General features: G+C 67.0%; 47 protein-coding genes (2 of these 47 only partly in view). 30 read left to right on the top strand and 17 right to left on the bottom strand.

The annotated features are described in order from the left end of the window. Positions 1–430, bottom strand: partial view of an extracellular solute-binding protein gene (locus tag IEX43_RS14900; protein ID WP_188731182.1) — the 5' end (the start) only. The gene continues 1,268 nt to the left of window position 1, outside the view; the window shows 430 of its 1,698 coding nt (coding positions 1–430); it begins with the start codon at positions 428–430; the stop codon falls past the left edge of the window. Positions 431–624: 194 nt separating this feature from the next. Here IEX43_RS14900 and IEX43_RS14895 point away from each other — a divergent pair, with 194 nt between their 5' ends. After that, positions 625–3,534, top strand: coding sequence for a glycoside hydrolase family 3 C-terminal domain-containing protein (locus tag IEX43_RS14895; RefSeq protein WP_229666479.1), 2,910 nt, complete (start codon positions 625–627; stop codon positions 3,532–3,534). Positions 3,535–3,554: 20 nt separating this feature from the next. Here the strand turns inward: IEX43_RS14895 and IEX43_RS14890 are convergent, their stop codons facing one another. Further along, positions 3,555–4,409, bottom strand: a complete 855-nt coding sequence (locus IEX43_RS14890; protein WP_188812163.1) for a DMP19 family protein — start codon at positions 4,407–4,409, stop codon at positions 3,555–3,557. Positions 4,410–4,511: 102 nt separating this feature from the next. After that, the gene (locus IEX43_RS14885) at positions 4,512–5,627 is read right to left on the bottom strand and encodes a LacI family DNA-binding transcriptional regulator (protein WP_188812161.1); all 1,116 of its coding nucleotides are present in this window, start codon (positions 5,625–5,627) and stop codon (positions 4,512–4,514) included. A gap of 185 nt (positions 5,628–5,812) precedes the next feature. On the opposite strand from IEX43_RS14885, the gene IEX43_RS14880 reads away from it, so the two are divergent. The 8 genes from IEX43_RS14880 to IEX43_RS14845 all read left to right on the top strand — a co-directional run bounded on the left by IEX43_RS14880 (position 5,813) and on the right by IEX43_RS14845 (position 16,104). Further along, positions 5,813–6,679, top strand: a complete 867-nt coding sequence (locus IEX43_RS14880) for an ABC transporter substrate-binding protein (protein ID WP_188812192.1) — start codon at positions 5,813–5,815, stop codon at positions 6,677–6,679. A gap of 87 nt (positions 6,680–6,766) precedes the next feature. Next, the gene (locus IEX43_RS14875) at positions 6,767–7,555 is read left to right on the top strand and encodes an amino acid ABC transporter permease (RefSeq protein ID WP_066279665.1); all 789 of its coding nucleotides are present in this window, start codon (positions 6,767–6,769) and stop codon (positions 7,553–7,555) included. Beyond that, complete coding sequence (locus tag IEX43_RS14870; RefSeq protein WP_229666478.1) at positions 7,552–8,325, top strand: amino acid ABC transporter ATP-binding protein; 774 nt, start codon at positions 7,552–7,554, stop codon at positions 8,323–8,325. Before IEX43_RS14875 ends, IEX43_RS14870 begins: the two co-directional genes overlap by 4 nt. Next, on the top strand, positions 8,325–9,368 hold the full coding sequence (locus tag IEX43_RS14865; protein ID WP_188812159.1) for a Gfo/Idh/MocA family protein: 1,044 nt from the start codon (positions 8,325–8,327) through the stop codon (positions 9,366–9,368). Before IEX43_RS14870 ends, IEX43_RS14865 begins: the two co-directional genes overlap by 1 nt. Positions 9,369–9,429: 61 nt before the next feature. Next, on the top strand, positions 9,430–10,611 hold the full coding sequence (locus IEX43_RS14860) for an NAD(P)/FAD-dependent oxidoreductase (RefSeq protein ID WP_188812157.1): 1,182 nt from the start codon (positions 9,430–9,432) through the stop codon (positions 10,609–10,611). 212 nt (positions 10,612–10,823) lie between these two features. Next, a complete protein-coding gene (locus IEX43_RS14855) occupies positions 10,824–14,309 on the top strand; it encodes a DEAD/DEAH box helicase (protein ID WP_188812155.1) in 3,486 nt (1,161 codons plus the stop codon). 103 nt (positions 14,310–14,412) lie between these two features. Beyond that, the gene (locus IEX43_RS14850) at positions 14,413–15,087 is read left to right on the top strand and encodes a hypothetical protein (protein ID WP_188812153.1); all 675 of its coding nucleotides are present in this window, start codon (positions 14,413–14,415) and stop codon (positions 15,085–15,087) included. A 36-nt stretch (positions 15,088–15,123) separates the two neighbouring features. Then, complete coding sequence (locus tag IEX43_RS14845) at positions 15,124–16,104, top strand: glycoside hydrolase family protein (RefSeq protein WP_188812151.1); 981 nt, start codon at positions 15,124–15,126, stop codon at positions 16,102–16,104. Between the two features lie 142 nt (positions 16,105–16,246). Here the strand turns inward: IEX43_RS14845 and IEX43_RS14840 are convergent, their stop codons facing one another. The 8 genes from IEX43_RS14840 to glnT all read right to left on the bottom strand — a co-directional run bounded on the left by IEX43_RS14840 (position 16,247) and on the right by glnT (position 25,477). Next, complete coding sequence (locus IEX43_RS14840) at positions 16,247–17,536, bottom strand: ammonium transporter (RefSeq protein ID WP_188812149.1); 1,290 nt, start codon at positions 17,534–17,536, stop codon at positions 16,247–16,249. A 259-nt stretch (positions 17,537–17,795) separates the two neighbouring features. Beyond that, positions 17,796–18,419, bottom strand: coding sequence for a helix-turn-helix domain-containing protein (locus IEX43_RS14835; RefSeq protein ID WP_188812148.1), 624 nt, complete (start codon positions 18,417–18,419; stop codon positions 17,796–17,798). 49 nt (positions 18,420–18,468) lie between these two features. Then, positions 18,469–19,719: an allantoate amidohydrolase gene (locus IEX43_RS14830; protein ID WP_229666484.1), complete on the bottom strand. Its 1,251-nt coding sequence runs from the start codon at positions 19,717–19,719 to the stop codon at positions 18,469–18,471. Positions 19,720–19,778: 59 nt separating this feature from the next. Then, positions 19,779–20,996 carry an FAD-dependent oxidoreductase gene (locus IEX43_RS14825; RefSeq protein WP_188812146.1) on the bottom strand — a complete coding sequence of 406 codons (1,218 nt, stop codon included), beginning with the start codon at positions 20,994–20,996 and terminating at the stop codon, positions 19,779–19,781. Then, on the bottom strand, positions 20,996–22,354 hold the full coding sequence (locus tag IEX43_RS14820) for an FMN-binding glutamate synthase family protein (protein WP_188812145.1): 1,359 nt from the start codon (positions 22,352–22,354) through the stop codon (positions 20,996–20,998). The genes IEX43_RS14825 and IEX43_RS14820 overlap by 1 nt, the downstream gene beginning before the upstream one ends. A 9-nt stretch (positions 22,355–22,363) precedes the next feature. Then, a complete protein-coding gene (locus IEX43_RS14815) occupies positions 22,364–23,101 on the bottom strand; it encodes a GltB/FmdC/FwdC-like GXGXG domain-containing protein (protein ID WP_188812144.1) in 738 nt (245 codons plus the stop codon). Next, a complete protein-coding gene (locus IEX43_RS14810; RefSeq protein ID WP_188812143.1) occupies positions 23,089–24,009 on the bottom strand; it encodes a class II glutamine amidotransferase domain-containing protein in 921 nt (306 codons plus the stop codon). Before IEX43_RS14810 ends, IEX43_RS14815 begins: the two co-directional genes overlap by 13 nt. Before the next feature lie 52 nt (positions 24,010–24,061). Then, the gene (gene glnT / locus IEX43_RS14805) at positions 24,062–25,477 is read right to left on the bottom strand and encodes a type III glutamate--ammonia ligase (protein WP_229666477.1); all 1,416 of its coding nucleotides are present in this window, start codon (positions 25,475–25,477) and stop codon (positions 24,062–24,064) included. A 332-nt stretch (positions 25,478–25,809) separates the two neighbouring features. Here glnT and IEX43_RS14800 point away from each other — a divergent pair, with 332 nt between their 5' ends. From IEX43_RS14800 to IEX43_RS14790, 3 genes are all read left to right on the top strand, one after another. Next, positions 25,810–26,808 carry a LacI family DNA-binding transcriptional regulator gene (locus tag IEX43_RS14800; protein WP_188812142.1) on the top strand — a complete coding sequence of 333 codons (999 nt, stop codon included), beginning with the start codon at positions 25,810–25,812 and terminating at the stop codon, positions 26,806–26,808. Between the two features lie 140 nt (positions 26,809–26,948). Then, the gene (locus IEX43_RS14795; RefSeq protein ID WP_377102611.1) at positions 26,949–28,100 is read left to right on the top strand and encodes a Gfo/Idh/MocA family protein; all 1,152 of its coding nucleotides are present in this window, start codon (positions 26,949–26,951) and stop codon (positions 28,098–28,100) included. Then, complete coding sequence (locus tag IEX43_RS14790) at positions 28,100–28,849, top strand: ThuA domain-containing protein (protein ID WP_188812140.1); 750 nt, start codon at positions 28,100–28,102, stop codon at positions 28,847–28,849. Before IEX43_RS14795 ends, IEX43_RS14790 begins: the two co-directional genes overlap by 1 nt. Before the next feature lie 45 nt (positions 28,850–28,894). Here IEX43_RS14790 and IEX43_RS14785 read toward each other — a convergent pair whose 3' ends face one another. The 4 genes from IEX43_RS14785 to IEX43_RS14770 are packed head-to-tail and all read right to left on the bottom strand — an operon-like array spanning position 28,895 to position 34,752. After that, positions 28,895–30,811 (bottom strand): DUF2264 domain-containing protein, encoded by a 1,917-nt coding sequence (locus IEX43_RS14785; RefSeq protein ID WP_188812138.1) that lies wholly within the window; start codon positions 30,809–30,811, stop codon positions 28,895–28,897. A 49-nt stretch (positions 30,812–30,860) separates the two neighbouring features. Next, positions 30,861–31,598 carry a ThuA domain-containing protein gene (locus IEX43_RS14780; RefSeq protein WP_188812136.1) on the bottom strand — a complete coding sequence of 246 codons (738 nt, stop codon included), beginning with the start codon at positions 31,596–31,598 and terminating at the stop codon, positions 30,861–30,863. Further along, a complete protein-coding gene (locus IEX43_RS14775; protein ID WP_188812134.1) occupies positions 31,595–32,746 on the bottom strand; it encodes a LacI family DNA-binding transcriptional regulator in 1,152 nt (383 codons plus the stop codon). The genes IEX43_RS14780 and IEX43_RS14775 overlap by 4 nt, the downstream gene beginning before the upstream one ends. Continuing rightward, positions 32,743–34,752, bottom strand: coding sequence for a heparinase II/III domain-containing protein (locus IEX43_RS14770; RefSeq protein WP_188812132.1), 2,010 nt, complete (start codon positions 34,750–34,752; stop codon positions 32,743–32,745). The genes IEX43_RS14775 and IEX43_RS14770 overlap by 4 nt, the downstream gene beginning before the upstream one ends. 157 nt (positions 34,753–34,909) lie before the next feature. On the opposite strand from IEX43_RS14770, the gene IEX43_RS14765 reads away from it, so the two are divergent. The 6 genes from IEX43_RS14765 to IEX43_RS14740 all read left to right on the top strand — a co-directional run bounded on the left by IEX43_RS14765 (position 34,910) and on the right by IEX43_RS14740 (position 41,640). Next, positions 34,910–35,932, top strand: a complete 1,023-nt coding sequence (locus IEX43_RS14765) for a hydroxyacid dehydrogenase (protein ID WP_188812130.1) — start codon at positions 34,910–34,912, stop codon at positions 35,930–35,932. 80 nt (positions 35,933–36,012) lie between these two features. Further along, on the top strand, positions 36,013–37,293 hold the full coding sequence (locus IEX43_RS14760; RefSeq protein ID WP_188812128.1) for an ABC transporter substrate-binding protein: 1,281 nt from the start codon (positions 36,013–36,015) through the stop codon (positions 37,291–37,293). Positions 37,294–37,302: 9 nt separating this feature from the next. Beyond that, complete coding sequence (locus IEX43_RS14755) at positions 37,303–38,238, top strand: carbohydrate ABC transporter permease (RefSeq protein ID WP_188812126.1); 936 nt, start codon at positions 37,303–37,305, stop codon at positions 38,236–38,238. Continuing rightward, a complete protein-coding gene (locus IEX43_RS14750; RefSeq protein WP_188812124.1) occupies positions 38,238–39,167 on the top strand; it encodes a carbohydrate ABC transporter permease in 930 nt (309 codons plus the stop codon). Before IEX43_RS14755 ends, IEX43_RS14750 begins: the two co-directional genes overlap by 1 nt. Then, positions 39,164–39,886, top strand: coding sequence for a hypothetical protein (locus tag IEX43_RS14745; protein ID WP_188812122.1), 723 nt, complete (start codon positions 39,164–39,166; stop codon positions 39,884–39,886). The genes IEX43_RS14750 and IEX43_RS14745 overlap by 4 nt, the downstream gene beginning before the upstream one ends. Positions 39,887–39,951: 65 nt before the next feature. Next, positions 39,952–41,640, top strand: a complete 1,689-nt coding sequence (locus tag IEX43_RS14740; protein WP_188812120.1) for an alkaline phosphatase D family protein — start codon at positions 39,952–39,954, stop codon at positions 41,638–41,640. On the opposite strand, the gene gdhA is transcribed toward IEX43_RS14740, so the two are convergent. Beyond that, positions 41,637–42,974, bottom strand: coding sequence for an NADP-specific glutamate dehydrogenase (gene gdhA, locus IEX43_RS14735; protein ID WP_188812118.1), 1,338 nt, complete (start codon positions 42,972–42,974; stop codon positions 41,637–41,639). The two genes, IEX43_RS14740 and gdhA, sit on opposite strands and share 4 nt — an antisense overlap. A gap of 205 nt (positions 42,975–43,179) precedes the next feature. Here gdhA and IEX43_RS14730 point away from each other — a divergent pair, with 205 nt between their 5' ends. The 3 genes from IEX43_RS14730 (at position 43,180) to IEX43_RS14720 (ending at position 46,775) form a co-directional block, all read left to right on the top strand. After that, positions 43,180–43,827: an AmiS/UreI family transporter gene (locus IEX43_RS14730; RefSeq protein ID WP_188812116.1), complete on the top strand. Its 648-nt coding sequence runs from the start codon at positions 43,180–43,182 to the stop codon at positions 43,825–43,827. 69 nt (positions 43,828–43,896) lie between these two features. Further along, positions 43,897–45,807, top strand: coding sequence for an alpha-amylase family glycosyl hydrolase (locus IEX43_RS14725; RefSeq protein ID WP_188812114.1), 1,911 nt, complete (start codon positions 43,897–43,899; stop codon positions 45,805–45,807). Positions 45,808–45,917: 110 nt separating this feature from the next. Next, on the top strand, positions 45,918–46,775 hold the full coding sequence (locus IEX43_RS14720) for a prephenate dehydratase (RefSeq protein WP_188812112.1): 858 nt from the start codon (positions 45,918–45,920) through the stop codon (positions 46,773–46,775). Here IEX43_RS14720 and IEX43_RS14715 read toward each other — a convergent pair. Beyond that, positions 46,757–48,664, bottom strand: coding sequence for an FAD-binding monooxygenase (locus IEX43_RS14715; protein WP_188812110.1), 1,908 nt, complete (start codon positions 48,662–48,664; stop codon positions 46,757–46,759). The two genes, IEX43_RS14720 and IEX43_RS14715, sit on opposite strands and share 19 nt — an antisense overlap. 220 nt (positions 48,665–48,884) lie before the next feature. On the opposite strand from IEX43_RS14715, the gene IEX43_RS14710 reads away from it, so the two are divergent. The 9 genes from IEX43_RS14710 to IEX43_RS14670 form a co-directional block, all read left to right on the top strand. Next, entirely contained in the window at positions 48,885–50,372 is a 1,488-nt protein-coding gene (locus IEX43_RS14710) for a fumarylacetoacetate hydrolase family protein (protein ID WP_188812108.1), read from the top strand. Beyond that, positions 50,365–51,045: a GntR family transcriptional regulator gene (locus IEX43_RS14705; protein ID WP_188812106.1), complete on the top strand. Its 681-nt coding sequence runs from the start codon at positions 50,365–50,367 to the stop codon at positions 51,043–51,045. Before IEX43_RS14710 ends, IEX43_RS14705 begins: the two co-directional genes overlap by 8 nt. Positions 51,046–51,067: 22 nt before the next feature. Further along, a complete protein-coding gene (gene hpaE / locus IEX43_RS14700; protein ID WP_188812104.1) occupies positions 51,068–52,582 on the top strand; it encodes a 5-carboxymethyl-2-hydroxymuconate semialdehyde dehydrogenase in 1,515 nt (504 codons plus the stop codon). A gap of 35 nt (positions 52,583–52,617) precedes the next feature. Next, positions 52,618–53,703 (top strand): 3,4-dihydroxyphenylacetate 2,3-dioxygenase, encoded by a 1,086-nt coding sequence (gene hpaD, locus IEX43_RS14695; RefSeq protein ID WP_188812102.1) that lies wholly within the window; start codon positions 52,618–52,620, stop codon positions 53,701–53,703. Positions 53,704–53,705: 2 nt separating this feature from the next. Next, on the top strand, positions 53,706–54,491 hold the full coding sequence (gene hpaH, locus IEX43_RS14690) for a 2-oxo-hept-4-ene-1,7-dioate hydratase (RefSeq protein WP_188812100.1): 786 nt from the start codon (positions 53,706–53,708) through the stop codon (positions 54,489–54,491). Beyond that, a complete protein-coding gene (locus tag IEX43_RS14685; RefSeq protein ID WP_188812099.1) occupies positions 54,476–55,300 on the top strand; it encodes an HpcH/HpaI aldolase family protein in 825 nt (274 codons plus the stop codon). Before hpaH ends, IEX43_RS14685 begins: the two co-directional genes overlap by 16 nt. Before the next feature lie 78 nt (positions 55,301–55,378). Then, the gene (locus tag IEX43_RS14680) at positions 55,379–56,431 is read left to right on the top strand and encodes a D-2-hydroxyacid dehydrogenase (RefSeq protein ID WP_188812097.1); all 1,053 of its coding nucleotides are present in this window, start codon (positions 55,379–55,381) and stop codon (positions 56,429–56,431) included. A gap of 26 nt (positions 56,432–56,457) precedes the next feature. Continuing rightward, positions 56,458–57,195 (top strand): fumarylacetoacetate hydrolase family protein, encoded by a 738-nt coding sequence (locus IEX43_RS14675; RefSeq protein WP_188812095.1) that lies wholly within the window; start codon positions 56,458–56,460, stop codon positions 57,193–57,195. Positions 57,196–57,311: 116 nt separating this feature from the next. Continuing rightward, a protein-coding gene (locus IEX43_RS14670) for an IclR family transcriptional regulator (RefSeq protein ID WP_066279747.1) crosses the window boundary here: on the top strand, positions 57,312–57,671 show its beginning. It continues 441 nt past the right edge of the window; 360 of the gene's 801 nt are visible here — the first part of the coding sequence; the start codon lies at positions 57,312–57,314; its stop codon lies off the right edge, out of view.

Below are 57,671 nucleotides of genomic sequence, written 5' to 3'. Positions count from 1 at the left end.
CGTTGACCGCCTTGTAGTAGCTGTTTTCCGGCAGCGCAGGCGGGACGGCCCACCAGGCGGGCGTCATGGCCGTGTAGGTTCCGCCGCTTCCGGGAGGCGTGGGCACGGACTTGACCAGGGACGAGGGGATGCTGGTGAAGCCCGGCGTGGAGCCGTTCACGGAGGGGATGTCCGGTGTGACCAGTTCGAGGGGCTTGTAGGCGGGCACCAGCTTGGCCACCGTTTCGGCCAGGCTTCCGGAAGTGGCTGCCTGCGGCGCGGCGCCTCCCGAGCAGGCCGTCAGCGCTGCAGGGGCTGCCGCCAGGAACACCGCACCGCTGAGGATGCCGAGGAAGGAACGGCGGTTGACGCCGCCGGAGGCCTCGTTGAGCAGGCGGCTGGCGGATTTATGGGGGCGTCCCCTTGACGGGTCTACCTGGGAACCGAGCATGACAGCACTCCTTTGTGTGTGAGCCAATGAGGAAGATTCAATGATTCATCGAACCGATTCGACTTGGATCAGGGTATGACACCAGCACTGGATCCGGCAAGGGCAAAATGTGTTGCGCCTCACAAGCGGGAGTGCAACACTGGGTGTCGCCAGAATTTGTATAAGCGATTCGATAACCCGCTGATTGGACTGCCGTGCGTCTAGAACCCGCCATCCTTCCCTCCCCTGCCGCTGACGCCGGGACTGGACACGCTGCAGATCTGGCCCACCAGATCCTCCGCACACTGTCCCTTGAGCAGAAGGTGGCCATGCTGCACCAGCACGCCCCGGCTGTTCCGGAGCTGGGGCTGGCGCCTTTCCACACGGGCGCGGAGGCCGCGCACGGTGTTGCCTGGCTCGGACCGGCCACCGTCTTTCCGCAGCCCGTGGGCATGGCCGCCACCTGGGATGTCGGCCTGATCGAACGGCTCGGCGAGGCCACGGGCCTTGAGCTCCGCGGGAAGAAGGCGGAGGATCCGTCCGTGGGCCTGAACGCCTGGGCGCCGGTGGTGAACCCGCTCCGGCACCCCTTGTGGGGGCGCAACGAGGAAGGCTTCTCCGAGGACCCGCACCTCACCGCGCAGCTGGCCGGCGCCTACTGCCGCGGCCTCAAGGGCAGGGACCCGCGCACCTGGCTGACCGTCCCCACCCTCAAGCACTTCCTCGGCTACAACAACGAGCTGGACAGGAACGTCACCTCCAGCACCCTCAGCCCCCGCGTCCTGCACGAATACGAACTTCCGGCGTACCGCTCCCCCATCGAGGACGGGGCGGCGGGGGCGGTGATGCTGTCCTACAACCTGGTGAACGGCCGGCCCGCCCACGTCTCCGACCTGGTGCAGTCCGAGCTGCGGCAGTGGCGCAACGGGGAGTCGGTCACCATTGTGACGGACGCCGGCGCGCCAGGTTCCCTCTTCCGGGCGGAGAAGTATTTCGACGACGGCCCGGCAGCCTACGCGGCCGCCCTCCACGCCGGGGTGGACAGCTTTACGGACGACGGCGACAACCCGGCGCCGTCCATCGCCTACGTCAATGAGGCGCTTGAGAAGGGCCTCATCAGCGAGGCCGACATTGACCGGGCGGTGCTGCGGCTCCTCACGCTCCGTGCCAGGACCGGCGAGTTCACGCCGGAAAACGATCCCTATGCCACGATCGGGACGGACGCCATCGGCGCGGCCGCCCACGTCCGGCTGGCACGGGAAGCAGCCGCAAAGTCCGTGGTGGTGCTGCGCAACGATCCCGGGACCGGGGACGCCTCCGACGCCGGCACCGGCCTGCTCCCGCTGGGCAGCGACCCCGGAACCATCGCCGTCATCGGGACGCTGGGGTCACGGGTGCTGAGCGACTGGTACAGCGGAACCCTGCAGGACGAGGTCAGCATCGCCGACGGAATCACCCGCCGCTACGGCGGAAGTACCGGAGCCGGCGTCGTTGCCGAGGAAGGTGCCGACGTCGTGGCCCTGCGGAGCGTCCGGACCGGCGGGTACCTGGGCGGGGACGGCACTGCCGTCCTGACCGCATGGGCCGCTGCTCCCGGCGAAGCGGAGCGGTTTATCGTCAAAGACTGGGGCAAGGGAGAGCTGACCCTCCAGTCGCAACTGACCGGGAAGTTCGTGACGGACACGGGGGACGGGTACCTGCGCGCCACGGCTGACCGTGTGGGCGGCTGGGTGGTGCAGGAGACGTTCCGGTTGGACCGTGCCACGGACGGCACTGCCGCGCTGCAGCATGTGGGGACCGGGAAATGGCTTCGCGTTGAAGCGGGCACGGCGAGCGCTGCCCTTGTTCCCGGCGCCGGCACGGCCGACCGCTTTGTGCTCCGTACGCTCAAGTCCGGCCACGAGGCTGCCCGGCAGGCCGCGTCCACTGCCCGCACCGCCGTCGTGGTGGTGGGAAACGACCCGCACCTCGGAGGCCGGGAGACGCTGGACCGCACCACCCTGGACCTCCCGCTGGCAGACCAGGAACTGGTCCGCGTGGTGCGTGAGGCCAACCCGCGCACTGTGTTGGTAATTGCGTCCTCCTACCCTTATGCCCTCGGCGCGCTCGCCGATACGCCGGCCATCGTCTGGACGTCCCACGGCGGGCAGGAGCTGGGCAACGGTGTGGCGGATATCCTGAGCGGTGACACGGAGCCGTCCGGGCGGCTGCCGCAGACCTGGTTCCGCCGGGACGGGGACCTTGCGGACATCCTGGACTACGACATCATCACCTCCCGCTCCACCTACCTGTACAGCCGCGCGGAACCCTTGTTCGCACTGGGGCACGGCCTGACGTACGGCGAGGTGCACTACGAATCCGTGGCCCTGCGCGAACTGCCGGGCGAAGGCCCCCAGGGCGCGGACCAGGCAGAACTGGCGGTGGAGCTGCGCAACACGGGTGCGCGCCCGGCGTCGGAACTGGTGCAGGTGTATGCGTCCGCTCCGGACCACCGCTTCGAGTTCCCCCGCCGCCTGTTGGTGGGCCACCAGCGGGTGGAGGTTCCGGCGGGAGGCGCGGCCACGGCAAGGATCCGGGTTCCGCTGCACAGGCTGGCAACCTACAGCGTGGTGGAAGAACGGATGCTGGTGGAGCCGGGAACGTATCAGTTCCTGGTGGGCGCATCCGCGGAGGATCTTCCGCTGGCGGTGCCGCTCACCGTATCTGGCAAAGCCGGTCCTGGGCGCCGCTCCGGGCGGTGGTTCCGGGCAGCGAACTTCGACTCCTGCCACAATCTGGCCCTGGTGCCCGAAACACCCCTGGCCGGCACGGCGATAGCCCCGGCGGACACTACCCGGCCCGGCTGGGCGCTCTACCGCGGCTGGGAGCCGGCCCCTGCCGACGGCAACCAGGTGCTGCTTGATGTAGTTTCCAGCGAACCTGCAGGCCCTGCCGGCCTGGTGCGCATCCAGATACCCGGACCAGCCGACACCTGGAACACCGTGGGGAGCGCCAGGGTTGCCCCGGGCTGCAGCGGAGAACTGCGAATACAGCTTCGTTCCGGCACAGCATTCCGCGAGGGCAGCGGCGCCTTCCGACTGGTGCTGGAAGGCGCCGCTACGGTGAGCCGGATGCAGCTGACGTAGCCCAGGCCGGGTCGGCCGTCCTAGGCGCCGGCCATCTCCACGTCTGCTTCTTCGAACTCCACGGCTGCCACGATTTCCTGTGTTTCGGGGTTGATCATGAAGGCCTCGTCCTCCTCCTCGACCATCAGGAACCCGCCTTGGTCGGTTGAGAAGTGCCAGGCCAGGGCACGTTCGCCGTTGTGGACGTAGTTGGGGTCGCCCATGGTGATTTTGAGGAGTTCATGCCCGGCAATGCTGCAGAGTTCGCGGATGATGATTTCGAAGTCGGGCGCATCCTCAAGGGCCTCGGCGTCCGCCTGTGCCTGGCGCTCCGGCAGATCGGGAATCATTGACGCAAGCCGCTCGATGTACGCGCCGACCTCTTCGTCGTCCAGCACCAGCAGCTCCGCCTGGCTGCGGAGCCAGGCGGCGTTGAGTGCCGTAATGTTCTCCCGTTCCAGCAGCTCCTCGAACTCGCCGTCGAGCTCCTCCATCCGGAGGACGCCGTCGGGAACTTCCTCGGAGTCCTCATCCAGGCCGCCGTCCAGGTAGCGCTCCTCGTCCTCCTCGGACAGATCATCAAATGCCTCCACTGCCCGGTTGAACAGGTCAAGATGGGCAGGGGCGCCCATGCCCGCCATGCCTTCCCGGACCAGGGTGTCCGTTTCGGAGCGGTCGACGGCGGTGAAGACGTACTGCGCGAAGCCGCCCTCCAGTGCCTGGGCGAGATAGAAATCCACGTAGTAGCTGCGGACGGCGACAGGCGACATCTCTTCGGTCCGCAGCAGGGCGCCGTGCATGGCATCCACGATGCCGACGTTGGCCTCCACCACGTCCTCGTCAGTCGAATCGATGCTGCTGCTGGTCAGGACGACGGGCTGCTGGCTGGTGATCATGGCAATCCTCACGGCTGTTGACGGGTGGTTCTCGGAACGTTTTTCACGCTACGCGGACCGGGCATGCTCGCCGTTGAGGGGGAAATGAACGTCCGGCGAAGTTTACGTCGCCGGCAGGTTTTCCTTCCGCCGGCCGTGGTGGCTGCCCTTGCCGCCGGACGGCCCGCCCACCGAGCCGCGCTTGACGAGGGTCGCGGCGAATTCGGGTTTGGCCGTCGGCGCCTTCCTGCCCTGGATCTGCCGGATGAGGGCCTCGGCGGCGGCGACGCCCATCTCGTAGACAGGCTGGGCGATCACCGTCAACGGCGGCCTGGTGAGGCGGGTCCAGGCGAAATCGTCGTACATGAGGAACGAGACATCATCCGGGATAGCGAGGCCGAGGTCCTGGATGGCTTCCACAACACTGAGTCCGATCAGGCCGTCCGAGGCGATGATGGCCGTTGCAGGGTCCGGCTGCTGCAGCAGTTCACGGGTGATCTTCTTGATGGTTTCCGGTCCGTCGGCGTTGAAGCGCACCAGATCGTCGGGTTCCTTGAGGCCCGCTTCCCGGAACGCCCGCATGATTCCGTCCCGCCGGTCCGAGATCTGGGAAGAGCCCAGGGACAGGCCCGTGGCGTAGGAGTCATCCGTTCGAAGCGTGGAGATGAAGGCGATCCGGCTGTGCCCGGCCTCAATCAAATAGCGGGTTGATTCATGGGAAATGCCTTCCATGTCCACGGCCACCGTGTCCACGTCCAGCCCTTTGGCCGTGCGGTCCAGCAGGACCAGTGGCCTTCCGGAATGGTGGACGTCCTGCAGGTGCCGGGTCTCAACGGAGGAAGCGGGGGCGACGATCAGGCCGTCTACCCGCTTGTCCAGCAGCACCCTGACGGCGTCCACTTCCGCCGCCCAGTCTTCATCCGTATTGACCAGGATGACGTTGAAGCCGCTCTTTTTGGCGGTGTCCGTGATTCCCCGGGTGGCCAGCCCGAAATGCGGGTTTTCGATATCGCCCAACACCACGCCGATGGTGTTTGATTTTCCCGTGTTCATGCTGCGGGCAAGCTCGTTGGGCCGATAGTTCAACTCTTCCGCGGCAGCCAGCACCCGCTCCCGCACGTCCTCGCTCACCGCCCCGTAGTTGCCCAGGGCGCGGGCGGCCTGGGCCTTGGACACCTGCGCGGTTTTGGCGACGTCGGCAACAGTGACGTCGCGTCGCCGTGAAGCATCAGTACTCATGTCGGCCTTTCGTAATGGACCCTTGACGCCCTTAGTGGCGTCGATTACATTTCTATCCATCGATGTGAGTCCGGTCTCAATCGTAGGCATTGAGACCGGACTCAGCAATGGTTTCCGGTAAACCCGCCACGGCGGATCTTGATCCTCCATCTCCCCGCTTCCTCACGATTGGAAAACTAGCTGTGATTACTCGAACCACTGTGCGCCCCGCGGCGCTCATTGCCGCGGCTGTTGCCGCGGTCCTGGCACTCTCCGGCTGCGGCGGCTCCTCTTCAGCCTCATCCTCGCCGGCCGAAAACCCCTACGGCCTGATTGAGCCCGGATCCATCCGCGTAGCGAGCCTGGGCGATTCGAAGCCCTACACCTTCACCGACGCCCAGGGTAAGTTCACCGGCTTCGACGTGGAGCTCTTCACGGATGTTGCCGCCCGCGCCGGTGTAGACAATGTGGTCTTCACCGGGCAGGATTTCTCGGGCCTGCTGGCCGCCGTCGCCAACGGCCAGTTCGATGCCGGCGTGGCCGCCATCGGCATCACGGACAAGCGCAAGGAAACGGTGGACTTCTCTGACGGCTACCTGGCCGGATACCTGACGGTCATCACCACCAAGTCCTCCGGCATCAACAACGCCGACGGACTTTCCGGCAAACGCCTTGGCGTGGTGCAGGGAACGCTGCAGGAAGCCTATGCAGTGAAGAATTTCACCTCGGCCGGCCTGGTGCGGTTCCCGGACAACAACACGGCAATCTCCGCCGTCAACAGCGGTTCAGTGGATGCACATTTCCTGGACTACGAAGCTGCGAAGTCCTACCAGGAACAGTTCGGACTGGTCAGCGCCGCGGACATCCCGTCCTTCGACGCGCCGGCCGGGTTCGCCGTCGCCAAAGGCAAGACCGCCCTCAAGGAAGCCCTGAACAAGGGCCTGGCCGAGGCCATGGAGGACGGTACCTGGAAGAAGCTCTACGAGAAGTGGTTCCCGGGTTCCCCGATGCCCGAGCAGTACCTCCCGAAGGCAGAACAGACCGCAACCCCGGCCCCGACAGCAAGCAAGTAGACCACGGGTATGCCCGGGCGGGCCGAACGTTTCCACACCAAGGCCCGCCCGGCTGCCACCGGCACAACTAACACCTGAGAGCATTCAATGGACTGGCTCAACACCATCATCCGCACCTTCTTCGACTTCGGCGCCATGGCCGAAGTCCTGCCCCAGCTACTGGCGGTAGGCCTCCTCAACACCCTCATCATCTCCGTCGCCGCCACCGTCATTGGCGTGGTCCTGGGCATGGTGGTGGCCGTCATGGGCATCTCACCGTCCAGGTGGCTGCGCATTCCGGCCCGCATCTACACGGACCTCTTCCGCGGCCTGCCGGCCATCCTGACCATCCTCCTGATCGGCCAGGGCTTTGCCCGGCTCAGCCAGTCGATCTTTGGCCCCTCGCCGTACCCCCTGGGCATCATCGCCCTCAGCCTGATTGCCAGCGCCTACATTGGCGAAATCTTCCGTGCCGGCATCCAGAGCGTGGACAAGGGCCAGGGCGAGGCATGCCGCGCCCTGGGGATGAGCTACGGCAAATCCATGGCACTGGTGGTCATCCCCCAGGGCATCCGCCGCGTACTGCCGGCGCTGGTAAACCAGTTCATCGCCATCGTCAAGGACTCCTCGCTGGTCTACTTCCTGGGGCTGCTGGTCAGCGAACGCGAACTCTTCCGAGTGGGCCAGGACGCCGCGGTACTCTCCGGGAACCTCTCCCCGTTGGTGATGGCGGGCGTCTTCTACCTCATCATCACCGTGCCGCTCACCCACCTGGTCAACTACTTCGACAGCCGCTTCCGGGCAGGAAAGCGCCGCCCCTCGGCCCCCACCAGCGGCCTCAACGAAGTCAAGGAACTCGACGCGGCCTCGCCGCTCACTACCGGGAGCAACACATGATCACCACCACCAGCGCCAACCCCACCGCTGACATCGACACCTTCCACGGCTCCAGCCTGGAGCTGAAGAACCTGACCATGGCCTACGGGGACATCGAGGTCCTCCGCAACGTCAGCCTTTCCGTGGCACCCGGCACCACCACCTGCATTATCGGCCCGTCCGGGTCCGGCAAGTCCACCCTCCTCCGGGGCGTCAACAGGCTGCATGAACCCAAAAGCGGAGACGTTGTCCTCGCCGGGGACAGTGCACTGAAGGTCAACCCGGACATCCTGCGCAGCCGGATCGGGATGGTGTTCCAGCACTTCAACCTCTTCCCGGACCACACCGCCCTGGAAAACGTGGCCCTCGCACTCTGGAGCGTCAAGAAGATGTCCAAGGCGGAGGCAAGGGAACGCGCACGGCGCCGATTGGCCGAAGTGGGACTCGCCGAACGCGCCGACCACCGCCCGCGGGACCTTTCGGGCGGCCAGCAGCAGCGCGTCGCCATTGCCCGTGCCCTCGCCATGGAACCGGAAGTGATGCTCTTCGACGAGGCCACCAGCGCCCTGGACCCCGAGCTCGTCAAAGGAGTCCTGACCCTCATGGCCTCGCTCGCCAAACGGGGAATGACCATGGTGGTGGTGACGCATGAGATGGGCTTCGCCCGGAAGGTTGCCGACCAGGTGGTCTTCATGGATGAAGGCGAAGTGGTGGAATCGGGCACGCCCGCGGAGATCTTCGACAACCCGCGCAGCGAACGCCTCCAGCGTTTCCTCTCCGAGGTCCTCTGATGGGCTCCGCAGGACAGGGACCTATCCGTACCGCCGTCGTCGGCTTTGGCATCTCGGGACGGGTCTTCCATGCAACCCTTATTGAGGCAGACCCGTCCTTTTCGCTCGATGTTATTGTCACCGCGGACCCGGATCGCGCCGCCGCAGCGGCCGCCCGCTACCCGAAGGCGCGCATCGTGCCCACGGCGGAGGCCATGTTCGCGCTGGCGGCAGACCTGGACCTGGTGGTCTTAGGAACCCCTCCGGCCACGCATTTTGGGATGGCTTCGACGGCGATCGCCCACAAGCTGCATGTGGTGGTGGACAAGCCGTTCGTCACCACCTCGGCCCATGGGGAGGAACTCATGGCCCAGGCGGCCGAGGCCGGCGTGCAGCTGACGGTTTTCCAGAACCGCCGCTGGGACGCTGATTTCCTCACTCTCAGGAAGCTCCTGGATGCAGGCGCGCTGGGCGAGGTCCGGACCTTCGAATCCCGCTTCGAGTGGTGGCGCCCCGAAGGCTTCGGAAACTGGCGCGACTCCGCCACCACAGCCGAAGGCGGCGGGATCCTCCACGACCTTGGCGCCCACCTCATTGACCAGGCGGTCCAGCTGTTCGGACCCGTGGCGCACAGCTACGGCGAAACAGCACACCGGGGACTGGCCCCGGATGCGGCCGACACGGAAGCCTTCGTGTCCCTGCTGCACGATTCGGGGGTGCGCTCCCGACTGTGGATGAATGGTGCCGCCGCAGTGCCCGGGCCCCGGTTCCACGTCCTGGGCTCCCATGCCGGCTACACAAAGTGGGGACTGGACGGCCAGGAGCCCGCGCTCGACGCCGGCCTGCCGCCGTCGGACCCGGCATACGGCGTTGAGTCCCAGGAGTCTTGGGGGCTCCTGGGAGTCGACGGCGCAACGGGCGCCGTTCCCGCCGAGCGGGGCGCGTATCCCCAGTTCTACCGGCTCCTCGCCGGCGCCGTCCTGCACGGCGGACCGGTCCCTGTTGACCCGGCAGACGCCGTCGACGTCCTGAAAGTTATTGAAGAAGTCCATGCCCTCGCCTGACGCACCGCGCCTCGGCACATCTTCACACCACCAATCTTCCACACCAGGAAAGCGAGCCACCATGTCCTCCACGAGCCCCGCCAGGAAAGTCGCCGTCATCGGCGGCGGAATCCTGGGCGTTTCCGCCGCCGTCCATCTGGCAAAGGGAGGCGCCCAGGTAACACTTGCCACGTCCGGCCCGTTGGCGAGCGGAGCCTCCGGCCGCTCGATCGCATGGCTCAACTCCTCCGGCGCCCGCTCCGCCGAGTACCACTACCTGCGGATGCTCGCCATCGACCGCTACCGCACCTGGAGCGCGCACCACCCTGATAGCCGCGACTATCTGAGGTTCGATGGTGCGCTGAAATGGGCCGGCCCGGACGAAACCTTCCGCGACACCTTCGCCTTCGAGCGGTCGGGCGGATACCACTCCGTCTGGGTGGACAGCAGGGACGTGGCCCGGATCGCCCCGGACGTGGACGCCGCTGCGGTGGCCGACGAGGGTGCCATCTATAACCCTGGTGAGGGCTGGGTCAACATGCCCGACTTCATAACGGCATTGGCTTCCGAGGCGGCGGAGAACGGGGCGGTGATCATCGAGAACGCCGGGGATGTCCGGGTGGATGTGCGGGACGGCGCCGCGGCCGGCGTCATCCTCGGCGACGGGACGCGGCTGGAAGCCGACCAGGTGGTGCTGGCAACCGGCGGTGAGGTCCCGGCCCAGCTCGCAGCCCTTGGTGTAACGGTTCCAGATGCCACGCCGGCCGCCTTCGTGGTGTTCACCGAACCGCTCGACACGAGAGTGCAGACCGTGCTGAACACCCCGCGCGTCGCCGTGCGGCCCATGCCTGACGGCAGGCTGGTACTTGATGCGGACTGGGCAGAGCAGTCTGTGATCATCGAAGATGACGGATCCTTCACGGTTCCCGAGGAGTCCGTCCAGGGCCTGCTTGAGGAGGCCTCGAAGGTACTCGCAGGGAATCCCCGGCTGACCGCCCAGCGGGTGGCTGCAGGCCTGAAACCCATTCCCGGCGACGGTGAACCGGTGGTGGGCCCGGTGCCTTCGATACCGGGCCTGCACACGGTTTTCACCCACTCGGGCGCGACGCTGGGGCTGATCCTCGGTGAGCTCCTCGCGGAGGAAATCCTGACCGGAACCCCCTCTCCCGTGCTCGCCGCCTTCCGGCTTGACCGGTTCGATGCCGGCGCCCCCGCCCGCGAGGCCGTAGGGACGGGTGCCTGGGCGCCAGTGCACCAGAGCTAACAGTCCGGGAGGTGGTGCGGGCCGGAGCCCCACCCCCTCCCGGGCCGGCAGCGGCATCCCGGCTGCCGCTGCATCCCTGGTTGTCCGTCTGATCCCACCCTGCCGCCCTCAAAGAGCCGGCGGCGCCCTTCGCCCCGCCGGCGAACTAAGATGGATCAGATGACCAACCACCGGCCCGGCCCCGCCGTGGCCTGCTGAAAGTAGCGCGCACCATGCCATCCCAACCGGACGAGAGTGCGGCACTGGCAATACAGACTCCCGCCATCAACGACCGCTCCCTGGCGGCCGGGCTGGCGTATGCCATGGGAAGCCGCGTCTCAGGCATCTCGTTCGACGCCGCCACCGGGCTCATGCTGGGCAAGGTCCGCGGCGGCGCGGACCTGCCCTACTCCACCACCGCCAAGCTGGTCCGCAAGGGCGGCGGATGGAGCTGCACCGTGGGCGTGTGCAGCTGCCCGGTCCGCAAGGACTGCAAGCACGTGGCGGCGCTGCTCTTCGCCGCCGAGGACAACCCGGCCATCCGCGTCCAGCTGCTCACGCCGTCAACCTCCACCCAGATGTCCCGCACCCCGCCCGGCGCCGCACTGTCCGACTGGGAGCAGGCCCTCAGCCCGCTGATCTCCCAGCCGGGAGCCGCGCCCTCCAACGCCGGAGTGCCGCTGGCGCTCCAGTTCGAGGTGGAAGAACCCGCGCCGCACTTTTCCTACACCGGCCGGCGCGATCCGCAGCGCAGCGTCCGCCAGCTGAAGGCCCGGCCCGTCATCATGGGCGCCAAGGGCAAGTGGATCCGCGGCGACGTTTCCTGGACCACGCTGAACTACCTGAACTTCCGGCGCGAGTGCAACCCCGCGCACGTGGAATGGCTGCAGGAGTTCCTGGCTGCCCATTCCGCCTCGTCCAGCCGGACGTACAACTCCTCCGGCTTCTGGCTGGGCCTGAACTCCTTCGCAGGGAAGAACCTGTGGAGCCTGCTGGAGGACGCCGGCAAAATCGGCCTCGCGCTGGTGCACTCGCGCGGCACCGAGCCGGTCCGCCTCGCAGCGTCGCCCGCCGCCGTCGGCCTTAATCTGAGCCGTTACGGCTCGCCGCTGGCCGCCCCTTCCGCAGCGGAAGCGGCGGCACCCGCGGCGGCCGCCAAGGACCAGGCGTCCGACGGCGGGCTGGAACTTTCGCCCACCATCGCCGTTGAGGGCGTGGAGGTTGATCCGGCGTCAGTGGGAACCATCGGGCGCCCCGCCCACGGCATCTTCTTCACCACCGACCGCGGAACCAACGACGGCGGTGCGCTGCCGGGTGTTGGCGAGGCACCGGCGGGCGAAAACGTGATCACGCTGGCTGCGCTGGAAGGTGGCCTGAGCGAGGAACTTCTGACGTTCGTGACCGCGGGCAGCACGCTGCATATCCCGGCCAGGGACGAGTCGCGGTTCCTGACGGGCTTCTACCCGAAGCTGAAGCAGACGGCCCGGGTCACGGCCCGCGACGAGTCCGTGGAACTCCCCGCCCTGGCTGTCCCCACCCTGTCCCTGCTGGCCAACTACGGCGCGGACCACAGGGTGCGGCTGCACTGGGAATGGCACTACAAGAGCGGAAACCTGGTCACGGCGCAGCCCCTCTGGCGGCACCCCGGCGACCACGGCTACCGCGACGACACCGCGGAAGCCCGGATCCTGGAAGGCCTCGGCCAGCCGTGGGACGTGGTGCCCGCGCTGGGTGAGTCCGCCACCGGCGGCTGGGGCACTCCGCGGCTGGCGGCGTCAGCGGAACTGAAGGGCCTGGACACCCTGGCCTTCACCGAGGAGGTCCTCCCCCGGCTGCGCGAAGCCCCGGACGTCGAGGTGGACACCGTGGGCGAAATCGCCGAATACCGCGAGGCCGAGGAAGCGCCGGTGGTGTCCATTTCCACCAAGGCCACCGAGCAGCGCGACTGGTTCGACCTCGGGATCCAGATCACCCTGGAGGGGCAGCCGGTCTCCTTCGCGGCCGTTTTTTCTGCGCTGGCGTCCGGCCAGACCAAGATGCTGCTGCCCAGCGGCGCCTACTTTTCCCTGGACCTGCCCGAGCTGCACCAGCTGCGCGCACTGATCGAGGAGGCGCGCTCCCTGCAGGACAACAAGGACGCACCCCTGCAGATCAGCCGCTTCCAGGCCGGGCTGTGGGACGAGCTTGCCCAGCTGGGAATCGTGGACGAGCAGGCGGCCGCGTGGCGTTCAGCGGTGGGCGGCCTGCTTGAAGGCGGCGTGGACGGCCTCCCGCTCCCCGCCACCCTCAATGCGGAGCTCCGGCCCTACCAGCTGGAGGGCTTCAACTGGCTCACGTTCCTGTACCGGCACAGCCTGGGCGGGATCCTCGCGGACGACATGGGCCTGGGCAAGACCGTGCAGGCGCTGGCCCTGATGTGCGCGGCGAAGGAGCTCTCGCTGGCGGCAGCAGATGCTTCAGCAGGCGAGTCCGACGCCGGTGCTCCCTTTTTGGTGGTTGCCCCCACCAGCGTGGTGGGCAACTGGGCGGCGGAAGCAGCACGTTTCGCTCCCGGACTGAAGGTCCACGCCGTCAGCGAGACCTTCGCCAAGAGCAACCAGGCGCCGGCGGAGGCACTGGCCGGGGCCGATATTGTGATCACGTCCTACGCCCTGTTCAGGATCGACTACGAGGCCTACGCCTCCCGCACCTGGTCCGGGCTGGTGCTGGACGAGGCGCAGTTCGTGAAGAACCACCAGTCCAAGGCATACCAGTGCGCCCGGAAACTCCCGGCGGCCTTCAAGCTGGCCATCACTGGCACGCCGCTGGAGAACAACCTCATGGAGTTCTGGGCGCTTACCTCGATCGTTGCGCCGGGCCTGTTCTCCAGCCCCAAGCGCTTTGCCGAGTACTACCAGAAGCCCGTGGAGAAGAACGGTGACAAGGGGCAACTGGACAAGCTCCGCCGTCGGGTCCGTCCGCTGATGATGCGCCGCACCAAGGACCAGGTGATCAAGGACCTGCCGCCCAAGCAGGAGCAGATCCTGGAAGTGGTCCTGAACCCTCGCCACCAAAAGGTGTACCAGACGCACTTGCAGCGCGAACGCCAGAAGATCCTGGGGCTGATCGAGGACGTGAACAAGAACCGGTTCACCATCTTCCAGTCGCTGACCCTGCTGCGGCAGCTCAGCCTGGACGCCTCCCTGGTGGACCCGGCGCTTTCCGCAGTGCGGTCAAGCAAGCTGGATGTGCTGTTCGAGCAGCTGGAGGACCTGGTGGCTGAGGGCCACCGGGCCCTGATCTTCAGCCAGTTCACCGGGTTCCTGGGGAAGGTCCGGGAACGGCTGGACGAGGAGAAGATCGAGTACTGCTACCTCGACGGCGGCACCCGCAACCGCGCGGACGTGGTCAACGAGTTCAAGAACGGCAGCGCTCCGGTGTTCCTGATTTCGCTGAAGGCCGGCGGGTTTGGGCTGAACCTCACCGAGGCCGACTACGTGTTCCTGCTGGACCCGTGGTGGAACCCCGCCTCCGAAGCGCAGGCCGTGGACCGGACCCACCGCATCGGGCAGGCACGGAACGTGATGGTGTACCGGCTGGTTGCCAAGGACACCATCGAGGAAAAGGTCATGGCGCTCAAGGCCCGGAAGTCGCAGCTGTTTTCCGATGTCATGGAAGGCGATGCCCTGGCCGGCGGCGCCATCACGGCGGAGGACCTCGCGGGGCTGTTCAAGGAGTAGCGCTGAAGGCGGGGCTTTGGGCCCTACGCCTGCGCCAGGGCTGGACTTAATCTGGGATAGCAGAGCGACTGGCGGGCGCCTGCCGAATCCCGGGAGGCAAACCGTGAAATCGGCCAATGCGAGCATCATCGCCGGCATCGTCCTGATCTCGGCGGGCGTGCTGTTGCTGCTGGACCTGCTCAACGTCATCGAGAGCGCCGCCTACGTGCCGATGCTGATCTTCGCCGCCATAGGGGCCGTGTTCCTGTCCCTCTTCATCCGCAGCCCGGAGAACTGGTGGGCCGCCATTCCCGGCTCGGTATTCCTGGGCCTTGCAGCCGTGATTGTCGCCTCCCAATTTACGGACGGCGGCGCCGGCGCCAGTTTCCTGTTCCTGTTCATGGCCGCCGGATTCGCCGCGGTCTACCTGCGTCAACGGGGCAACTGGTGGGCGGTGATTCCCAGCGGCGTGATGCTGACGCTGGCCGTCATTGTTACCCTTCCGCAGGATCTGCAGGGCATGCCCGTTGCCGCCGTCCTGTTCCTGGGCATGGCGGCCACCTTCGGAGTCCTGTCCCAGGTTCCCGTGCCCGACGCCGGTCCCGCCGGGCGGATGAAGTGGCCCCTGATCCCGGCGGCCGTCCTGGGCGTGCTGGGCGTGATCTTCGCCCTGCAGTCGACGGCACTGCTCATCGCTGCGGACATCCTGGTCCTGACCTTCATGATCCTGGCGGGCGTAGGCCTGCTGGTCTACGCCTACCGCGCCCTACATGGCGGGCACGGCAAGGCGCACGGCTAAGCTGGTACTCCAAGAAACTACAACGTTGGAGAAACAGTGCAAGAGCCGCTCACTCCCCTGCGCGCCGACGCCTTCAGGACGCCGTACCGCGATCCAGTCTGGGACGGCCCGACGGATCCGATCCTGGTTCATGACCACCTCACCGGCGACTGGGTGCTTTTCTACACCCAGCGCCGGGCCACGGCGCCGGGGGTGTCAGGCGTGGAGTGGGTGCACGGCACGGCCATTGGCGCGGCCCGCTCCTCCGACGGCGGTGCAACCTGGCAGTACCAGGGCACGGTGGACGGACTGGTGCCGCCAGAAACTGAACTGCCGGCAACGCTTTGGGCGCCCGACGTCGTACGCATCGGCGACGAGTGGTTGATGTACCTGACCGTCCTGGGCGGGGTGCGGAAGGACTGGACCGGAAACGCAGAAATCGTGCAGTTCGCCAGCAGGGACCTGGTGGGCTGGGAGTACCTGGGCCCCATCAACCTCGATTCGCCACGAGTGATTGACGCCGCCGTCGCACGCTGCGGGGACGGCCGCTACCGGCTCTGGTACAAGGACGAGGCCCGTGGCTCCAACACGTACAGCGCGGTGAGCGATACCCCGCGTGACCCCTCGTCCTGGACGCTGGAAGGCCTCACCATTCCCGGCCGCCCGCACGAAGGGCCCAAGGTCTTCAGGCTTGAGGGAACGTATTGGATGATCGTTGACGAGTGGCGGGGCCAGGGCATTTACCGCTCGTCAGACGCCACCGGCATCTGGGTCCGGCAGGAGCACCTCGACGGCCTGATCCTCACCCAGCCGGAGCACGTGGAGGGGCGGCCCGTCGTCGGACGCCATGCGGACGTGGTGCCCCTCGAACCGGGTGATGACGGTAAAGAGCGGGCCCTGCTGGTCTACTTCACCCACCCGCACTGGGGCGGCGAGGACATCGACACCATGGCCCCGGACCCCAAGACCCGCCTGAGCCACGTCCGCGGCGCGGTGCTGGAAGTCCGGGACGGGAACCTTGTCTGTACTGAACACTGATTTCCGGGCGACCAGGCGCTTCACAACATGACAGAGGACCAACCCCTGGAACTATAAGCCGGCTAATACCGGCACCGGTCCACAGGTTGGCCCTCTGCCTGACTCGTCCTCCGGGTGGCACCCACCCGGAATCTTCCAAAACCTACGCGCGCTGCGGGGAGCCCAGCTCCACCGGATCCTCATCCGTAAGGTAAGCGAGCTCGGAGTGGGCCGCGAGGTCGATGCCACGCATCTCGTCCTCCGGGTTGATCCGCAGGCCGATCGTCTTGTCCAGGATCTTGGCGAGGACCCAGGTGATGCCGAACGAGTAGGCCAGCACCGTGACGGTTGCGAGCGACTGGACGCCGAGCAGCTCCACGCCGCCGCCGTAGAAGAGTCCGCTGACTCCGTTCGGGGCAGCATCGGTGGCGAAGAGGCCGATCAGCAGGGTGCCCAGGATGCCGCCCACCAGGTGGACGCCCACGACGTCGAGCGAGTCGTCGTAGCCCAGGCGGTACTTCAGTTCGATGGCCAGCGAGCAGACGGCCCCGGCAATCGCGCCGATGGCCACTGCGCCCAGCGGGCTGACCGCGCCGCAGGCGGGGGTAATGGCCACGAGTGCGGAGATCAGGCCGGAGGCTGCGCCCATGCTGGTGGCTGCGCCGCGGCGGAGCCGTTCCACCAGGGCCCAGGCCAGGAGGCCAGCTGAGGCGGCCACAGCGGTGTTGAGGAAGACCACCGATGCCGAGTGGCCGGCGGACAGGGCCGAGCCGGCGTTGAAGCCGAACCAGCCAACCCACAGGAGGCCTGCACCCACCAGCACCAGCGGCCGGCTGTGCGGCTTCGCGTGCTCCACCTTGGGCCAGCCCGAGCTCTTGCCCAGGACCAGGGCCAGTGCCAGGGCGGCTGCGCCGGCGTTCATGTGCACGGCGGTGCCACCAGCAAAGTCAATGGCCTCGATGCCGCTGGCGATCCAGCCGCCGGTCACGCTGCCGTCCTCAGAGGAGAAAGCGAACACCCAGTGGGCAACCGGGAAGTAGACGATGGTGGCCCAGATGCCGGCAAAGAGCATCCAGGCGCCGAACTTCATGCGCCCGGCAGCCGCGCCCGCCACCAGCGCGGTGGTGACACAGGCGAAGAACAGCTGGAAGGCCGCGAACAGGGCCACCGGAATGGACGCCTCTGCGTCCTCGGCCATCAGCTGCCCCAGGCCGGGGAACTCTGTGACGTCACCGATCAGGCCCAGCCCGCCCACTGAATTGCCGAAGGCCAGCGAGTATCCGAACAGTGCCCAGAGGACGGCCACCAGGCTGGCGCCGCCGAAGCACATCATCATCATGTTGAGAATGCGGCGCGAGCCCACCATGCCCCCGTAGAACAGGGCAAGGGCGGGGATCATCATGCAGACCAGCGCTGCGCTGGCCAAAATCCAAGCGACATTTCCCGAATCCATGGGAAACCCCTTTCGTGATGCGAGGAGAGAACGCCAAATCGCCCGTTGGAGCCACTCCGGAGGAGGGACGCGGAGTCAGTACCACGTTCATCGGAGGGCAGCTATTGCCGTCTGGTTCCAACTGTATGGCGGCAGTAATGGGCTGGGTTTCCGGGGTGTTAAATGATCGTTTCAGTCATCCACACGGAAGTTTCAGCCGTCCCGCAGAGCGCAGGAGTGCTGGGACAGAAGTTGGAGGGCAGGGCCTGCGGGCAGGACCCTACTTGGCGGAAATGGCCAGGAACGTGATGGGAAGGTCCAGCAGCTCCAACGGCCCGTGCGGCCCTTCGCCGTCCAGCAGCAGGGAATCGCCGGGTTCCATGGCGTACTCGTAGGAGCCGTGGCCGTACACCATCCTGCCGGCGAGCAGGTAGATGAACTCCGTGCCGGGGTGCTGGAACAGCGGGAACACGTCGGAGGCGTCCGTGAGCGTCACCAGCGTTGGCTCCAGGGCATCGGTCCGGCCCTTCAGAGTGCCCAGGACGCGGTATTCGTGGCCGTGCTGGGTGCCGCTGCGGACGGTGAGGCTTCCCTGGCCGCTCTTGGTGAAGGTGGCGTCGCGGTCCGTGTCCGCGCCACGGAACAATGCCGTGACCGGCACTTTCAGTCCATCAGCAAGCCGCTGCAGCGTGGTCAGGGAACATGAGGTGGTGGCAGTCTCCACCCGCGAAATCATCGCCTTGGAGAGGCCTGTCCGGGCGGCCAGTTCCGCCGAGGACAGCCCGGCAGCCGTACGGTAGTGCCGCACCTGGCGTGCGATGACCTGCTCCAGCCGGCCTGCGGCCTGCCCGTCAGCCTGCGCCCCGTCGTCGTCACCGGCGTGATCGGCTGCGTGTTCGGTCATAGCAGCCATCTTAGGCACGGAAGGGCGCGGTAGGACGACGACGGCGGCGCTACCTGGGTGCGCGGGTGTCGCCTGCCAGCCCCGCGAGGGAGTCCGCCAGCGCAAGTGCGCCGGCCTCGGCATCCCGGTCTTCCACCAGCTCTTCGGGGGAATGCGAGATGCCGGTGGGATTGCGGACGAAGATCATGGCCGTCGGCAGGTGGGAATTGAGGACGCCGGCGTCGTGCCCGGCGCCGGTGTCCAGGACCGGCGCTTCGGGGAGCAGTTCCTGCAGCCGGTCGCGCAGCCCGCCGTCGAAATGCACGGTGGGGCTGAGCGATTCCATGGTCAGGTCCGCGGTGCAGCCCTCCTCCGCGGCGAACACCTGCGCAGTCAGACCGATGGCTTCCACCAGTGCCGCGGTGACGGAGTCGTCAGGGTGCCGGGCATCGATCCACAGGTCCACGCGGGAGGCGATCACATTGGTGCCGCCGGGCACCGGCTGGACCCTGCCCACGGTGGCCCTGGCGTCGCGGTACTTCCGGGCGGTATCCCGGATGCCGACCACCACCTTGGCTGCCGCAATCATCGGGTCCCTGCGGTCCTTCATCAGGGTGGTGCCGGCGTGGTTGCCCTGGCCGCTGATGCTCAACTTCCAGCGGCCATGGCCCAGGATGGAGGAGCCGATTGCCACGGGCTGGTCCAGGTCAATCAGTCCCCTCCCCTGTTCCACGTGCAGCTCCACAAAGACCCCCAGCTGCTGGAGCGTCCCGTAGTCCGCTCCAATCAGGCGCGGGTCCTGGCCGTTCGCAGCGGCGACGTCGGCGTAGGTGTTGCCGTCGGGGTCCTTGAGCCGGCGCGCCTTGTCCGGGTCCAGGGCTCCGGTGAGGAGGCGGGAACCCAGGCAGGCAACGCCGAACCGGGAGCCTTCCTCTTCCGGGAAGACCGCGATGGCCAGCGGACGCCGGGGCCGCAGGCCGCGGGTTTTGAGGATGTCGACGGCGACCAGCGCCGATGCAACGCCGAGCGGGCCGTCGTACTCGCCGCCGCCGGGAACGGAATCCAGGTGGCTTCCGGTGACGACGGCGTCCTTCCGGGTGCGTGCTGCGGTATCCCACCAGGCCCAGATGATGCCGTTGTGGTCCGGGTGGACATCCAGGCCGCGCCGTTCTGCCTGCTCAATGAACCAGCCGCGGAGGTCCGTCTCGGCGGTGGAGAACACCGGACGCGAGTACCCGCCCCGTGAGGCGTCCCTGCCGATGGTGGAGATGTCACGCAGGAGGCCGGCAACAGTGGGGGTGCTTGTCCGGCCGGAAGGCAGGGCATCCGCCGTGGGGTCCGCCGTGGGTATTGTCTGTGGAAGGCTCACTGGTATCCGTCCTAGGTGGTCACAGCTGCTGGGGACGCAGTCCGGAACCGGTCCGGAACACCGCCGGAGCCGTCGGCCAGGTCCGCGGCCCACTGCCCGATCAGCGGCGCGAATTTGGCGCCGTGGCCGGAACAGGGGGAGACGATTGTCAGGTTGTCCACGCGGTCGATGAGGAAGTCCTCGTTGGGTGTGTTGGTGAACAGGCAGGTTGTTTCGGCGTAAGGCTTCGGGTCCAGGCCGGGCAGGTAGCGCTGCACGTACTCCACCACCCGGCGGCGGTTGGCGGGGTCCACTTTCCCGGTCTGCCGTGCCGCGGAAGGAATCAGCTTGCCGCCGTTGTACTCCGCCACTTTCTGCCCGGCGAAGCCGGCATCCCGCCCGCCGGGAAGGCCGTAGGCCTGGATGTCCGCAGCCTTGTGGATGAAGGTAGGCCAGCCGCCGGCACCCGGCGCAGCGCCACCGTCGTCATCGTTGGAGGCGTCATCCTTGGAGGCGTGGTCCGCGGGGGCGTGGTCGCGGTACTTGAAGTGGAAGGCCTGTTCCTGCCGGACGGTGACCTCCGGCAGCCCGGCCACGAAACCTGCCGGAAGGGACAGCCGCCCCAGCAGTGCCGGCAGCCACCCGCCGGCGCTGATCACCACGTTGCCGGCGCCCACCGTCTCCCCTGCAGAAGAACGCAGCCGGTAACCGGTGCCCGTCCGCTCCACACTTTGCAGCTCCCAGTCGGCCAGCAGCCGGACGCCGTGCTCGACGGCGAGGCTTATCATCGCATTGACGGCGCCTTCCGCGTCGATCACCCCCGCGCCGGGGTGCCAGAGGACTTCGGTATCGAAGGCGATCTGCGGCCAGCGTGCGCGGGCGTCGGCCGCGGACAGGAGTTCGTGCTCGATCCCTTCCTCAGCCAGCACCGAGGCCAGCAGCCGGGGATTGCGTTCCGGCCCGTAGTCCACGGCGCCGAAAGGGGTGATCAGGGGCGTGCCGCATGCGGCAGAGAGTCCGTCCCACAGGCCCTTCGATTCCACCACCGCCCGGGTATAGAAGGGGTCGGGGTAGGCGTAGCGGAAGATCCGGGCGGACCCGTGGGAACTGCCGTCGTGGCTGGCCGGGACGTTGCGTTCCAGGATGGTCACCTGGTGCCCCCGGACGGCCAGCTGCCAGGCGGTGGCGGCACCGGCCAGCCCGGCGCCCACCACCACAAAATCTGACGCGCCGGAAAAAGCCTCAGGCATCAGAAGCTTCCCTGCACTCCGGGGATCCACGAGGTGCCGGCCAGCGGCACGCGGGCCATGGCGGATGCCTCGATGGTGAGCGCCACCAAATCCTCGGGCTCCAGGTTGTGCAGGTGCGACTTCCCGCAGGCCCGGGCAATGGTCTGGGCCTCCATGGTGAGGACGCGCAGGTAGTTGGCCAACCGCTTGCCGGCGGCCACCGGGTCCAGCCGGGAGGACAGTTCCGGATCCTGAGTGGTGATGCCGGCGGGGTCGCGGCCATCCTGGAAGTCATCGTAGAAACCGGCTGCGGAACCGAGGGCGGAGTACTCGGCGGCAAATCGTGGATCGTTGTCGCCCAGGGCTATCAGCGCCGCCGTTCCGATCGCCACGGCGTCTGCGCCGAGGGCCATGGCCTTGGCGACGTCGGCCCCGGTGCGGATGCCACCGGAGACGATGAGCTGGACCTTCCGGTGCACCCCGAGTTCCTGCAGGGCCTGCACTGCCTGCGGGATGGCAGCGAGGGTGGGGATCCCGACGTTTTCGATGAACACCTGCTGCGTGGCAGCGGTGCCGCCCTGCATGCCGTCCACCACCACCACGTCGGCCCCGGACTTCACGGCCAGGGCGGTGTCGTAGTACGGCCGGGAGGCGCCGATCTTGACGTAGATGGGGGTCTTACAGTCGGTGATTTCGCGCAGCTCGCCGATCTTGATCTCGAGGTCATCCGGGCCGGTCCAGTCCGGGTGGCGGCTCGCCGAACGCTGGTCGATGCCCACCGGGAGGGTGCGCATGCCGGCGACGCGTTCAGTGATTTTCTGTCCGAGCAGCATGCCGCCGCCGCCGGGCTTGGCGCCCTGGCCCAGCACGATTTCGATGGCGTCGGCCTTGCGCAGGTCGTCCGGGTTCATGCCGTAGCGGGAGGGCAGGTACTGGTACACCAGGTGCTTGGACTGGCCGCGCTCCTCAGGCGTCATGCCGCCGTCGCCCGTGGTTGTGGAGGTTCCCACCTCCGAAGCTCCGCGGCCCAGCGCCTCCTTGGCGTTGGCGGAGAGGGCGCCAAAGCTCATGCCGGCGATGGTCACCGGGGTCTGCAGGTGCAGGGGCCGGGTGGCGTGCCGGTCGCCGAGGACGACGTCGGTATCGCACTTTTCGCGGTAGCCCTCCAGCGGGTAGCGGGACATGGAGGCGCCCAGGAAGAGCAGGTCGTCGAAGTGCGGGACCTTGCGTTTGGCGCCCCAGCCGCGGATGTCGTACACGCCGGTGGAGGCGGCGCGCTGGATGTCGGCGATGGTGGCGCGGTCAAAGGTGGCGGACTCGCGGAGGCCCAGGGCGGCGATGTCTGTGGGCGCCGGGGCGGGGATGGAGGTGATGGTCATGGGGGCCTCCTAGTAGGCAGTCGAGTTGTCGACGTGGAAGTGGTAGAGGTTCCGGGCTGAGCCGTAGCGCTTGAAATCGGCAGGGTTGTCGGTGCGGCCGCCGGCAGCCAGCAGTTCTGCCAGTTCGGCAAGGTGCTCTTCGCGCAGCGGCTTTTCGACGCAGTCCGCACCGAGGGAGGCCACCGTCCCTTTGACGTAGATCCGCGCCTCGTAGATCGAGTCGCCCAGGGCGTCGCCGGCGTCGCCGCAGACCACCAGGCGTCCGGCCTGCGCCATGAACGCGGACATGTGGCCGATGTTGCCGCCCACCACGATGTCCACGCCCTTCATGGAGATCCCGCACCGGGCACCGGCGTTGCCGTCGATGACCACCAGGCCGCCGTGGCCGGTGGCGGCTGCGGACTGGGAAGCATCGCCCGTCACGTGGACGCGGCCGGACATGATGTTCTCGGCAAGGCCGACGCCGGCGTTGCCGGTGATGGTGACGCCGCCTTTTTGGTGCATCCCGGCGGCATAGTAGCCGGCGTGGCCTTCGATGGTCACCGCGATGTCCGCGTCGATGCCGACGGCGAGGCTGTGCTTGCCGCCCGGGTTGGTGACGGTCCACGCTTGTCCGTCCGCGGCGTTGTGGATGGCCTGGTTGAGTTCCCGGACGCTGGTGACGGCCAGGTCCACGGTGCTGGACTCCGGCACCCGGGCATCCGGGGCGGTGCTTGCCGTGCTTTCGGGGGCTGTCAGAGTGACCATGTGTAGACCTTTCCGGGTTCCGGTTCAAAGATGCGGGCGTTGTCGATGCCGGGCAGGCCGGCCAGGGCGCGGTACTCGGAGGCCATGGCCACGTAGTCGTCCGTTTCGGCGATGATGGCCGGTTTGCAGGCGATGGGGTCGCGGACCACGGCCATGCTGTCCGCGGTGGTGACCACCAGGGTGTAGAAACCGTCCAGGGCCTTGCCCAGGTTCACCAGGGCTTCCTCGAGGGTGTCGCCCTGCTTCAGCCGGGAGGCGACGTAGCGGGCGCCCACTTCGGTGTCGTTTTCGGAGTCGAACACCACGCCTTCGCGCCTGAGCTCCCGGCGGACAGTGGCGTGGTTGGAGAAGGAGCCGTTGTGGACCAGGCAGAGGTCGTCGGCCACGGAGAACGGGTGGGAGCCGCCGGCGGTAACGGCGGACTCGGTGGCCATCCGGGTGTGGGACAGTCCCTGGCTTCCCGCCATCGCCTCCAGTCCGTGCTCGGCGGCGATTTCCATGGGGTGGCCCACGCTTTTCATGACCGCCACATGCTCGCCGCGGCCAATGATGGTGGCGCCGGGCAGGGTTTCGCTGACCGCTTTCACCAGCAGATCAGTCCCGACGGCGGCGCTCACCAGGGTGGTGTCGCCGACCACTTTGACGGCTGCTGCCGCACCCGCCGGAAGCGCACCGGCAAGGAGAGCCGCGACGCCGGCGGTGATGTCCGCCGTCGTCATTCCCTGGTCCTTGCCCAGCAGGCTGAGGGTGGACATCCCCCGCGAAACCAGGCCGGGGGTGTTGTAGACGGCCAGGCCGGCGGAGTCCGGTCCGCGGTCCACGATCTGGCACAGCATGGAGGACAGCAGGCTGCCCATTTGGGGGTGCAGCGAGGGGTTGCGCAGCTGCAGCGCGGCGATTCCGCACATGGTGGGGGTCCTTACTCAATAGCGTCTGGTGGTGTGACTGGATGGAGGACGGTCAGATCGACGTCAAGTACGTGCGGATTTCCCAGTCGCTGACCTGGTTGTGCCAGCTCAGGAATTCCTCTTCCTTGGCGTCCGCGTAGTACCTGCCGATCTCCGGGTTGCCGCTGAGGCTGGCCAGCATGACCGGGTCCTGCCGCAGGGCTTCGACGGCATGGAGCAGGGTGGCCGGCAGCCGGTGCGCGTCCGGCCTGGACTCGCCGGGACCGGACGGTGCACCCGGGTCGGCGGCTTTCTCCACTCCGTCCAGCCCTGCAGAAATCGCGGTGGCGATGGCCAGGTACGGGTTGGCGGAGCCGTCGCCGGAACGCAGTTCAATCCGTTTGTTGTCCGGGACGCGGATCATGTGGGTCCGGTCGTTGCCGCCATAGGACGCCTTCCGAGGTGACCACGTGGCACCGGATGAGCTGGTGGTGGCGCCTGTCCGTTTGTAGGAATTCACTGTCGGGGCGAGGAACGCCTGGAGTGCCGGAGCATGGTCCAGGATGCCGGCGATAAAGGAGCAGGCGAGGCCGGAAATCCCAAGGCCCCTGCCGTCGTCGTTGTTTCCCTTGCCTTCCGCCCCGCTGCCCGCTGCCGGGAACAGCGCCTCGGCGCCGGACCACAGGGACAGGTGGAAGTGCAGTCCAGTGCCGGTGCGGTCGGTAAAAGGCTTGGGCATAAAGGTGGCCGTCATGCCGCGCTGTTCGGCCAGGATGTTCAGGATGTAGCGGAGGGTGACCACCCGGTCCGCGGTGGTGAGGGCATCGGCGTAGTTGAAGTTCTGCTCGAACTGGCCGGCGGCGTCCTCGTGGTCATTGGCATAGTTGCCCCAGCCCAGGCCGTTCATCGCCTCGGAGATGGAGGTGAGGTGGTCGTACATCCGGGTGACCCCGCGGGCGTCGTAGCAGGGGCGGGGTGAATCGTCCCTGGCGTCGGCGGTACTCAGCGTCCCGTCGTCGTTCTTCTTCACCAGGAAGTACTCCACCTCGGCGCCCACCTTGGCCTGCATGCCCTTCTCCGCAAGGCGGGCCAGGGTGTTTTTCAGGATCACGCGCGGCGCGTAGGGCCAGGGCGTGCCGTTGACGTGGGGGTCGCAGTGGATGATGGCCAGGCCCTCCTTAATGAAGGGCACCGGGGTGAAGGAGTCCAGGTCCGGCACGGCGATCAGGTCCGGGTCCTGCGGCTTCTGCCCCATCAGGCCCGCAGCGAAGCCGGCGAAACCCATGGCACCGCTTTCGAGTTCCCCGGCGGCTTCCACCGGGACCAGCTTGGCGCAGGGCTTGCCGGTCATGTCCACGAAGGTGGCCAGCAGGAAGCGGACGCCGTGGGCCTTGGCGATGTCTGCCAGGGAAATGGCGGGAGCCCCGGAAACTTCCCGTTCCTCGGCGAACGGCAGGGCGGTTACAGCAGGGGTTGCGACACTGGTCATCGAAACGTTCCTGTTCGGTTGGCGTTAGCTATTAGTAAACCTTGTTGCATCAGAGTATCCAAGCAGTGTTTCGCGGGACCGGCGGCAAGGTTAATTTGGTGTTTCGCGGTGGGCGCTCCCGGAATCGCGTCACGCCAGGCGCCCTTTAGGACGGTCCTGGCTGACAGCCTCCCGGAATCACGGGGGATGCAGCGGCGCGGGAGGCCAGAAGCGTGCCGTGCGTGACGCCGGCCGCGGCTAAGCTGAAGAACAGCAGCCACGGCAGCACGGGCAGGCCGAGCAGGGTGGAGGGCCACAGCCCTCCCTTGAAGCCGCGGAAGGGATAAACGGACATGGCACGAGCGACAGTCCAGGACGTCGCGAAAACGGCGGGAGTGTCCGTGGGGACGGTGTCGCGTGTGCTGAACGGAAGCCCGGCCGTCAGTGCAGCGAGCAAAGAAAAGGTGGCTGGAGCAATCCGCCAGCTCAACTACCGGCCCCTCGCTTCCGCCCGCGACCTGCGCCGTGACCGCACCATGCGCATCCTGGCCCTCGCGAAAAATCTGGACTCACCCATCGTCAGTGAAGCCTTCCGGGGTGTCGGCGATGCTGCCGCCTTGTCCGGATACGTCAGCCTCATCGCACCGACAGCCGGCGAACCCGAGCGGGAACAGCAGCTGGTGGACATGCTGCGCAACGGCTCCGTGGACGGCTTGATCATGTTTTCCCCAACCATGGCTGACGACGAGATCGAAGCAGTGGCCACCCAAATGAGCGTGGTGCAGCTCTGCGAAGTGGCGGACTCGGAGGCGGCGTTCGGCGTATCCATCGATGACCGGCAAGCGTCGTACGACATCACGCAGCACCTCATCAAAACCGGAAGCCGGAAGTTGGCGATGATCGGCAACCGGGCGGCGCGCTCCGGCCGGCTCCGGGAGGACGGCTTCCGCTGGGCCCTTGCCGAAGCGGGCCTCTCGCCGGAACACCTGCTGTTCGCAGACGGGGACTTCAACTTCCATTCCGGCCGGAGCCTCACCCGGGAACTGCTAGGCAGCGACCGGCTGCCCGACGCGGTCTTCTGCGGCAGCGACACGGTGGCCGCCGGATGCGTCCGCGAAATTACCGATGCCGGCCTGCGGGTGCCCGGCGACATCGCCGTTGCAGGCTTTGACGACTCCATCCAGGCGGAGATGTGCGTGCCCGGGTTAACCACCATCAGGCAGCCCGCCTACGACATGGGCCGCGTGGCCTTCGACGCGCTCTTCGAGCGCATGACGGAACCCGGGGCGCACCGCCGCGGCCGGACCTACCTCCCGCACGAACTCGTGGTTCGGGACTCAACAAAGGGCTGAAGGGGGTTGACAGCCCAGAACTTCCACTGACAGACTTTTGGAATCGATTCCAGCACTTTCGGGCAGTTCGTATCTGTACGTTGGAATCGATTCCACGCCAAGCAGAACCCACCCAGAATCAAACCAAAGGAAGCAACCCCTTGAACATCGAGCAGTCCCCGGCGCAAGGGGCAGCAGGACAGCAGTCAGCTACACCAGGCGAAGGACCAGCCTCCAAGGAACTGAGGGTAGGCGTTGTCGGCATCGGCTGGGCCGGACAGCAGCACCTCATGGCCTACAACGGCCTGGACGGCGTGCGCATTGTGGCGCTGGCGGGCATGGAGGAGGAACTCCGCAACTCGCTGCAGGCCGAGTACTCCATTCCGAACGCCTTTGCCGACTGGAAGGACATGCTGGAGCACGGCGGGCTGGACGCGATCAGCGTGGCAGTTCCCACCTTCCTGCACGCACCCATCGCCATCGCCGCCCTGGAACGGGGAATCCACGTGCTGAGCGAGAAGCCCATCGCCCGCAACGCCGTCGAAGGCCAGGCCATGGTGGATGCCGCCCGCAAGGCGGGGCGCGTCCTGGACGTGGCCTTCAACCACCGCCGCCGCGGCGACATCAAGGCGCTCAAGGGTGTCATTGACGACGGCGGGCTGGGCCGGCCGTACTACGCCAAGGCCTCCTGGCTCCGCCGCTCCGGCATCCCCACCCTGGGCAGCTGGTTCACCAACCCGGAGCTCGCCGGCGGCGGACCGCTGGCGGACATCGGCGTCCACGCGCTGGACTACGCCCTGCACCTTCTCGGTGAACCCAAGGTGGTGGCCGTCTCCGCCGCCACACATTCGGAGCTTGGCCCCCAGGGGCGGGGCGGTGGAAGCGCCTACTCGGCACTGGCCTCCAGCCACGCATTCGAGGTGGAGGACTTCGCGTCAGCGTTCCTCCGGCTGGAGGGCGGCGGAACTCTCGTGATCGAAGCCAGCTGGGCCACCTACCGGGAAACGGACGACCTTCTGGACTTCACCGTCTACGGCACCGATGGCGGCGCCGAGCTCAAGGTGCAGGGGGCGCCGTTCCCGGCCGTAGGCCAGCTCCGGGTTTTCACCGACAGGGAGGGCGAATCCGCCGACTACGTCCCGCCGGTGCTTCCGGGCCGCGCCCATGACGCAGTGGTGGAAGACTTCGTCACGGCAGTGCGCGGCGGCGAGCAGGCCTGGGGCGAACACGATGGCTCCCTGGCGCTCTACCGGGCGCAGATCATCGACGCGTGCTACCTGTCCGCACGCGAACAAAGGGAGGTTCGTCTCTAATGAACGACAAGCTGAGAATCCGCGTCTGGAACGAGGGCGTCCACGAGGCCAACAACGAGCCGTCACACATCGGGGAGATCTACCCTGACGGCATCCACGGCGCCATCGCCGCGGGGCTCCGTTCCTTTTACCCCGAGGCGGAAATCACGACGGCGGTGCTGGCCACCGACGACGAGCACGGCCTTGACGAGGACGTGCTCGCCGGGACGGACGTCCTGCTCTGGTGGGGCCACGTGGCCCACCACGAGGTGAGTGACGCCGTCGTCGAACGCGTCCACCGGCACGTGCTCGGTGGCATGGGGCTCATCGTGCTCCACTCGGGGCACTTCGCCAAGGTCTTCACCAAGCTGCTGGGCACCACCTGCTCGCTGGCCTGGCGGAACGACGGCGAGCGCGAGCTCGTGTGGACCGTGAAGCCGTCACACCCCATTGCCGAAGGCGTGGACAGCCCCATCGTCATCCCCGAGCAGGAGATGTACGGGGAACTGTTTGACATCCCGGACCCGGACGACCTGATCTTCATCAGCTCGTTCGCCGGCGGCGAGGTGTTCCGTTCCGGCGTCACCTTCACCCGCGGCAAGGGACGCATCTTCTACTTCAGCCCCGGCGACCAGGAGTACCCGGTGTACCACCACCCGCAGATCCAGCGGGTCCTGGCCAACGGCGTGAAGTGGGCGGCCCAGCCGGAGCTGCACCGTTCCGTCCCGGAGGTCACCAACCCTTCGCGGGACTGGTTCAACGAGGCGTAGGAGTTTTTGTCCAGATACGCAGGGTTGCGGGGCCTTTAAGTCGGCTTATCTGGACAAAAACTCCAATGCGGCGGCGAAGGTGAGGACGGTGCCGTCAGGGAAGCCGAATCCTTCCCCCGGAACAAGGCGGACGGCGTATGCTTCCGCAGCTTCCTCCCCGGCGAGGACGACGACGGCGGCATAGTCGCCGTCGCCAGCCACGCCTGAGGTGCCGATCCAGGGGATAGCAAGGCTCTCCCCCATCGGGTGCGGCGCGTCCCGGCGCCAGGTCCCGGCGTCGTCAAGGCGCAGGCCAAAGCCGGGTACGGGCCGCACCGTACTGGCTATGCCGGATGCCGCATCCACCGGCCAGCCGCCGATCCGGAGCTTCGCTTCCTGTGCCGGGTCCACGCCCCGCACCCGGACCAGCCGCAGCTCCACCGCCCCGCGGGTCAGCGACACCACCGTCACCTCCGGGCCCGGCGTCGCTGTACCCCGGGCGCCGCTGCCGTGGTCCGGCCCGGCGTCCGGATCCACGGAAATCCAGTTGACGGTGCTCCGCGAGGCACCCGCCAGCACCCCGCCCAGGTCCTGCTGCCCGAGGTATTCAAAGCCTGTCCTGTGGGTGGTCTGCCCTGCACTGTCCATCAGGACCACGGCGTTGTCCAGGGACTGCGGTTCCAGGTCCGGGAAGGTGGCGGTGGAGTAGCCCAACCGGGCATAGAGCGGCGAATCCGCCACCTTTACGCCGGCGTTGGCGTGGTCCGTGCCGTGGTTCCGGATCCTCACCACGCCGTCCGCCACCGTCCCGTCCACCTGCCAGCCCGGGGCATGGATAAGCCGCCGGGTGTCGCCGGCTTCCACGGGCAGCGGTTCCTCGACGGCTGTCCAGACGCGGTGGTCCGCCGGCAACGCAAGGCCCAGCATGCCCTTGGCCGCCCAGTACGGTGACCCGGCGCCGGAGTAGGACTGCTTCATCCCCGGGAACTCGCCGTGCCAGCCGATGGAGAGCAGCCCGTCCTCGGTGATGGCGCCCCGGCGGGCAAAGTAGTCCAGGATTCCCGACGCCGCCCGCCGCGTGACACCCGGGCTGAGCCGCGTGTGCCCGGACAGTTCACCGGTCCAGAACGGCGCGGCCGCGGCGAAGCGGTAGATCAGGCTGCGGCCCTGGATGAGCGGGGCGCCGTTGGCCCCCACCAAGTGGACGGCGTCGTCCAGGAAGTCGGCCAGCCTGTCACCGTCAAGCTGTGCCCGGGCCCTGACCCGCGGATCCCCGGGCGCCATCAGCTCCCACAGCTGCGGGTAAACCTGGAAGGCCCAGCCAACGTAGTGGTCAAAGGCACGCTCGGGCCCGTCGGCGAACCAGCCCTGGCTCCGGTACAGGGAGTCGTGGATGGCCAGGCCGGCGTCGATGTCCTGGTCCGAGTACCGGCCGCCCACCGAGGCCAGGAAACTTTCGACGACGATCTGGAACCACACCCAGTTGATGGGCGGGTAGTCCTCCCCGATCACGGTCTCGAACCACGCGATGAGCTGTTCCTGGACGCGCTGCGGCAGCTTGTCCCACAGCATGTCCCGCGTGAGGGCCAGGCCGACGGCCAGCGAGGCCGCCTCCACTTTCGCCTGGCCGAGCTCCCCCGGGGTTGGCCAGCGGTCCGGGTTGGCGGGATTGGTGCCGGCATCCAGCCCCCGGGCATACCAGTCGGCGATCCAGCCAGTGCCGCCCGGGTCCCCCGCCATCCGGAAGGAGGCCAGCAGGAATGTCCGTGCGAACGCTTCGAGAGAATCGCTGCGCGGGCCATAGGCGCTGTTGGCGCCGGGGAGGTGGATGTTCGCGTGGTCCTCAGTGGCATGCCGGTGTGCCGAGCGCAGCAGATAGTCCGCGTAGGCGCACCAGTGCTCGCGGGTCAGGCCGGTGAACGGCGAGAGCTGCCGGTCCAGCGGGGGCAGGGTCAAGGAAACGGGAGGAGCTGTGGCGGGCATGGATTCCCCAGGGGTCAGGTGGTGTTGGACGGTCAGGCAAACAAGCGGGTCAGCGGGTCAGCCAGGAAATGGCCCGCCCCAGCAGTTCCCGGTGTTCGGGCGATTCGTAGGAGGCGGCGTCGTGGCCCAGGGCGTCATAAAACGTGCGGCCGGCCGGGCTGTCTTCGGGTGGCTGGCGGAGCAGAGACCACATCAGCGGGTGCTCTGCGCCTTCGTGGGTATGGGTGGCGTGGACGGTGATGCCGGGGGCGGTGCGCAGCCAGCTGTAGCGCTCGTCGAGCAGCGTAAAGTCCTGCATTCCCTCAACCACGGGGCCGGACGCGGGCCGGATCCGGACGGTGGCCGGTCCGTAGTCGGGGTGCATGGACGTTCCGCGGACCCAGCGTCCCCCAAGCCCGCTTTCCCATTCCGGGGAGTCCACGAAGCTGGTGGAGCTGGAGTGGCTCACCAGCAGGGGCCGCCCCGAGCCAAGCCACCGCACCAGTCCCGCGGCGGCCACAGGAGTTCCGGGGGATGGCTGCCCGTCGCGGGGCAGCCCCACATTGACCACCAGGAGTTCCGGCAGGTCAGTGTCCGCGGTCCCGGCCAGTTCCTCCAGCGCGGTGTCCACGTCGCCGGGAATCGCGACGCCGAACCCCGCCTCCCGCAGCAGGCCGGCCAGGGCGGCGGACGTCTCGGCGAAAGGATGCCACGGGTCCGAGTAGCGTCCCTCACCGCTGAGCAGCAGGGCTTTCGGCGCGGCGGCAGGGTCCCGGCCAGCATCCCGGCCAGTGGGAGGGGCGGTCACTGCGGGACCTGCAGCATGCCGGCTGCCGGGGCCTGCGGGGCGCCCGCCGAGGATTCGCGCAGGATCAGTTCCGGGTTCAGCTCGATCCGGTGCACGGGCCGCATCCGGCCTTCCGCCAGCCGTGCCGCCATCAGCTGCACGGCCACCTTGCCCACGTACTGCTTGGGCGGCCGCACCGCGGAGATGGCCGGCTCCGCAAGGTAGGCCACTTCGTCGTCATACCCCACAATGGCGATGTCCCCGGGCACCCGCAACCCCTTGTCCACGCAGTGCTGCACAAACGCCACCGCCTGCGTGTCGGAGTGGACCAGCATGGCGGTGGTCCCGGTTTTCCGGCACAGCGCCAGGACGTGGTCGAAATGCGTGGCACGCCCTCCGTTCTCCGGCTTCGCCGAATCCTCGTGCACAGAGCCTTCCAGGGGAATCTTCAGCGCGGCAAGCGCCTGGTGCCAGCCGCGCACCACGTGCGGGCTGGTGGGGCTGGAGGAATCTGTGAGGCAGCCGATCCTTCGATGCCCCTCCTGCCACAAGTGCCTGACGGCCATCCCCGCGCCGAAGGCATGGTCCGTGGCCACCCACTCCAGCCGGTGGGCCGGGATCTCAATCGGCGAGCGCCGCTCGGCGAGCACCACGGGGATGGGCAGGGCGTTGAGCCAGCGCAGCAGTTCCTGGCCCTGGTCCCCGGTCATGTCCGGCGCCACGATCAGCCCGTCGATGTTCTGCGTGTCCAGCAGGGCCTGCACCTGGCGGCGGTTATCCGCGGCGTCATAGGCGGACCCCCGGACCAGGATCCGGAGGTTCTGGTCCTCGGCTTCCGCCCGCGCTCCACTGATGACCTGCGGCCAGTAGTAGTCCAGCGACGGCACCACCATCCCGATGGAGTAGCTGTGGTGCGGAGGGCGGCCCGCCGCCGTCGACCGGTCCAACTTGCTGGGCAGGGTGGCGCCGCCGTGCACCCGCGACACCAGCCCCTCGTCCGCCAGGATGTTGACGTCCCGGCGAATAGTCAACTCGCTGACACCCAGCTTCGCCGCAATGCCGCGGACAGTGATGGCTCCGTGGGCGCGGAGTTCCTCCATCAGCCGTTCCCGGCGCTGCAGGGAGAACAGGGACTTCCCTGCCGGTTCGGCGGGTTGTTCCGGGCTCATGGGGTTACCTCCGCGGTGAGGGTGAATGCGCCGGCGGCGCGGGGTCTTGTTTCTGTCAGTTCTTCAGTCATCGGCAGGCGGAACCGCAGCCGGGTCAGCTTTTCGCCCCAGACGCCGGCAAGGAGGGGATCGTCCAGCGGCCATTCGTCCACCAGCACGACGGCGGAGGCGGGCTCCCAGCGCAAGGCTAGGCCCCGGGTTCCGCCAGCGCCGGGGATCCCCACGGGCAGGACCGTGGCTGCTCCCTGTCCCAGCCTGACGGTGCCGGCCGCCAGGTAGGCGATGTCGACGTCGGACGTTCCGTCGTCCCGCGCCCCGTCAAGGTCCCAGCGGTCGGCCACAACGACCTTCCCGGCATTGCGGTCCAGGGATGAGGTGCGGGTCCACGCGTCCGGGCGCATCCCGTACGCCGCGCCGAGGGCCACCTCCAGGGTGGGCCCATCGGGCGCCGGTTCTGCCAGCACCACGGCCGCGTACTCCCCGCCGGCGCCTTGCTCCAGTCCGAAGGGCGCCGGGACGCTGTGCCAGGCGCTCTGCATGGCGCGGATTTCATAACGGTCCGGTCCGAACGTCTTGGCGGTGTAGGTGGGCTGGCCGGCATCAACCAGCAGGGGAACCCCGTCAGCTGCGACCACCACGGAGCCCACATCCTTGTGGTTGTGGTGCTCGCCGTTGTGCCCGCCCTTGGCTGCCAGGAACAGGCCCCGGGACGTTCCGGCCGTCTCCCGCGCCACCATGATCTGGACGGACGGAAACCAGGCGAACGGAACCAGCGGCGGAGTTTCCGCCTTTTCCACACCGGCCTCCCCGCCCACCTCCTCCACCGTGGCCACGAGCGAGTGCAGCACTCGTCCGAGCCCTGCGGCCGCCTCAATCCGGAGGGCAGCCATGGCTGCTGCGTGACGGGCGGCGTCCTGGTCCCCAAGGCGCACCGCCCAGCCGTGGAGCATGTCCCAGGGCAAGGCCGCTGCTGCCTGCGCGGGGCCGTCGGCCACGTTCAGGAACCAGTTGGCGCCGATGTGCATCCGGTGCGGAAAAGCCACCAGTTCGCGGACCACCGGCAGGCCGGCGTCGAGCCCTCCCCCGGTGGCCTGCTCCAGCAGGGCCAGGCCCTCGAGTGCCCGTCCGGCGCCGTTCCACCAGTAGGCGAAGCCCTCGTCGATGGCACCGTCGGCGGGAAGGGAGGCGAGGAAACGGCCCAGGCCCTCGATGCACCGGGCAACTGTTCGCGCCTGGGTTTCGGGGTCATCCACCAGGAAGAGCGCCGCGGCGATCAGGTTGGAGTGGATCCAGGGGTTCCAGTTATGGACGTCCCCGTCCAGTCCCAGCCAGTGCCAGTCCATCCGGTCCAGGAAGGGCCGGATAACCCTCCGGGCAGCCTCCCCGCGGATCCGCGCGCGCAGGCCCGGCGCCCGTTCGTCCAGCTGTCCGCCCAGGACGTAGTCGATCCACGCCAGCTGCGCGGCCACTTCGCCGGCACCCAGGTCCAGGAAGGGGCGGCCCGCGTCCGGCACCACTTCCCTGCTGCGGGCAAACACGTCATCGTGGGCAGCCCAGCTCCAGGAGCTTTGCTCACAGAGGAGGTAGGCGCCGTCGATCACCTCGTCCAGCCAGGCAGCCGGCCCTGCTCCTGTGCCGGAAGCTGGCCCACCGTCGTCGGACACCAGGGCCATCACCACGGCGCGGGTCAGCCGTTGCTGGCGGGCGGCCACCAGCCCCTCGTAGGCGGTCCGGTTTCCGTCGCGGAAATACCGCGCATAGTGGGAAACCAGCGGCTGCGGCCACGGCTTTCCCCGCTCGTCGCAGGCCTGCTCGCGCAGCGGACCGAGGACCGCAGCATCTGCCGGGCGCCACCGGAGGTCACCTGCGCCGGGCAGCTGAAGCCGGGCCCGCGCGCCGCTCAGCAGGGACACGAGCCCGGACGCTGAAGCGGCGGCGCCCCAGGAAGATGCCAGGGGATGGACGCATGTGGCGGCGGGAGGGGCAGCGCCGGTGCGTGGCGTCATCTGGGTTCCTCAAATGTTCGAGTGTGAATGATCTAGAACGAATGTGATCAGCTTGGATGATCCGTCTTGTTTATGAGTATCTACTGATTGTCAGATGTGATGCAAGACATGAAGTTCAGCCCCGCGGGGCCAACACCACAACCCGAAAGGAGGCCCCGTGTCCCGAAAACCGAAGGCGCTGCTGGTCATGAACCGCGGTACTTTTGCGGACCAGTTTGATGCATCGCGGCTGGAGCGCCTCGCAAACCTGGTGGATCTCGGCGCGCAGCCGTGGACCGCTTCACTCAACGTCAGGGAACACCCCGGGCTGGCCCCGCGCCTTGCGGAGGTGGAAATCCTCCTCACGAGCTGGGGTGTACCCCGCCTGGATGCCGCCGCGCTGGCACACATGCCGAGGCTCCGCGCTGTCTTTCACTGCGCCGGGACTGTCCGCAGCTTTGTCAGCCAGGAACTGTGGGACCGCGGCATCCTGGTCACCAACGGCGCGGACGCGAACGCCATCCCGGTAGCCGAATTCACGTTTGCCTCCATCGTCCTGGCCGGCAAAAAGGCCCAGGTGCTGTCCAACGATGCCCGTATCCACAGGGAGGACTGGAGCTACAGCACCCTGCGCGGGGAGCTGGGCAACATCGGGCGGACCATCGGGGTCATCGGCTTCTCCCGCATCGGGCGCAGGGTGGTCCAGCTGGTCCAGCAGCTCCAGGACGTCACCTGTCTGGTGAGCGATCCCCATGCCGACCCGTCAGCCGTGGCCGCAGCAGGAGGGCGGCTGGTGCCCCTGCTGGACCTCCTCGCGGCGTCGGATGTCGTTACCGTGCACGCGCCGGCTCTTCCGGAGACACGGCATATGCTCGGCGCAGCCGAACTGGGGGCGATGAAGGACCATGCCACCCTGATCAACACGGCCCGCGGTTCGCTGGTGGACACCAGCGCCCTGGAAGCCGAATGCGCCACCGGCCGCATCAACGCGCTCCTGGACGTCACGGAACCCGAACCGCTGCCGGCAACCTCCGTCCTGTATGACCTCCCCAACGTCGTGATCACTCCGCACATCGCAGGCTCCCTGGGGAGCGAAACCCGCAGGATGTCCGACGCCGCCCTCAACGACCTGGAACGGTACCTGACCGGACAGAAACTGCTGGCGCAAGTGGTCCCTGACGACCTCTCCCTCAGCGCCTGAGCAGTCCGGTACCCGGGCAACCGCAACCGCAAACCTCGCCGCATCCGCGGCAAACCCGCATCCCTAGTAAGGAGAACGCAATGAAGCGCACAACCCTCGCCGCCATCGCCCTGGCAGTGACAGCAGGACTTGGCCTGACCGGCTGCGCCGGCGCCGCCGGTCCCGCGGAACCCCAAAGCCAGGACGGCAAAACCCGCCTGACGGTATCCGTGTGGAACTACGAAGGCACACCGGAATTCAAGGCCCTGTTTGACGGCTACGAGGCCGCAAACCCGGACGTGGACATCGAGCCGGTGGACATCCTGGCGGACGACTACCCGCAGAAGGTGACCACCATGCTGGCCGGCGGGGACACCACCGACGTCCTGACCATGAAGAACGTCATCGACTACGCCCGCTACGCCAACAACGGCCAGCTCCAGGAAATCAACGGTGTGGTGGACACCGTGGGCAAGGACGATCTTGCCGGGCTGGACGCCTTCGACATTGACGGCAAGTACTACGCGGCGCCGTACCGGCAGGACTTCTGGCTGCTCTACTACAACAAGGAACTGCTCAAGGCCGCCGGCGTTGAAGAGCCCAAGGACCTGACCTGGGATGAGTACACCGCCCTTGCCCAAAAGCTCACCACCGAAGCCGGCGGCAAGAAGGTCTACGGCACGTACCACCACATCTGGCGCTCCGTTGTGCAGGCCATCGCGGCAGCGCAGAACGGCGGTGACCAGATCAGCGGCGAGTACGGCTTCTTCGAAGACCAGTACAACACCACCCTGGAGCTGCAGAAGAGCGGCGCCACCCTGGACTTCGGAACGGCCAAGAGCCAGAAGACCAGCTACCGGACCATGTTCGAAACCGGCCAGGCCGCCATGATGCCCATGGGAACCTGGTACATCGCCGGCGTCCTGCAGGCCAAGAAGGACGGCAAGACAGACGTTGACTGGGGCCTGGCTCCCTTGCCGCAGAAGGACTCCAACGGCAAGGTATCGACGTTCGGCTCACCCACGGCCTTCGCCGTCAACAAGAACGCCGCGCACTCCGAGGAAGCCAGGAAGTTCATCGAGTGGGCTGCCGGTGAAGAAGGCGCCAAGGCCATCTCCAAGATCGGTGTGGTCCCGGCCCTGCAGAACGACGCTGTCACGGACACCTACTTCCAGCTCGAGGGCCTGCCCACGGATGAGTTGTCCAAGAAGGCGTTCTCCCCCGACGAAACCGCGCTGGAAATGCCGGTCAGTGACAAGTCTGCCGCCACGGACAAGATCCTCAACCAGGAGCACGACCTCATCATGGTGGGCGAACGCTCCGTGGCAGACGGCATCACCGAGATGGGCAAGCGCGTCAAAAGCGAAGTCCTCGGTCAGTAACAGGCAGCCATGACTACTGAAACACTTCCTCCCGTTGCCCCGGCTCCAGCACCTGCCCACAGCCGGGGCAACCGGAAGCAGGCGCGGCGCAACACGCTGATCGGGTGGACGTTTATCCTTCCGAACTTCCTGGGCTTCCTGGCCTTCACCCTCATCCCCGTAACCGCGGCCTTCGCCCTCTCCTTCATGGAGTGGACCTCGTTCACGGCGCCCCGCTGGGTAGGGCTGGAAAACTTCCAGCGCATGTTCCAGAGCGACACATTCTGGGTGGCGCTGCGCAATACCGTGGTCTACGCCCTGGGGCACGTCCCGCTCACCATGGCCCTGGCGTTGGTCCTCGCTTTGCTACTGAACCGAAAGCTCAAGGGCATCGGTTTCTTCCGGGTGGCAATCTTCTTTCCCTACATCACCTCCCTGGTAGCGGTGGCGGTGGTCTGGAACATGCTGTTCAGCCCGGACAACGGACCCATCAACCAGTTCCTGAACGTTATCGGCATCGCCGAAACCCCCGGCTGGACCTCCAGCTCCGACTGGGCCATGCCCGCCGTCATCATCACCAGCGTCTGGCGTGACATGGGGTACTACATGATCCTGTACCTGGCCGGCCTGCAGGCCATCCCCACCGAACTCTACGAAGCAGCGGAAGTTGACGGCGCCAGCCCCTGGCAGCGCTTCTGGAACGTCACCATCCCCTCCCTGCGGCCCACCACGTTCTTTGTGGTGGTGATGCTGACAGTCTCCAGCTTCAAGGTGTTCGACCTGATCGTGGTCATGACCAACGGCGGACCGGGACGCGCCACAACCGTGCTGTCCCAGCTCATTTACCAGGAGGGCATCGGCGAAGGGAAGTTCGGATACTCGTCCGCCATCTCGCTGGTGCTGTTCGTCATCGTCCTCACGGTCACCGTCCTGCAGTTCAAGATCCAACAGCGGAGGGAACGCTGATGACCAACATGGCCGAAGACCTCAAGGCTGAGGCGCCCTTCGCCGGGGAGGGCCTGGCACCCGCTCCGGAAGACCGCCGTCGTACGCAGCGCGACTCGCCACGGGAACGGAAGAAGCGCACCTCCGACGCCGTCATTTACGGCGTGCTGGTGGTGCTGGTGGCGGCGCTGATGGTGCCGTTCATCTGGATGGTGTCCTCCTCGCTGAAGGAGAACAACCAGGTCCTCACGGTGCCGATCCAGTGGATCCCCACGGAGTTCGTCTGGAGCAACTACACGGACATCTGGACCCGGATCCCCATGATGGGGTACCTGCAGAACTCTCTGTACCTCGCGGTGATCATCACGTGCCTGCAGGTCCTCACCGGTTCGCTGGCGGCCTATGGCTTTTCCAAGGTGCGTTTCCCGGGCCGGGACGTGCTGTTCCTGGCGTACATCGGCACCATCGCCGTGCCGTGGCAGGCCTACATGGTGCCGCAGTACATCATGATGCAGAACCTGGGCCTGACCAACAGCTTTAACGCCCTCATCCTGTTGCAGGCCTTCGGCGCGTTCGGCGTGTTCCTGATGCGGCAGTACTACATGACCATTCCGGACGAGCTCTGCGAGGCCGCCCGGATCGACGGCCTGAGCGAGTACGGAATCTGGGCCCGGGTGATCCTGCCGCTGTCCAAACCGGCACTGGCCAGCCTGGCGCTGCTGACGTTCGTGAACACCTGGAACGACTACATGGGCCCGTTCATCTACCTCACCAGCAACCGCCTCTGGACCGTCCAGCTGGGCCTGCGTTCCTTCGTGGGCCAGTTCGATGCCGAGTACGCCATGATCATGACCGGTTCCGTGATCTCCGTGATCCCCATCCTGGTGATCTTCCTGGTGGGCCAGCGCTACTTCATCCAGGGCATCGCCACGAGCGGCATGAAGGGATGACCTCCGTGGCGCAGCACCCCACCCGTTCCCGGCGGCGCGGCCTGGCCGGACGCCTTCCCAGCCCCGGATTTGAAACCTTCGGCGGCATCTTCGGCTTCGTCTACACCTTCCTGGCCGGGAACGTCCTGCTGGCCCTGGCGAACGCGCCGCTGGTGCTGTGCCTGGCCCTGGTGGCGGACCCCATCGCCGCCTGGCCGTTCTTCCTTGCGCTTTCGGTGACCGTTCCGCCGTCGCTCGCCGGCCTGTTTGCCTCCTTCCAGGCATTGAACGACGACGGCGCCGCGGTTAAGCCGGTTGCATCCTTCCTCAGGGGCTACTTCGGCGGTTTCCGGCGGGCCGCCCCGCTGGGGCTGGCCGCCGTGGCAATACTGCTCTTCCTTGGCGTGGACCTGGCGGTCACCCTGTCCATGCCGGCAGCGGCCGTGCTGGTTCCCGTCATCGTGGTGGCTGCCGCCGTCACCGTGGCCGTCACCGTAACGGCGAGCGCCGGCGTCGTACTCTTGCCCGAAGCGGGACTCAAGGACCTGCTCAAGGCAGCCCTCTACCTGTGCGTGCAGCGCTGGTACCTGAGCTTTGCCGCGCTTGTCCTGCTGGGCGTCATCGCCTCTGCCGCGCTGCTGCAGCCCGTGCTGGGCGTGGCCCTGGCGCCGGCCCCGCTGCTCTTCGTGGTGTGGAGCAACTCGGCCTACGCTTTCCACGCGGCGCTCCGCACTCCCTAGCTGCGAATTCCCCAGCTGCGGATTTCCCCATAGCCGGAGCGGGTTCCAGCAGGTACAACTGAGAGATGACTACCCCAGAGCTGGTGCTAGGCCCCATGATGCGGTACGTGGACCAGACCTCGGCGAGCATCTGGGTGGAAACCCGGGACAACGCCCGTGTGACGGTGGCCGCCGGGGCCGGGCAGTGGGAAGCCCGGACCTTCGCCGTCCACGGCCACCACTACGCGCTCGTGGAAGTGGACGGGCTGGAGCCGGGATCCGTAACTCCCTACACGGTGGCAGTCAACGGAGTACCGGTGTGGCCTGAGCCCGGGACGGGGTTCCTGCCGCCGGTGATCGCCACCCTCAAACCCGGCAAGCCGCTGCGCCTGGCCTTTGGTTCCTGCCGCACCAGCGTCCCGCACGACGGGTCCGGAAACCGGAGCCACGGCGTGGACGCCCTGCGGGCCTACGCCCTGGAGATGAGCTCCGGCGGCAAGGAGCCCTGGCCGGACCTGGTGGCGTTCCTCGGGGACCAGGTTTACGCCGATTCCACCAGCGAACAGATGCAGGAGTTCATCAAAGCCCGGCGGGACATCACGGAGCCTCCCGGCGAGGAGCTCAAGGATTTTGAGGAATACGCGCACCTCTACAACCTGGCCTGGTCCGACCCCGCCAACCGGTGGCTGCTGTCCACCCTGCCGAGTGCCATGATCTTCGACGACCATGACATCCGTGACGACTGGAACGCGTCGCGGAGCTGGCGGGAGGCCATGGAGGACACGGACTGGTGGCACGGACGGATCGTGGCGGGCCTTGCGTCCTACTGGGTGTACCAGCACCTGGGAAACCTGTCCCCGCAGGAGCGGGCCGCGGATGTGATCTGGCAAAAGATTACCTCCCACCGCGGGGACAGCGAACCAGACATCAGCACTGAATTGGACAGTTTCGCCGAACGGGCCGACCAGGATCCCGAAACCTACCGGTGGAGTTTCTGCCGCGACTTTGGCGACACCCGGCTGCTCGTGGTTGATTCCAGGGCTGCCCGGAACCTGGACCCGGAGCACCGCGCCCTGCTGGATGATGCGGAGATGGACTGGCTGGACGCCCGGATGCGCGGCGGTTTCCGGCACCTGCTGGTGGCAACGTCCCTGCCGTTCCTCCTGCCCATGGGCCTGCACCACCTTGAGGCCTGGGACGAGGCAGTCTCCGAAGGCGCGTGGGGGAAGATTCCGGCGCGGTTCGGCGAAAAACTGCGCCAGGCCGTGGACCTGGAGCACTGGGGCGCCTTCCAGGAGAGCTTCCGGCGGGTTGCCGCGATGGCTGAGGACGTGGCCGACGGCGGCCGCGGACCTGCCCCGGACAGTGTCACCTTCCTGTCCGGGGACGTGCATTTTTCCTACGTCTCCGAGGTGGAGAGGACTGCGGGCAGCCGCATCATCCAAGCCGTCTGCTCGCCCATCCGTAATCCACTCCCGCGGGTGATGCGGTCCTTCGGGGCCGTGATGTCCTACGGCCTGGCCACGCCCATCGGAGCGTTGGCCGCGCGCTCAGCCAAGGTCCCGGACCCGCCGTTCCGCTGGTCCGGGATCAAAGGCCCATGGTTCGACAACAACCTGGCCTGCCTTGAAGTGGTGCCGGAGGGGCTGAAGCTGTGGTGGCAGCGGGGCGTCGTGGAGGGAGGCGACAACCTCAACCCTCGCCTGGAACGCGTGGCGGAACTAACGGTCGCTCCCCGCAGGACGGCGGGGAATGCTGCCGTTGCACCCTCCTAGATCAGGCCCTGTGCCAGCATCGCGTCGGCCACCTTCACGAACCCGCCGATGTTGGCGCCGAGAACGTAGTTGCCCGGGTCACCGTACTCGTCGGCCGTGGAGGCGCACCGGTGGTGGATGCCCACCATGATCTCCGTGAGCCGCTCCTCAGTGTGCTCGAAGGACCACGAATCACGGCTGGCGTTCTGCTGCATTTCCAGCGCAGAGGTGGCCACCCCGCCGGCGTTTGCCGCCTTGCCGGGGCCAAAAAGCACGCCGGCGTCCTGGAAGACTGACACGGCCTCGCGGGTGGACGGCATGTTGGCGCCTTCCCCGATCGCAATGAGCCCGTTGCGCACCAGCCGGGCGGCAGCATCGCCGTCGAGCTCGTTCTGCGTGGCGCAGGGCAGCGCCACGGAGGCGTCCACATCCCAGACGGAGCCGCCCTCCACGTAGGAGACGCCGGCGCGGCGTTCGGCGTAGTCCTTGAGGCGGCCGCGTTCCACTTCCTTGACTTCGCGGAGAAGCGCGACGTCGATGCCCGCCTCATCCACCACGTAGCCGGAGGAATCGGAGCACGCCACCGCGGTTGCACCCAGGGATTGGGCCTTGGCGATCGCGTTGATGGCCACGTTTCCGGAACCAGAGACCACCACGCGCTGGCCGTCAAATGATGCTCCGCGGGTCTTCAGCATCTCCTGGGTGAAGATGACCGTTCCGAAGCCGGTGGCTTCAGGCCGGACCAGGGATCCGCCCCAGGAAATGCCCTTTCCGGTGAGGACGCCGGATTCGTAGCGGTTGGTGATGCGCTTGTACTGGCCGAAGAGGTACCCGATCTCCCGCCCGCCCACACCGATGTCGCCGGCCGGGACGTCGGTGTATTCGCCGATGTGCCGGTACAGCTCGGTCATGAAGGACTGGCAGAACCGCATCACCTCGCCATCGCTGCGGCCGCGGGGGTCGAAGTCCGAGCCGCCCTTGCCGCCGCCGATGGGCATGCCGGTGAGGGCGTTCTTGAAGATCTGTTCAAAGCCCAGGAACTTGACGATGCCCAGGTAGACCGAGGGGTGGAACCGCAGGCCGCCTTTGTACGGGCCCAGCGCCGAGTTGAATTCCACCCGGAAACCGCGGTTGATCTGCACCCGGCCGGCGTCATCGGTCCAGGGGACACGGAAAATGATCTGGCGCTCCGGTTCGCAGAGCCGCTCCAGGATGGCGGCCTCAAGGAACTCGGGGTGCCTGTCATGGACGGGCCCCAGGCTTTCAAAGACCTCGACTACTGCCTGATGGAACTCCGTTTCACCGGGGTTTCGGGCCAGGACTGTGTCCCTGATGGCCTCCAGCCGTGCATCCATGAACTTTTCCTTACCGTGGGCGTAATCCGGAACTGCCGCACGGAGGGCGGCATCGTCCCAAACAGTTTACGTTTCAACCTAACCAATTACGACCGGGCACTGTTAGGCCACCCCCAAAACAATGCCCTATTCTCCGTATTGTGACAAAAACATTCCACTCTATGAGACTTTCAGTGATTGTCTTCGCAGGCACAGGGGCGTCCTGATGCCGTACGTCTGCCTCCTCCTCTCCGGTGCGGCGCTGCTGGTCAATGGTCTCGCCATCCTGGGGCACCTGCCCCGCCGCGACGCAGCCGTCCTGGGCCTGGTGGTGGGAACCGTGCAGCTGGCGCTCGGCGCCGTCGTGCTGTCCCTGGGCGGTGCGGCCGGCGCGGCGCCAACGGCCGCCGGGATCCTCCTGTTCGGGCTGACCTACACCTATGGGGGCCTGGACACCCTGCTGGACCTTGGGTCGAAGGGCCTGGGCTGGTTCTGCGGGATGGTTGCGTTCGTTGCCGTGCTGCTTGCTTTCTTCTGGCTTCATGCCGATCCCCTGCTCGCCGTGCTGTGGCTGGCGTGGGCGGTGCTCTGGGGTTTCATGTTCGCCTCCCTGGCCCTGGGCAGGAGCGGGCTGGACCACTTCATGGGCTGGGCACTGGTCCTGGCAAGCCAAGTGACCGCCACGGTGCCGGCCTTCCTGGGAATGGCCGGGCTCTGGCCGCACAGCGCCCAGGTTGCCGCCGGCGCCGCCGGCCTCCTTGGGCTTCTGTTCCTTGCCGCGGGGGTACTGGCCCGGCGGCGGACTGCGGGCGAATGGCGCGCAGCGGATAAACCCGGCACGCTGGCCGCCCTGCCACGGGACGCACGGCGCTAGCCGCCGTGGCATACTGCCGTAACCAGTCCCTGCCGGATCCGCCGGCTGGTGGTCCGGAAGGGGTTTTCAATGCAGGATTCCGTCATGGTGGACGAAACGGTGCGGCAGCACGTCCTCGATGCTCTCGCGCAGGCGGACCTCACCGCGGATCCTGACTTCCGGCGGAGGTTCGACGCGCACTTCCCGGACCTGTACCGCCTGTTCCGGTCCCTGTACGAACCCCGGCAGGACTGGCTGGACCAGCTCATTGCCCTGGTGGTGGAGAGCGCCCGCTCGTGGCAGGAGCGCCCCGCCGACCTGAAGGCCCTGGACGCCCAGCGGGAAGCAGACAGCAACTGGTTCCTGTCCAACACCATGCTGGGCGGCGTCTGCTACGTGGATCGGTATGCGGACAGCCTGGACGGGCTCCGAACCCAGATCCCGTATTTCAAGGAACTGGGCCTGACCTACCTGCACCTGATGCCGCTGTTCCTTGCTCCGGAGCCACACTCCGACGGCGGGTACGCGGTTTCGAGCTACCGCCAGGTCAACCCGAAGCTGGGCACCATGGAACAGCTCCGCAACCTCGCGGCTGAGTTCCGCGGCCACGGCATCAGCCTGGTGGTGGACTTCATCTTCAACCACACCTCCGACGAGCACGAGTGGGCCAGGCGGGCCGCTGCCGGCGACCCGAAGTACAGCGACTACTACTGGATTTACCCGGACCGGACCATGCCGGACGCCTTCGAGCAGAACGTGCGCGAGATCTTCCCGGAGAACCACCCTGGGTCCTTCGTCCACATGGAGGACGGCCGCTGGGTGTGGGCCACCTTCCACACGTACCAGTGGGACCTGAACTACTCCAACCCGGACGTGTTCCGGGCGATGGCCGGGGAAATGCTGTTCCTGGCCAACCAGGGCGTGGACATCCTGCGGATGGACGCGGTGGCCTTCATCTGGAAGCAGCTGGGCACCCCCTGCGAGAACCTGCCCGAGGCGCATGTCCTTCTGCAGGCCTTCAACGCGGTGTGCCGGCTCGCCGCGCCGTCGCTGCTGTTCAAGTCCGAGGCAATCGTGCATCCGGACGAGGTGGCGCTCTACATCGACCCCGCCGAATGCCAGCTCTCCTACAACCCGCTGCAGATGGCGCTGATCTGGGAATCCCTGGCCACCCGGGACGCCTCGCTTTTGGCCCAGGCGCTGGAGCGGCGGCACAACATCCCGGACGGCACCTCCTGGGTGAACTACGTCCGCAGCCACGACGACATCGGCTGGACGTTCGCGGACGAGGACGCCGCCGAGCTGGGCATCAACGGCTTCGACCACCGCCGCTTCCTGAACTCCTTCTACGTCAACCGCTTCCCCGGCAGCTTCGCCCGCGGCGTGCCGTTCCAGGACAACCCCAAGACCGGCGACTGCCGCATTTCAGGGACGACGGCGTCACTGTGCGGCATGGAGGTGGACCCGGCTGAGGCGGTGGAGCGGATCCTCCTGGCCCACTCGGTGGCCTTCAGCACCGGCGGCATCCCCCTGCTGTACCTCGGCGACGAAGTGGGGCAGCTCAACGACTACGGGTATGCGAAAGAGGAAGGGCACGACGCCGACAGCCGCTGGGTGCACCGGCCCCACTATCCGGAGGAGCAGTACGCCCGGCGGCACGATGTTTCCACGCCGGAGGGTGCGGTGTACGCGGCCCTGAAGCGGATGATCGAGGTCCGCGGCGCTGCTCCTGAACTTGCGGGAACAACGCTCCTCGATTTCGGTACCCACAACCGGAGCGTCCTGGCCTACCAGCGGCCGGCAAGTGCGGCCGACGGCGGGGAGACGAGAATCCTGGCCCTCGCCAACTTCAGCGACGAACCCCAGACCCTGCCCGCCGAAACCTTCTCCGGTTTCTCAGGCGCCGCCGTCGACCTTCTCTCCGAAGCCGCGCTGCAGCTGGACGAGGGCGTCACGCTCCTCCCCCGCCAGTACCTCTGGCTGCGCGTCACCCCCGTTTAACCCCGCCCCTTCCCAACTAGGTAGCGCTAAGTGTCGTTTTGACCGCCCAAAACGACACTTAGCGCTACCTAGTTGGGCGGGCAGGCACGGGACGTGAAACCATACGGATCATGGCCCAGAAGATTGCGTACCAGGGTGAGCCCGGCGCCAACTCCAATATCGCGTGCAAGCAGATGTTCCCGGACATGGAAAGCGTGCCCTGCGCGAGCTTCGAGGACGCGTTTGAACTCGTGGCCAGCGGCGAGGCGGAGCTGGCCATGATTCCCATCGAGAACTCCATTGCCGGGCGGGTGGCGGACATCCACATCCTGCTGCCTCAGTCCAACCTGCAGATCGTGGGGGAGTTCTTCCTGCCCATCCACTTCGACCTGCTGGGCATCCCTGGCAGCACCATCGAGGGCGCCACGGAGGTGCACAGCCACATCCACGCCCTGGGCCAGTGCCGGAAGCTCATCCGCGAGCACGGCCTCAAGCCCGTCATCGCCGGCGACACCGCAGGGTCCGCAAGGGAAGTGGCCGAGTGGAACGATCCGCGCAAACTGTCCCTGGCGCCGCCGCTGGCCGCGCAGATCTACGGCCTGGACGTCCTGGCCTCCCGGGTTGAGGACGACCCCTCCAACACCACGCGCTTTGTAGTCCTGGCCCGGGAGAAGGAGCTGCCGGCCCGCGATGAGCTCTCCGGACCGGCAGTCACCAGCTTCGTGTTCCGCGTCCGCAACGTCCCCTCAGCCCTGTACAAGGCACTGGGCGGCTTCGCGACGAACGGGGTGAACATGACGCGGCTGGAAAGCTACATGGTGGGCAACGAGTTTGCCGCCACCATGTTCATGGCCGACGTCGAGGGCCACCCCGAGGACCTGCCGCTGAAGCTGGCCCTCGAGGAGCTGGACTTTTTCACCACGGAGGTGCGGATCCTGGGCGTCTACGCCGCTGCCGAATACCGGACGGGTCAGACCGTCAACGGCTGACCGGCCGGACGGCTTTTGAGGAGCGGCCCGAAGAACTCCGCCATTTCGGTGGTGGCCGTCAGCGGCAGGACGTTCGCCACGTACTGGTCCGGCCGCACCACCACCACAACACCCCCGCGGTCCAGGCCCCGCAGCTCGAAGATGTCAGCCTTGGGGTCGGTGCCATAGACCTTCTCGTAGTCCGTCAGCCTGAACGGGCCCACCTGCGGCTTGAAAACCGCCGGCACTGCGTTGATGTCAAGCTCCGTGTGGGGCTGCTGGTAGACCACCTTCACGTCGAACCACGCGTCAGGATCAGCGTCCGACGGCGTTACGGCCAGCGGCGATTCCCTCGCCTCCGCGAGCCATGCGGCAAGTTTGTCCGTGGCAGACCCTGAGCCCGGAAGCGCGGGATCGGCGAAGACGTAGATCCGCCACCGGCCGTCCGCCGTGGCGTGGTGGCCCAGGTGGATGGGGTTGGTGTCGCCCACCCGTACCACGGGGGCCGACTTGAACCGCTTGCCCACTGGAAAACCTGCGGCCAGGTCCTGGTGGTCCGGGCTGCCGACAATGAGCGAGGGCGTGTACTGCGTCATGAAGCCGGCCGGGAACTCGGCGGTACTGACGTAGAAGTCCTCGAGATCGGAGGGGTTCTCGAACTCCTCGGGCTTCTTGGCCATCATGGTGGACCACTCTTTGTCGAAGTCGATGAGGTTTTTCGCCACCACCTGCCGCTCCTCCGAGTAGGTGGACAGCAGGCTTTCCGGGCTGCGGCCTTCCAGGACGTGCCCCAGCTTCCAGGCCAGGTTGAAACCGTCCTGCATCGAGACGTTCATTCCCTGCCCCGCCTTCGCACTGTGGGTGTGGCAGGCGTCGCCCGTGATGAACACCCGCGGCGTCCGCGTGCCGCGCTGGTCCGGCAGGACGTCGTCGAACCTGTCCGTCAGGCGGTGTCCCACCTCGTACACGCTGTGCCATGCCACGTTCCGGACATCAAGGGTGTAGGGGTGGAGGATCTCGTTGGCCTGGTGGATGATCTGCTCGATGGTGGTGGCGCGCACCGCACCCTTGTTGTCCGGATCGACCACGCCAAGGTCCACGTACATGCGGAAGAGGAAGCCGCCCTCGCGCGGGATCAGCAGGATGCTGCCCTTCTCGCCCTGGATGGCGCACTTGGTGCGGATGTCCGGGAAGTCCGTGACCGCCAGGACGTCCATGACGCCCCAGGCGTGGTTGGCGGCATCGCCGGCAAGGTGGCAGCCGATCGCGTCCCGGACCTTGCTCCGCGCGCCGTCCGCCCCGATGACGTACTTGGCGCGGACCACCCGCTCCTCGCCCTCGTTCGCCCCGGAGGCGTGCGCGAGCGTTACGGTCACGGGATACTCGCCCTGGCCGGTGACCTCAAGGCCGCGGAACTCGTAGCCGTAGTCCGGCGCCATACGGGTGGGCGAGTTGGCCATGAACTCCGCGAAGTAGTCAAGGACCCGGGCCTGGTTGACGATCAGGTGCGGGAACTCGCTGATTCCCATCTCGTCGTCCACGGCGCGGGCGGCCCGGACGATGCGGGAGTGGTCCGCGGGGTCCGGCTTCCAGAACGCCATCTCGGTGATCCGGTACGCCTCGGCAATGATGCGCTCGGCGAACCCGAACGCCTGGAAGGTCTCAACGCTGCGGGCCTGGATTCCGTCAGCCTGGCCGATGGGGAGCCGTCCCTCCCGGCGCTCGACGATGCGGGTGGTCACGTTGGGGAACTGCGAAAGCTGCGCGGCGGCAAGCATACCGGCGGGCCCGGTCCCGACAATGAGCACGTCAACCTCGTCCGGGAGCTCGGCAGGACGGTTGATGCCGACGCCGGCTGCAGGCTTGACCCGCGGGTCTCCGGATACGTAGCCGTGGTGGTGGAACTGCACGGGATTCCTCACTTCGTTGTGTGGGTGTTCGGCCGAAAGGGTGTTCGATAATAGAACTTCAGTTTCCATATAAGAAAGCTGTGCGATTGAGCACCACAGTACGCCACCTGTGACGCGGACTACAAGGGCGCTCAGGAGGCCTGCAAATTCGGGGTTGACGCGCGGCGCGCAACGGGGCGATAGTGATCGTATACGATTTCGTACCTCGCAAGGAGAAGCTGTGGAGCAGGTCAACGGAGACACCCTGGCGGCGGCCGGCAAGGTGGTGGCGGTGCACATCAACTACCCCAGCCGCGCAGCCCAGCGGGGGCGCACCCCGGCCCAGCCGTCCTACTTCCTGAAACCGTCGTCGTCGCTCGCTGTGAACGGCGGCGCCGTGGAACGTCCTGCGGGCTGCGAACTGCTCGGCTATGAAGGCGAAGTCGCCCTGGTTATCGGCAAGGCCGCCCGGCGCGTCAGCCTCGAGGACGCCTGGAGCCATGTGGCTGCCGTGACGGCCAGCAATGACCTGGGCGTGTATGACCTGCGCTGGGCGGACAAGGGTTCCAATCTGCGTTCCAAGGGTGGCGACGGCTTCACGCCCGTGGGCCCGGCACTGATTCCGGCAGACGCCGTCGACCCCTCCCGCCTGAGCATCCGCACCTGGCATAACGGCGAGCTGGTCCAGGACGACACCACCGAGGACCTGCTCTTCCCGTTTGCCCGGCTTGTGGCCGACCTGTCCCAGCTCCTCACCCTCGAGGAAGGGGACATCATCCTTACCGGAACGCCCGCCGGCGCCTCCGTGGCCAGGCCCGGCGACGTGCTGGAAGTGGAAGTAAGCACGCTCGACGGCGGCCTCACCACCGGGCGCCTGGTCACCACCGTTGAGGAAGGCGCGACGCCGTTCGCAGACTTTGGTGCCGGCCCCAAAGTTGATGACCTGCAGCGTGAGGAGGCGTACGGTTCCCGCGAAGCGGCCGGGCTTCCCGCCCTCGCCCCCGCGCTCTCCCCGGAGCTGAAAGCCAAGCTCGAAAGCGTTGCGACGGCCACCCTGTCCTCGCAGCTCCGGAAGCGCGGGATGGACAACGTCAGCATCGACGGACTGCAGGCCACCCGCCCCGACCGCAAGGTGGTGGGCCTGGCCCGGACACTGCGCTACGTCCCCAACCGGGAAGACCTCTTCAAGACCCACGGCGGCGGCTTCAACGCCCAAAAGCGCGCCATCGATTCCGTCAACGACGGCGAAGTCCTGGTCATGGAGGCCCGCGGCGAGAAGGGCACCGGGACGGTGGGCGACATCCTGGCCCTGCGCGCCCAGGTGCGCGGCGCGGCAGCGATCATTACCGACGGCGGCGTCCGCGACTACACCGCCGTAGCCGGCCTGGAGATGCCCACTTACTTCGCCAACCCGCACCCCGCTGTGCTGGGCCGCCGCCATGTCCCGTGGGACACGGACATCACCATCGCCTGCGGCGGCGCCACCGTCCAGCCCGGCGACATCATCGTGGCCGACTCCGACGGCATCCTGGTGATCCCGCCGGCCATCGCCGAAGATCTGGCGGAGGACTGCATCCGGCAGGAACAGGAGGAAGCCTTCATCTTCGAAATGGTCCAGCAGGGCAACAGCGTTGACGGCCTCTACCCCATGAACGCCGCCTGGCAGGCACGGTATAGGGAGTGGAAAGCGGGCACTGCAGACCCGGAGGCGGGCCACCCGAATGACTGAGACGGTGACTGAACCTTCCGCTGCGGCCGCTGCGGGGAGCAAGTCCGAGCAGGCCTATCAGGCCGTCAAGGCCCGCATTGTCGAGGGCACCTACTCCCCCGGCTACCGCCTGGTTTTGGGGAGCATCGCCAAGGACCTGGGGGTCAGCGTGGTGCCGGTCCGGGAAGCCATCCGCCGGCTCGAAGCCGAGGGCCTGGTGACGTTTGAACGCAACGTGGGCGCCACCGTGGCCGGCATCGATCCGACGGAATACCTCTACACCATGCAGACCCTGAGCATCGTGGAAGGTGCCGCCACCGCGCTGTCCGCCCCGCTGGTTGATTCCGTGGCAATTGCCCGGGCCCGTGCGGTGAACGAGGAGATGCGTGAATGTCTGCACCACTTTGACCCGGTCCGGTTCACGCAGCTGAACCAGGACTTCCACAGCATCCTCTTCGAGCACTGCCCCAACCCTCACATCCTGGACCTGGTCCACCGCGGCTGGAACCGGCTGGCAGCCCTGCGGTCCTCCACGTTCCGCTTTGTCCCCGGCCGCGCCCACGAATCAGTGAACGAGCACGAGGCGCTGCTCCAGCTCATTGAATCCGGCGCCACCGCCGACGAGATCGAGAAAGCCGCCCGCCTCCACCGCTCCGCCACCCTGGACGCCTACCTGGCACAAAGCAAGCAGTAAACGTACAAGTTAGGACTCAATGATGACGTCTCCCGTAGAAACCCCCAGCACCCATTTCGTGCCGCAGGACCTGCCCACCTCCATCCAGCACTACATCAACGGGAAGTTCGTTGACTCCGTGGGAGGCAAGACCTTCGACGTCCTGGACCCGGTATCCAACACCAACTACGCCACCGCCGCGGCCGGCCAGAAAGAGGACATCGACCTCGCCGTCGCCGCCGCCCGGGAAGCCTTCACCAACGGCCCCTGGCCAAAGATGAAGCCCCGCGAACGCGCCCGCGTCCTGAACAAAATCGCCGACGCCGTCGAGGCACAGGAGTCCCGGCTCGCCGAGCTGGAAACCTTCGACACCGGGCTGCCCATCACCCAGGCCAAAGGCCAGGCCCTGCGCGCTGCCGAGAACTTCCGGTTCTTCGCAGACCTGATCGTGGCCCAGTTCGACGACGCCATGAAGGTCCCCGGCTCCCAGATCAACTACGTGAACCGCAAGCCGATCGGCGTCGCCGGCCTCATCACCCCCTGGAACACCCCGTTCATGCTCGAGTCCTGGAAGCTCGCCCCGGCGCTGGCCACCGGTAACACGGTGGTGCTCAAACCAGCAGAGTTCACTCCGCTTTCCGCGTCCCTGTGGGCCACTATCTTCAAGGACGCCGGCCTGCCGGACGGCGTGTTCAACCTGGTCAACGGCCTCGGCGAGGAAGCCGGCGACGCCCTGGTCAAGCACCCGGACGTCCCGCTGATCTCCTTCACGGGCGAGACCACCACCGGACAGACCATCTTCCGGAACGCCGCCGCCAACCTCAAGGGCCTGTCCATGGAACTCGGCGGCAAGTCCCCCTGCGTGGTGTTCGCCGACGCGGACCTGGACGCCGCGATCGACTCCGCCCTGTTCGGCGTCTTCTCCCTCAACGGCGAACGCTGCACCGCCGGCTCCCGCATCCTGGTGGAGCGCGCCATCTACGACGAGTTCTGCGAAAAGTACGCCGCCCGCGCCAAGAATATCGTGGTGGGCGACCCGCACGACCCCAAGACCGAGGTGGGCGCCCTGGTCCACCCGGAGCACTACGAGAAGGTGGCCTCCTACGTGGAGATCGGCAAGTCCGAGGGCCGGCTGCTCGCCGGCGGCGGACGCCCGGAGAACCTGCCCGAAGGCAACTACATCGCCCCAACGGTGTTCGCCGACGTCGCCCCGGATGCGCGGATCTTCCAGGAGGAGATCTTCGGACCCGTCGTGGCCATCACCCCGTTTGACAATGACGACGAGGCCCTCGCCCTGGCGAACAACACCAAGTACGGGCTGGCCGCCTACATCTGGACGCAGAACCTGACCCGGGCGCACAACTTCTCGCAGAACGTGGAGGCCGGCATGGTGTGGCTGAACAGCCACAACGTCCGTGACCTGCGCACCCCGTTCGGCGGCGTCAAGGCCTCCGGGCTCGGGCACGAGGGCGGCTACCGCTCCATCGATTTCTACACCGACCAGCAGGCCGTCCACATCACCCTCGGTACCGTCCACACCCCCAAATTCGGCGCCTGAACCGCCACCCCCCTCCTCAAAGAAGAGAGAACACCATGACCGACTTCATTCCCACCCCCACGGCCCCGGCGCCGGACATTGTCCGCTGCGCCTACATGGAGATCGTGGTCACCGACCTCGCCAAGTCCCGCGCCTTCTACGTGGACATGCTGGGGCTGCACGTCACAGAGGAAGACGACAACGCCATCTACTTGCGCACCCTGGAAGAGTTCATCCACCACAACCTGGTGCTCCGCAAGGGACCCATCGCCGCCGTCGCAGCCTTCGCCTACCGCGTGAAGTCTCCCGCCGAGGTGGACGCCGCCGAGGCCTACTACCGCGAGCTGGGCTGCCGGGTTGAACGCCGCAGGGATGGCTTCACCAAGGGGGTGGGCGACTCCGTCCGCGTGGAGGATCCACTGGGCTTCCCCTACGAGTTCTTCTACGAGGTGGAGCACGTGGAGCGCCTCACCCAGCGCTATGACCTCTATTCGGCCGGTGAGCTGGTCCGCCTGGACCACTTCAACCAGGTCACCCCGGATGTCCCCCGCGGCCGCAAATACCTCGAGGACCTCGGCTTCCGCGTCTCCGAAGACATCCAGGATTCCGACGGCGTCACGTACGCCGCATGGATGCACCGCAAGCAGACCGTCCATGACACTGCACTGACGGGCGGCAACGGCCCGCGGATGCACCATGTCGCGTTCGCCACGCACGAGAAGCACAACATCATCCAGATCTGCGACAAGATGGGCGCCCTGCGCATCAGCGACCGCATTGAACGCGGCCCCGGCCGGCACGGCGTCTCCAACGCGTTCTACCTCTACATCCTGGATCCGGACGGGCACCGCGTGGAGATCTACACGCAGGACTACTACACCGGCGATCCGGACAACCCCACCATCACGTGGGACGTCCATGACAACCAGCGCCGCGACTGGTGGGGCAACCCCGTGGTCCCGTCCTGGTACACCGAGGCCTCCCTGGTCCTGGACCTGGACGGCAACCCCCAGCCGGTCATCGTCCGGGAGGAAAAGAGCGAAATGGCCGTCACCGTCGGCGCCGACGGCTTCTCCTATACACGGAAGGACGGCGCCCCCGAGGGGGACCGGACAGGTTTCAAGCTTGGGGCGCAGCTGTAGCCATGCTGGATGACAGGACCATCGAGGCCATTGCCGACGAGCTGGTGCAAGCCGGCCGGAACCGGAAGCCCGTCCCGCGCCTGACGGCCCGGTACCCGGAGATGACGGTGGAGGACTCCTACGCGGTGCAGCAGTTGTGGCGGCGGCGGAACGAGGAGGCCGGCCGGACCTTGGTGGGGCGCAAGATCGGCCTCACGTCCAAGGCGATGCAGGCGGCCACGGGCATCACGGAGCCGGACTATGGCGCCATTTTTGATGACATGGTGCTGGAGACCGGCTGCTCGGTGGAGTGGGACCGATACACGCACCCGCGGGTGGAGGTGGAGCTGGCCTTCGTGTTGAAGGACGGTTTGAAGGGCCCCGGGGTCACGATCTTCGATGTCCTGAAGGCCACCGACTACGTGGTTCCGGCCCTCGAGATCCTCGATTCCAGGATTGAGATGGAGGGCCGGACCATCGTGGACACCATTTCGGACAACGCCGCCATGGGTGCCATGGTGATCGGCGGCAACCCGGTGAAGCCGGACGCCGTGGACCTGCGCTGGGTCTCCGCCATCCTCTACAAAAACCAGACAGTGGAGGAGACTGGGGTTGCCGCCGGGGTCCTGGACCACCCGGCCAACGGCGTGCACTGGCTCGCCAACAAGATCGCCGCCCACGGGGATTCCCTGCAGGCCGGTGACATCATCCTCGCCGGATCCTTCACCCGCCCGCTCTGGGTGTACAAGGGCGACACCGTGCACGCAGACTACGGACCCCTGGGGAGTGTCACATGCCGTTTCGACTAGAGGACACCTTCCGGGATGCACTTGCTGCACAAAAAGGCAAAGAAGGCCGGCCGCTGGCCGGGATGTGGGTATGTTCCGGCAGCCCCCTGGTCGCCGAACTCTGCGCCGGGTCCGGGCTGGACTGGCTGCTCGTGGACGCAGAGCACAGCCCCAACGGCCTCGAATCCATCCTCGCCCAACTCCAGGCCATCCACGGCTACCCCGTGCACACCGTGGTGCGGCCGCCGGTCAACGACACTGTGCTGATTAAGCAGTACCTGGACCTGGGTGTGCAGAACCTGCTCATCCCCATGGTCAACTCGGCCACTGAGGCGGAAGCCGCCGTGGCCGCAACCCGCTACCCGCCCGACGGTGTCCGCGGGGTGGGGTCCGCGCTGGCCCGCGCGGCACGCTGGAACCGGGTCCCGGACTACCTGGCCCGCGCCGGCGAGACCATCAGCGTCACCGTGCAGATCGAATCCGGCGCCGCGGTCGCCGTCGTGGAAAACATCCTGGCGGTCGACGGCGTCGACGCGGTCTTCGTGGGCCCGTCGGACCTCGCAGCCTCGATGGGCCTGCTGGGACAGCAGGAACACCCCGAGGTGCGCGCCGCCGTCGAACACTGCCTGTCCGCGGCACAGGCAGCCGGGAAACCGGCCGGAGTCAATGCGTTCAACCCGGACACGGCCCGGCACTACCTGGCCAACGGCGCCAATTTCATCCTGGTGGGGGCCGACGTCGCCCTCCTCGCCCGCGGCTCCGAAGCACTGGCAGCGCAGTACGTTCAGGCGGCGAAGGATGCCGGCGGCGGCGCCCCCGCCAGCTACTGACATACTGCACGATATTCTGCCAACGGGAATAATCGCCCACTGTTCAGTATATTAGCCATAAGCCAGTATAGTGAACGAATGACTTCTTCAATCACCCTTGCGATCGCTGTACCGCTCGAAGCAGAGCTGGTGGAACAGATCCGCGCCGTCGACCCGGCAGTTACCGTCATCTACGAGCCCGAACTCCTGCCACACGAGCGTTACCCGGCCGACCACGCCGGCGACCCGGCCTTCAAGCGCACTCCAGCCCAGGAAGAGCGCTACTGGGCCATGCTCAACAGCGCACAGGTGCTGTATGGCTTCCCCAACGAAAGCCCCGCAGGCCTGGCCCGCATAGCCCGCGAGAATCCGCGGCTGCAGTGGATCCATGCCATGGCTGCCGGGGCGGGCGGAGCCGCCAAGGCCTCCGGCCTGGACCAGGACATTTTGCAAAAGTTCAAGATCACCACATCGGCCGGCGTCCACGCCCTGCCCCTCGCCGAGTTCGCGGCGCTCGGAATACTCAACGGATTCAAACGGAGCGCCGAACTGGCGCAGGACCAGGCCGCCAGAACATGGCCCGAACTGCGGATTCCCACCCGCCTGGTCAACGGCTCCACGCTGGTGGTCACGGGCTTAGGCGAAATCGGGCTGGAGACCGCACGGATTGCCAGGGCGCTGGGGATGAAGGTCAGCGGGACCAAGCGGTCCGTGGAACACATCGACGGCATCGAGCAGGTGGTGGACAACACCGGCCTTCCGGCCCTGCTGGCCACGGCTGATGCGGTGGTGAACACGTTGCCCGGCACCGCCTTCACGGAGAACCTTTTCAACCACGAAACCTTCGCCGCAATGAAGCCCGGGACGGTGTTCATCAACGTGGGACGCGGCACCGTTGTTGACGAAGAAGCCCTGCTGGAAGCCCTCAACAACGGGCAGGTCAGCTACGCCTGCATGGACGTCTTCGCCGTGGAACCCCTCCCGCAGGACAGCCCTCTCTGGGACCACCCCAGGGTCATGGTCTCCCCCCACACATCGGCCCTCAGCGCAGCCGAGAACCGCCTCATTACCGAGCGCTTCTGCAGCAACCTCCGGACCTTCCTCGACGGCGGCGACCTTCCCCACCTCGTGGATACAGTCCACTTCTACTAAGCCCCAGGGGCACGATCAGGAGACCCATGCGCATCGCAAGAATCAAGACAGCAGAGGGCGCCCGGCACGCGGTGGAACGGAGCGGGACATGGCACCACATTGCTGACCCCTTCGAGGAACCCCTGACCTACACCGGGCACACTACCCCGGCCGCCGACGCCGTATTCCTTGCCCCGGTCCGGCCCGCCGTGGTCCTCGGCATCGGACACAACAGGACACTGAACGACCATCCGCTCCCCATCCAGGCATGGCATAAATCCGTGCACACCCTCGCCAATCCCGGCGATCCGGTGGTGGCCGCCCGGGACCGTGGCACGGTCAACGTGGAAGGCGAACTCGCGGTGGTGATCGGCAAACAGGCGAAGGAACTGACGGCGGAGAACGCCCTGGAGCATATCCTCGGGTACACCTGCGTCAACGACGTGACCAACGTGGACCAGGGCCTGGTGGATGAACGGAATTTCCAGGGCAAGGCCGGCGTCAACTACACGCCCCTTGGCCCCTGGATAGAAACCGACCTGCCGGATCCGGACCTTGTGGGAATCGACGTCATCGTCAACGGAGTGGCCCAAGCGAACTCCGGGACGTCCAACCTCCCCTCCTCAGTGGTGGAGTGCCTCCTCTACGTCACCTCCTGGCTGACGCTGGAGCCCGGCGACGTGCTGATGACCGGGGCTCCCGGCACCGCAGTGGCAGTCCTGCCGGGCGACCAGGTGGACATCGTGATCGAGGGAATCGGAACCCTTAGCAATAGCGTCGCCTGAGCTCCCCTTCAGGAGTACGCCTGGCATAGGGGGCGATGACGCGCGCCCCCTATGATGGATGGTGTTCAGTCAAATGAACACCAGCTCGTCCTGCCGCGGCAACCCGAAGGAGAATCATGGCCGATTCCCGCAACTCCGGTCCTCAACCAGACAACCAGGGCAACGCCTCTCCCGCCCCCGCGGTCACGCGGGCGGCTGCGGTCCTGGATGCCCTGGCTTCCTCCGCCACCGGCCGCCTCACCCTCAGCGACCTCTCGCGGGAAGTAGGCATCCCCAAGTCATCCACGTCGAACCTGCTGCTGGCGCTGGAGGAAGCACGGCTCATCAACCGGCAGGGCAGTGAATTCACCCTCGGCCGCAAACTGGTGGAGCTGGGCGCCGCCTACCTCGGCCGGCTGGATGAAGTGCAGGAGTTCTACCGCTACTGCGAGCAGGCTCCCGTCCTGTCCGGCGAGACCGTTCGCATTGCCATGCTC

The organism is Pseudarthrobacter polychromogenes (genome assembly GCF_014644495.1).
In the GTDB taxonomy this organism is placed as follows: domain Bacteria; phylum Actinomycetota; class Actinomycetes; order Actinomycetales; family Micrococcaceae; genus Arthrobacter; species Arthrobacter polychromogenes.
This window is presented reverse-complemented; position numbering and strand designations above follow the sequence as displayed.

Bases quoted from the DNA above. Each gene is read 5' to 3' on its own strand.
- IEX43_RS14890 (WP_188812163.1), bottom strand. From the start codon at position 4,409: ATGATCACCAGCCAGCAGCCCGTCGTCCTGACCAGCAGCAGCATCGAT.
- IEX43_RS14885 (WP_188812161.1), bottom strand. From the start codon at position 5,627: ATGAGTACTGATGCTTCACGGCGACGCGACGTCACTGTTGCCGACGTC.
- IEX43_RS14875 (WP_066279665.1), top strand. From the start codon at position 6,767: ATGGACTGGCTCAACACCATCATCCGCACCTTCTTCGACTTCGGCGCC.
- IEX43_RS14870 (WP_229666478.1), top strand. From the start codon at position 7,552: ATGATCACCACCACCAGCGCCAACCCCACCGCTGACATCGACACCTTC.
- IEX43_RS14865 (WP_188812159.1), top strand. From the start codon at position 8,325: ATGGGCTCCGCAGGACAGGGACCTATCCGTACCGCCGTCGTCGGCTTT.
- IEX43_RS14860 (WP_188812157.1), top strand. From the start codon at position 9,430: ATGTCCTCCACGAGCCCCGCCAGGAAAGTCGCCGTCATCGGCGGCGGA.
- IEX43_RS14855 (WP_188812155.1), top strand. From the start codon at position 10,824: ATGCCATCCCAACCGGACGAGAGTGCGGCACTGGCAATACAGACTCCC.
- IEX43_RS14840 (WP_188812149.1), bottom strand. From the start codon at position 17,536: ATGGATTCGGGAAATGTCGCTTGGATTTTGGCCAGCGCAGCGCTGGTC.
- IEX43_RS14835 (WP_188812148.1), bottom strand. From the start codon at position 18,419: ATGACCGAACACGCAGCCGATCACGCCGGTGACGACGACGGGGCGCAG.
- IEX43_RS14825 (WP_188812146.1), bottom strand. From the start codon at position 20,996: ATGCCTGAGGCTTTTTCCGGCGCGTCAGATTTTGTGGTGGTGGGCGCC.
- IEX43_RS14820 (WP_188812145.1), bottom strand. From the start codon at position 22,354: ATGACCATCACCTCCATCCCCGCCCCGGCGCCCACAGACATCGCCGCC.
- IEX43_RS14815 (WP_188812144.1), bottom strand. From the start codon at position 23,101: ATGGTCACTCTGACAGCCCCCGAAAGCACGGCAAGCACCGCCCCGGAT.
- IEX43_RS14810 (WP_188812143.1), bottom strand. From the start codon at position 24,009: ATGTGCGGAATCGCCGCGCTGCAGCTGCGCAACCCCTCGCTGCACCCC.
- glnT (WP_229666477.1), bottom strand. From the start codon at position 25,477: ATGACCAGTGTCGCAACCCCTGCTGTAACCGCCCTGCCGTTCGCCGAG.
- IEX43_RS14800 (WP_188812142.1), top strand. From the start codon at position 25,810: ATGGCACGAGCGACAGTCCAGGACGTCGCGAAAACGGCGGGAGTGTCC.
- IEX43_RS14790 (WP_188812140.1), top strand. From the start codon at position 28,100: ATGAACGACAAGCTGAGAATCCGCGTCTGGAACGAGGGCGTCCACGAG.
- IEX43_RS14785 (WP_188812138.1), bottom strand. From the start codon at position 30,811: ATGCCCGCCACAGCTCCTCCCGTTTCCTTGACCCTGCCCCCGCTGGAC.
- IEX43_RS14775 (WP_188812134.1), bottom strand. From the start codon at position 32,746: ATGAGCCCGGAACAACCCGCCGAACCGGCAGGGAAGTCCCTGTTCTCC.
- IEX43_RS14770 (WP_188812132.1), bottom strand. From the start codon at position 34,752: ATGACGCCACGCACCGGCGCTGCCCCTCCCGCCGCCACATGCGTCCAT.
- IEX43_RS14760 (WP_188812128.1), top strand. From the start codon at position 36,013: ATGAAGCGCACAACCCTCGCCGCCATCGCCCTGGCAGTGACAGCAGGA.
- IEX43_RS14755 (WP_188812126.1), top strand. From the start codon at position 37,303: ATGACTACTGAAACACTTCCTCCCGTTGCCCCGGCTCCAGCACCTGCC.
- IEX43_RS14750 (WP_188812124.1), top strand. From the start codon at position 38,238: ATGACCAACATGGCCGAAGACCTCAAGGCTGAGGCGCCCTTCGCCGGG.
- IEX43_RS14745 (WP_188812122.1), top strand. From the start codon at position 39,164: ATGACCTCCGTGGCGCAGCACCCCACCCGTTCCCGGCGGCGCGGCCTG.
- IEX43_RS14740 (WP_188812120.1), top strand. From the start codon at position 39,952: ATGACTACCCCAGAGCTGGTGCTAGGCCCCATGATGCGGTACGTGGAC.
- gdhA (WP_188812118.1), bottom strand. From the start codon at position 42,974: ATGGATGCACGGCTGGAGGCCATCAGGGACACAGTCCTGGCCCGAAAC.
- IEX43_RS14730 (WP_188812116.1), top strand. From the start codon at position 43,180: ATGCCGTACGTCTGCCTCCTCCTCTCCGGTGCGGCGCTGCTGGTCAAT.
- IEX43_RS14725 (WP_188812114.1), top strand. From the start codon at position 43,897: ATGCAGGATTCCGTCATGGTGGACGAAACGGTGCGGCAGCACGTCCTC.
- IEX43_RS14720 (WP_188812112.1), top strand. From the start codon at position 45,918: ATGGCCCAGAAGATTGCGTACCAGGGTGAGCCCGGCGCCAACTCCAAT.
- IEX43_RS14705 (WP_188812106.1), top strand. From the start codon at position 50,365: ATGACTGAGACGGTGACTGAACCTTCCGCTGCGGCCGCTGCGGGGAGC.
- hpaE (WP_188812104.1), top strand. From the start codon at position 51,068: ATGACGTCTCCCGTAGAAACCCCCAGCACCCATTTCGTGCCGCAGGAC.
- hpaD (WP_188812102.1), top strand. From the start codon at position 52,618: ATGACCGACTTCATTCCCACCCCCACGGCCCCGGCGCCGGACATTGTC.
- hpaH (WP_188812100.1), top strand. From the start codon at position 53,706: ATGCTGGATGACAGGACCATCGAGGCCATTGCCGACGAGCTGGTGCAA.
- IEX43_RS14685 (WP_188812099.1), top strand. From the start codon at position 54,476: ATGCCGTTTCGACTAGAGGACACCTTCCGGGATGCACTTGCTGCACAA.
- IEX43_RS14680 (WP_188812097.1), top strand. From the start codon at position 55,379: ATGACTTCTTCAATCACCCTTGCGATCGCTGTACCGCTCGAAGCAGAG.
- IEX43_RS14675 (WP_188812095.1), top strand. From the start codon at position 56,458: ATGCGCATCGCAAGAATCAAGACAGCAGAGGGCGCCCGGCACGCGGTG.